This window comes from Pseudoclavibacter sp. RFBB5 (assembly GCF_002931555.1).
Classification (GTDB): domain Bacteria; phylum Actinomycetota; class Actinomycetes; order Actinomycetales; family Microbacteriaceae; genus Pseudoclavibacter.
Genome location: NZ_PSTZ01000006.1, coordinates 1 through 57671, shown reverse-complemented (window position 1 = coordinate 57671; position 57671 = coordinate 1). Strand labels below are relative to the sequence as shown.

53 protein-coding genes (1 of these 53 running past the window's edge) are annotated in these 57671 nt (G+C 68.8%); 16 read left to right on the top strand and 37 right to left on the bottom strand.

Annotated elements, in window-relative coordinates; translation table 11 throughout:
* The 4 genes from C5B97_RS06805 to mnmA form a co-directional block, all read right to left on the bottom strand.
* A protein-coding gene (locus C5B97_RS06805; protein WP_146080750.1) for a DUF6882 domain-containing protein crosses the window boundary here: on the bottom strand, positions 1–483 show its beginning. It extends 1728 nt beyond the left edge of the window; 483 of the gene's 2211 nt are visible here — the first part of the coding sequence; it begins with the start codon at positions 481–483; the stop codon falls past the left edge of the window.
* A gap of 118 nt (positions 484–601) precedes the next feature.
* Positions 602–2980, bottom strand: a complete 2379-nt coding sequence (ligA, locus tag C5B97_RS06800; protein WP_104311365.1) for an NAD-dependent DNA ligase LigA — start codon at positions 2978–2980, stop codon at positions 602–604.
* Positions 2977–3453, bottom strand: a complete 477-nt coding sequence (locus tag C5B97_RS06795) for a hypothetical protein (RefSeq protein WP_104311364.1) — start codon at positions 3451–3453, stop codon at positions 2977–2979. Before C5B97_RS06795 ends, ligA begins: the two co-directional genes overlap by 4 nt.
* Complete coding sequence (gene mnmA / locus C5B97_RS06790; protein ID WP_258068056.1) at positions 3450–4646, bottom strand: tRNA 2-thiouridine(34) synthase MnmA; 1197 nt, start codon at positions 4644–4646, stop codon at positions 3450–3452. The genes C5B97_RS06795 and mnmA overlap by 4 nt, the downstream gene beginning before the upstream one ends.
* A gap of 111 nt (positions 4647–4757) precedes the next feature.
* Here mnmA and C5B97_RS17735 point away from each other — a divergent pair, with 111 nt between their 5' ends.
* The gene (locus tag C5B97_RS17735) at positions 4758–5609 is read left to right on the top strand and encodes a DUF2690 domain-containing protein (RefSeq protein ID WP_181026933.1); all 852 of its coding nucleotides are present in this window, start codon (positions 4758–4760) and stop codon (positions 5607–5609) included.
* 32 nt (positions 5610–5641) lie between these two features.
* Here the strand turns inward: C5B97_RS17735 and C5B97_RS06775 are convergent, their stop codons facing one another.
* Together C5B97_RS06775 and C5B97_RS06770 are read right to left on the bottom strand one after the other, a co-directional pair.
* Entirely contained in the window at positions 5642–7276 is a 1635-nt protein-coding gene (locus C5B97_RS06775) for an MDR family MFS transporter (protein WP_104311361.1), read from the bottom strand.
* The gene (locus tag C5B97_RS06770; RefSeq protein ID WP_104311360.1) at positions 7273–7887 is read right to left on the bottom strand and encodes a TetR family transcriptional regulator; all 615 of its coding nucleotides are present in this window, start codon (positions 7885–7887) and stop codon (positions 7273–7275) included. Before C5B97_RS06770 ends, C5B97_RS06775 begins: the two co-directional genes overlap by 4 nt.
* Positions 7888–7963: 76 nt before the next feature.
* Between C5B97_RS06770 and C5B97_RS06765 the strand changes: the two genes are divergently transcribed.
* Entirely contained in the window at positions 7964–9232 is a 1269-nt protein-coding gene (locus C5B97_RS06765) for a CynX/NimT family MFS transporter (RefSeq protein ID WP_181026932.1), read from the top strand.
* A 25-nt stretch (positions 9233–9257) separates the two neighbouring features.
* Here the strand turns inward: C5B97_RS06765 and C5B97_RS06760 are convergent, their stop codons facing one another.
* On the bottom strand, positions 9258–11129 hold the full coding sequence (locus C5B97_RS06760; protein ID WP_219819779.1) for an ABC transporter ATP-binding protein: 1872 nt from the start codon (positions 11127–11129) through the stop codon (positions 9258–9260).
* 86 nt (positions 11130–11215) lie between these two features.
* A complete protein-coding gene (locus C5B97_RS06755; RefSeq protein WP_104311357.1) occupies positions 11216–12427 on the bottom strand; it encodes a cysteine desulfurase family protein in 1212 nt (403 codons plus the stop codon).
* Positions 12428–12564: 137 nt separating this feature from the next.
* On the opposite strand from C5B97_RS06755, the gene glgX reads away from it, so the two are divergent.
* The 3 genes from glgX (at position 12565) to glgB (ending at position 19320) form a co-directional block, all read left to right on the top strand.
* A complete protein-coding gene (gene glgX / locus C5B97_RS06750) occupies positions 12565–14697 on the top strand; it encodes a glycogen debranching protein GlgX (RefSeq protein ID WP_258068055.1) in 2133 nt (710 codons plus the stop codon).
* 81 nt (positions 14698–14778) lie between these two features.
* Positions 14779–17058: an alpha-1,4-glucan--maltose-1-phosphate maltosyltransferase gene (locus tag C5B97_RS06745; protein ID WP_258068054.1), complete on the top strand. Its 2280-nt coding sequence runs from the start codon at positions 14779–14781 to the stop codon at positions 17056–17058.
* Positions 17059–17115: 57 nt separating this feature from the next.
* Entirely contained in the window at positions 17116–19320 is a 2205-nt protein-coding gene (gene glgB, locus C5B97_RS06740) for a 1,4-alpha-glucan branching protein GlgB (protein WP_104311356.1), read from the top strand.
* Positions 19321–19397: 77 nt separating this feature from the next.
* Here glgB and C5B97_RS06735 read toward each other — a convergent pair whose 3' ends face one another.
* A complete protein-coding gene (locus C5B97_RS06735) occupies positions 19398–20378 on the bottom strand; it encodes a tetratricopeptide repeat protein (RefSeq protein ID WP_104311355.1) in 981 nt (326 codons plus the stop codon).
* Positions 20371–22776, bottom strand: coding sequence for a hypothetical protein (locus tag C5B97_RS06730; RefSeq protein WP_104311354.1), 2406 nt, complete (start codon positions 22774–22776; stop codon positions 20371–20373). The genes C5B97_RS06735 and C5B97_RS06730 overlap by 8 nt, the downstream gene beginning before the upstream one ends.
* A gap of 333 nt (positions 22777–23109) precedes the next feature.
* Here C5B97_RS06730 and C5B97_RS06725 point away from each other — a divergent pair, with 333 nt between their 5' ends.
* The 3 genes from C5B97_RS06725 to C5B97_RS06715 all read left to right on the top strand — a co-directional run bounded on the left by C5B97_RS06725 (position 23110) and on the right by C5B97_RS06715 (position 26809).
* Positions 23110–24585, top strand: a complete 1476-nt coding sequence (locus C5B97_RS06725) for a DivIVA domain-containing protein (protein ID WP_104311353.1) — start codon at positions 23110–23112, stop codon at positions 24583–24585.
* A gap of 85 nt (positions 24586–24670) precedes the next feature.
* Positions 24671–25717, top strand: a complete 1047-nt coding sequence (locus tag C5B97_RS06720) for an AI-2E family transporter (RefSeq protein ID WP_104311352.1) — start codon at positions 24671–24673, stop codon at positions 25715–25717.
* A gap of 63 nt (positions 25718–25780) precedes the next feature.
* Positions 25781–26809, top strand: coding sequence for a putative zinc-binding metallopeptidase (locus C5B97_RS06715; protein ID WP_258068053.1), 1029 nt, complete (start codon positions 25781–25783; stop codon positions 26807–26809).
* On the opposite strand, the gene C5B97_RS06710 is transcribed toward C5B97_RS06715, so the two are convergent.
* The 11 genes from C5B97_RS06710 to rpsB form a co-directional block, all read right to left on the bottom strand.
* Complete coding sequence (locus C5B97_RS06710) at positions 26781–27515, bottom strand: alpha/beta hydrolase (protein ID WP_104311350.1); 735 nt, start codon at positions 27513–27515, stop codon at positions 26781–26783. The genes C5B97_RS06715 and C5B97_RS06710 overlap by 29 nt on opposite strands.
* 20 nt (positions 27516–27535) lie before the next feature.
* On the bottom strand, positions 27536–27892 hold the full coding sequence (locus C5B97_RS18195) for a hypothetical protein (protein ID WP_249312497.1): 357 nt from the start codon (positions 27890–27892) through the stop codon (positions 27536–27538).
* 104 nt (positions 27893–27996) lie between these two features.
* Positions 27997–28755, bottom strand: coding sequence for a lytic transglycosylase domain-containing protein (locus tag C5B97_RS18075; RefSeq protein ID WP_208851884.1), 759 nt, complete (start codon positions 28753–28755; stop codon positions 27997–27999).
* A gap of 139 nt (positions 28756–28894) precedes the next feature.
* Positions 28895–29548 (bottom strand): transglycosylase family protein, encoded by a 654-nt coding sequence (locus C5B97_RS06695; protein ID WP_104311349.1) that lies wholly within the window; start codon positions 29546–29548, stop codon positions 28895–28897.
* Between the two features lie 81 nt (positions 29549–29629).
* Positions 29630–30238, bottom strand: a complete 609-nt coding sequence (locus C5B97_RS06690; RefSeq protein ID WP_104311348.1) for a hypothetical protein — start codon at positions 30236–30238, stop codon at positions 29630–29632.
* Between the two features lie 94 nt (positions 30239–30332).
* Positions 30333–30893 (bottom strand): DivIVA domain-containing protein, encoded by a 561-nt coding sequence (locus C5B97_RS06685; protein WP_244296327.1) that lies wholly within the window; start codon positions 30891–30893, stop codon positions 30333–30335.
* Between the two features lie 55 nt (positions 30894–30948).
* Entirely contained in the window at positions 30949–32109 is a 1161-nt protein-coding gene (locus C5B97_RS06680) for a phosphatidate cytidylyltransferase (RefSeq protein WP_258068052.1), read from the bottom strand.
* 30 nt (positions 32110–32139) lie between these two features.
* Entirely contained in the window at positions 32140–32694 is a 555-nt protein-coding gene (gene frr / locus C5B97_RS06675; protein WP_104253187.1) for a ribosome recycling factor, read from the bottom strand.
* Between the two features lie 122 nt (positions 32695–32816).
* Positions 32817–33542: a UMP kinase gene (gene pyrH / locus C5B97_RS06670; protein ID WP_104253188.1), complete on the bottom strand. Its 726-nt coding sequence runs from the start codon at positions 33540–33542 to the stop codon at positions 32817–32819.
* Positions 33543–33693: 151 nt separating this feature from the next.
* The gene (gene tsf, locus C5B97_RS06665; protein WP_104311347.1) at positions 33694–34524 is read right to left on the bottom strand and encodes a translation elongation factor Ts; all 831 of its coding nucleotides are present in this window, start codon (positions 34522–34524) and stop codon (positions 33694–33696) included.
* Between the two features lie 27 nt (positions 34525–34551).
* On the bottom strand, positions 34552–35442 hold the full coding sequence (gene rpsB, locus C5B97_RS06660) for a 30S ribosomal protein S2 (protein WP_104311346.1): 891 nt from the start codon (positions 35440–35442) through the stop codon (positions 34552–34554).
* Positions 35443–35751: 309 nt separating this feature from the next.
* Between rpsB and C5B97_RS06655 the strand changes: the two genes are divergently transcribed.
* Together C5B97_RS06655 and C5B97_RS06650 are read left to right on the top strand one after the other, a co-directional pair.
* Positions 35752–36294, top strand: a complete 543-nt coding sequence (locus C5B97_RS06655) for a murein hydrolase activator EnvC (RefSeq protein ID WP_104311546.1) — start codon at positions 35752–35754, stop codon at positions 36292–36294.
* A gap of 154 nt (positions 36295–36448) precedes the next feature.
* Positions 36449–37879, top strand: coding sequence for a hypothetical protein (locus tag C5B97_RS06650; protein ID WP_104311345.1), 1431 nt, complete (start codon positions 36449–36451; stop codon positions 37877–37879).
* A 371-nt stretch (positions 37880–38250) separates the two neighbouring features.
* Here the strand turns inward: C5B97_RS06650 and C5B97_RS06645 are convergent, their stop codons facing one another.
* Together C5B97_RS06645 and C5B97_RS06640 are read right to left on the bottom strand one after the other, a co-directional pair.
* On the bottom strand, positions 38251–39156 hold the full coding sequence (locus tag C5B97_RS06645; protein WP_104311344.1) for a tyrosine recombinase XerC: 906 nt from the start codon (positions 39154–39156) through the stop codon (positions 38251–38253).
* A gap of 52 nt (positions 39157–39208) precedes the next feature.
* Positions 39209–41350: an MMPL family transporter gene (locus C5B97_RS06640; RefSeq protein WP_104311343.1), complete on the bottom strand. Its 2142-nt coding sequence runs from the start codon at positions 41348–41350 to the stop codon at positions 39209–39211.
* A gap of 65 nt (positions 41351–41415) precedes the next feature.
* Here C5B97_RS06640 and C5B97_RS06635 point away from each other — a divergent pair, with 65 nt between their 5' ends.
* Positions 41416–41886 carry a MarR family winged helix-turn-helix transcriptional regulator gene (locus C5B97_RS06635; protein WP_104253194.1) on the top strand — a complete coding sequence of 157 codons (471 nt, stop codon included), beginning with the start codon at positions 41416–41418 and terminating at the stop codon, positions 41884–41886.
* A gap of 42 nt (positions 41887–41928) precedes the next feature.
* Here the strand turns inward: C5B97_RS06635 and dprA are convergent, their stop codons facing one another.
* The 9 genes from dprA to C5B97_RS06590 all read right to left on the bottom strand — a co-directional run bounded on the left by dprA (position 41929) and on the right by C5B97_RS06590 (position 50745).
* Positions 41929–43251, bottom strand: coding sequence for a DNA-processing protein DprA (gene dprA / locus C5B97_RS06630; protein WP_258068051.1), 1323 nt, complete (start codon positions 43249–43251; stop codon positions 41929–41931).
* A gap of 6 nt (positions 43252–43257) precedes the next feature.
* Entirely contained in the window at positions 43258–44901 is a 1644-nt protein-coding gene (locus C5B97_RS06625; RefSeq protein WP_104311341.1) for a YifB family Mg chelatase-like AAA ATPase, read from the bottom strand.
* Positions 44898–45257 (bottom strand): YraN family protein, encoded by a 360-nt coding sequence (locus C5B97_RS06620; protein ID WP_104311340.1) that lies wholly within the window; start codon positions 45255–45257, stop codon positions 44898–44900. Before C5B97_RS06620 ends, C5B97_RS06625 begins: the two co-directional genes overlap by 4 nt.
* A gap of 241 nt (positions 45258–45498) precedes the next feature.
* On the bottom strand, positions 45499–47598 hold the full coding sequence (locus tag C5B97_RS06615) for a RecQ family ATP-dependent DNA helicase (protein WP_219819776.1): 2100 nt from the start codon (positions 47596–47598) through the stop codon (positions 45499–45501).
* Positions 47599–47688: 90 nt separating this feature from the next.
* A complete protein-coding gene (locus C5B97_RS06610; RefSeq protein WP_068484088.1) occupies positions 47689–48012 on the bottom strand; it encodes a DUF2469 family protein in 324 nt (107 codons plus the stop codon).
* 12 nt (positions 48013–48024) lie between these two features.
* Entirely contained in the window at positions 48025–48678 is a 654-nt protein-coding gene (locus C5B97_RS06605) for a ribonuclease HII (protein WP_258068050.1), read from the bottom strand.
* Positions 48675–49553, bottom strand: coding sequence for a signal peptidase I (lepB, locus tag C5B97_RS06600; RefSeq protein WP_258068049.1), 879 nt, complete (start codon positions 49551–49553; stop codon positions 48675–48677). The genes C5B97_RS06605 and lepB overlap by 4 nt, the downstream gene beginning before the upstream one ends.
* 104 nt (positions 49554–49657) lie before the next feature.
* Positions 49658–50008 (bottom strand): 50S ribosomal protein L19, encoded by a 351-nt coding sequence (rplS, locus tag C5B97_RS06595; RefSeq protein ID WP_068484112.1) that lies wholly within the window; start codon positions 50006–50008, stop codon positions 49658–49660.
* 161 nt (positions 50009–50169) lie between these two features.
* The gene (locus C5B97_RS06590) at positions 50170–50745 is read right to left on the bottom strand and encodes a hypothetical protein (RefSeq protein WP_104311337.1); all 576 of its coding nucleotides are present in this window, start codon (positions 50743–50745) and stop codon (positions 50170–50172) included.
* 76 nt (positions 50746–50821) lie between these two features.
* On the opposite strand from C5B97_RS06590, the gene map reads away from it, so the two are divergent.
* Complete coding sequence (map, locus tag C5B97_RS06585; RefSeq protein WP_104311336.1) at positions 50822–51589, top strand: type I methionyl aminopeptidase; 768 nt, start codon at positions 50822–50824, stop codon at positions 51587–51589.
* Positions 51590–51599: 10 nt separating this feature from the next.
* Here the strand turns inward: map and trmD are convergent, their stop codons facing one another.
* From trmD to C5B97_RS06560, 5 genes are all read right to left on the bottom strand, one after another.
* Positions 51600–52352, bottom strand: coding sequence for a tRNA (guanosine(37)-N1)-methyltransferase TrmD (gene trmD, locus C5B97_RS06580; protein WP_104311335.1), 753 nt, complete (start codon positions 52350–52352; stop codon positions 51600–51602).
* Between the two features lie 71 nt (positions 52353–52423).
* Positions 52424–53023: a ribosome maturation factor RimM gene (rimM, locus tag C5B97_RS06575; RefSeq protein WP_104311334.1), complete on the bottom strand. Its 600-nt coding sequence runs from the start codon at positions 53021–53023 to the stop codon at positions 52424–52426.
* A gap of 1 nt (position 53024) precedes the next feature.
* Positions 53025–53255: an RNA-binding protein gene (locus C5B97_RS06570; RefSeq protein WP_068484100.1), complete on the bottom strand. Its 231-nt coding sequence runs from the start codon at positions 53253–53255 to the stop codon at positions 53025–53027.
* A 2-nt stretch (positions 53256–53257) separates the two neighbouring features.
* Positions 53258–53674, bottom strand: coding sequence for a 30S ribosomal protein S16 (gene rpsP / locus C5B97_RS06565; RefSeq protein ID WP_104311333.1), 417 nt, complete (start codon positions 53672–53674; stop codon positions 53258–53260).
* A gap of 144 nt (positions 53675–53818) precedes the next feature.
* The gene (locus C5B97_RS06560) at positions 53819–54028 is read right to left on the bottom strand and encodes a hypothetical protein (RefSeq protein WP_104311332.1); all 210 of its coding nucleotides are present in this window, start codon (positions 54026–54028) and stop codon (positions 53819–53821) included.
* Positions 54029–54150: 122 nt separating this feature from the next.
* Here C5B97_RS06560 and C5B97_RS06555 point away from each other — a divergent pair, with 122 nt between their 5' ends.
* The 4 genes from C5B97_RS06555 to C5B97_RS06540 all read left to right on the top strand — a co-directional run.
* Positions 54151–55254: a glutamate--cysteine ligase gene (locus C5B97_RS06555; RefSeq protein WP_104311544.1), complete on the top strand. Its 1104-nt coding sequence runs from the start codon at positions 54151–54153 to the stop codon at positions 55252–55254.
* A 131-nt stretch (positions 55255–55385) separates the two neighbouring features.
* Entirely contained in the window at positions 55386–56354 is a 969-nt protein-coding gene (gene iolC / locus C5B97_RS06550) for a 5-dehydro-2-deoxygluconokinase (RefSeq protein WP_104311331.1), read from the top strand.
* The gene (locus C5B97_RS06545; protein ID WP_258068048.1) at positions 56347–57255 is read left to right on the top strand and encodes a deoxyribose-phosphate aldolase; all 909 of its coding nucleotides are present in this window, start codon (positions 56347–56349) and stop codon (positions 57253–57255) included. Before iolC ends, C5B97_RS06545 begins: the two co-directional genes overlap by 8 nt.
* Before the next feature lie 89 nt (positions 57256–57344).
* Positions 57345–57671: aldehyde dehydrogenase family protein (locus tag C5B97_RS06540; RefSeq protein WP_146080748.1), on the top strand; the 327-nt coding region annotated here is incomplete at its 3' end.

Genomic DNA, 57671 nt, shown 5'->3' with positions numbered 1-57671 from the left:
TGCATCCAGGATGGCGCGCGTCGCTCGCTCGGCGGTCGTCGCCGTGTCTGGCCCCGCTTGCACCATGAGGTGCACCTGCACGCCGGGCGCGGCCTCGAGGACGACGCTGTCGCGCGATCGTGTGAGGGCCTTCGCTGCAAGGACCAGCAGGAGCGGCGCGGCCTCGTCGGTCTTCACCACGGAGGACGACAGCTGCTCCGGCCCGCCATCGAGCACAAACGAACGCACCCGTCCGGCGAGCGCGATGGCCTGTTCCGGGAAGTTGTTGACGTTGTTCCAACCCCACATCCACGTGCCCGCGCTCTGGGCGACGCTGCCGATGAGCTGGACCGGGAGCACCGTCGGGCTCGGCTGGGTCTGGTACGTGATCGACGGAGCAGTCAAATCGACATCCCATCCGGCGTCGCCGAGCCGCTCCGTGAGCTGCGCGTGCGCGTCGAAGTGGAGGATGGCGGCGTCGTCCGCCAGATCTTGCAAGCTCACGCTGAGCATGGTTCCCCGTTCCTCCGCGGCGAGCCGATGCCACGGCCTGCACACTGTAGCCGAGCGACCGGGCCGCAGCCTCGGAGTCCGCTCCTGGTCGTCGGACCCTGCGGGTCCCTCATTCTGCTTCTGCTCGCAGGTGCTCCACTGCGCTCGGCCCGCCCTCGAGCAGCAGGCGGAAGCCGTCGGCATCGAGGATCGGGATGCCGAGCTCCTCCGCCTTCGTCAGCTTCGAGCCGGCACCGGGGCCCGCCGCCACGAAGTCCGTCTTCTTGGAAACGCTCCCCGCGGCCTTCCCGCCCGCCGCGATGATCGCCTCCTTCGCGCCGTCGCGCGTGAACCCCTCGAGGGTTCCGGTCGCGACGACGCTCAGGCCGGAGAGCGGACCATCCGCGCTCGTCATCGCTCCGGGTCCGGGGTGGTTCGGAGTCGCGAAGCGAACGCCCGCCGCCCGCCAGGCGTCGATGATCTCCCGGTGCCAGTCTTCCGCGAGCCACTCGACGATCGCGTCGGCGATCGTCGGCCCCACGCCTTCAACCTGTGCCAGCTCCTCGGCGGGCGCCGCCTCGATGGCGTCGAGCGAACCGAACCAGTCAGCCAGCGCGCGCGCAGCGACAGGACCGACGTGGCGGATGTTCAGCGACACGAGCTGACGCCACAGGTCTTTGGTCTTGGCGACTTCGAGCTGCTCGAGGAGCGTCGTCGCCTGCTTCGACGGCTCGACGAGCCGGAAGTCCTTCTTGATGCCGGCCTTGCGTCGCTCCGCCGGCGTCATGTCCTCAGAGCCTGGCGGGTACACCAGAGAGACCTTCTGGAACGGGGCGCGTCGCACGAGCTCGCCCGTCTCCTCGTCGGTCTTGGGCTCACCGGTCTCGGAGTCGCGGACGACGACCTCGATGGGCACGATCTCCTCGAGCGTGAGCGCGAAGAGCCGCGCCTCGGTCTCGAGTGGTGGCTGCTCTGGCACGGTCGGCTGGGTCAGCGCGGCAGCGGTGACCTCGCCGAGCGCATCCACATCGAGTCCTCCGCGCGAGCCGATGTGCTCGACGCGACCACGAACCTGGGCGGGGCACGACCGGGCGTTCGGGCAGCGCAGATCGACGTCGCCCTCCTTCATGGGCCGAAGCGGCGTGCCGCATTCCGGGCAGTCGGCCGGCATCACGAAGTCGCGCACGTCGTCGCCGCGCAGCTCGAGCACCGGGCCGAGAACCTCGGGGATCACATCTCCCGCCTTGCGCAGCACGACGGTGTCGCCGATCTTCACGCCCTTGACGCGAACCACATCCTGGTTGTGGAGAGTGGCCATGCGCACCACGCTGCCCGCGACCTTGACGGGCGCCATGATCGCGAACGGCGTCACTCGCCCGGTGCGGCCGACGCTGGCCGCGATGTCGAGGAGCTTCGTGTGCACTTCTTCGGGAGGGTACTTGAAGGCGATGGCCCAGCGTGGGGCGCGGCTCGTCATGCCGAGCTCGTCGTGCAGGTCGAGCTCGTCCACCTTCACGACGATGCCGTCGAGCTCGTGCTCGACGGAGTGGCGTTCCGCGCCGTAGTGCTCGACGAACTCCACGACGTCGTCGACGGATGCGGCGACCTTCGCGTACGGGGTGGCGGGCAGGCCCCAGCTCGCCAGCAGCTCGTAGACCTGGCTCTGCGACTCGACGGGCGGCGACGGCCAGGCACCGATGCCGTGCACGTACATCTGCAACGAGTGGAGCCGCAGCTCGCCTGCCTCTCGCTCGAGCCCGCTCTTCTTCTCGAGCTGCTGCCGCAGCCCGCCGCTCGCCGCGTTGCGCGGGTTGGCGAAGTCCGGAAATCGCTTGGTCGCTCGTGCCAGCTCGGCGTCCTCGTCGAACTCGCCTCGCGTCGCCTCCGAGCGTGCTTCCCACCTGGCCCGGTACTCCTCGACGGCGCGGGGCCGCAGTGAGGCCTGGAACTCGTTGAGCTCCCTGAACGCGGCGACGGGGATGAACACCTCGCCTCGCACCTCGACGATCGGCGGATGCCCCTCGCCCGCGAGCGCAGCCGGGATGCCGTCGATCTGCAGTGCGTTCTGGGTCACCTCCTCGCCCGTGCGGCCGTCGCCACGGGTCGCCGCGGTCACGAGCTTGCCGTACTCGTAGCGCAGCGCGATGGCGAGCCCGTCGATCTTCAGCTCGGTGAGCCATTCGATGTGTCGGCCCGCGGACGCCTCCGTCTTGGCGCACCACTCGCGCAGCTCGTCGACCGAGAAGACGTTGTCGAGCGAGAGCATGCGCTCAGCGTGCTCGATGGGCCGCAGGCCGTCCGCGACGCCGCCACCGACGGTCTGCGTCGGCGAGTCCTGCGACTGCAGCTCGGGATGCTCACGCTCGAGCTGGTCCAGCTCACGGACAAGGCCGTCGTACTCGGCGTCGGAGACGAGCTGCGCGTCGCGCTCGTAGTAGGCCGCCTGGTAGCCGGAGACGAGTTCCCGCAACTCCTCGACGCGGACTCGCGCGTCGTCGAACGTCGTCATGCCGACGCCCCGGAACGCGAGCTGAGCGTCGCCATCGCCGCTTTGCGGCTCACATTCAGCAGCCATTCGTTCTTGGCGGCCAGACGTTTCGTCGCGCGCTTCTCGCTCGTCGTCTCGAGGTAGCTCTGCACGATGCCCACTACCGCGATCAGCCCGGCGAACACCGCGAAGACGATCTGCCAGGTCGGCTCGAGCTGCATGAGGAAGTTCGAGGCGAGGAACACGGTGCCGCCGATGAGGAACCAGAGCACCAGGGCGAGGATCCAGTCCTTCGCGCCGAACTTCCGAGCCTCGAGGGTGCAGCGTCTGGCGAGCTGCAGCGCGGGAGCTGCGAAGTGCGCGTCGTAGTCAGCGCGCCACCGATCGGGGTCGGACAGGTTCCTGTACTGCGCCGCCCAGCGCTCGGCGCGGTCGGTGAGCAGATCCATCGCCTCGCCGTCCTTGAGCGGGCCACCCTCGGTCTTCTTGCTCATGCCGCCTCCTGCTCATCTGCGCTGCGTGTCTCGGCAGAACCCGCCGCTGTCTCACCGGTCTGCACGGCGCTCACTGTGCGGTCGATCGTGAACTGGCCGAGCACGCGCGTGCCGACGTAGACGACTGCCGTCTGGCCCGGCGCGACGCCGACGAGGGGCTCATCCACGCTGACACTCCACTCGACGCCAGGGATGGTCGCGTCGTCGCGGGTACTCTCAGCGCTGGCGTGAATCCGCGCGGTTGCGGGCACCGGGTCGGCGTGCGCACGGATCTGCACGTCGCAGCGGAACTCGCCGTCGGTCTCCGACTTCGCGGCCCCCGTCCAGCTCATCCGCTGGCCCGCGATCTCGGCGATCCTCAGCGCTTCCTTCGGCCCGACAACGACCTCGTTGGTCTTCGGACGGATCTCGAGCACGAACCGAGGCTTGCCGTCGGGAGCTGGCACGCCGAGGCGGAGCCCCTTGCGCTGACCGACCGTGTAGGCCGTCGCACCGTCGTGCTCGCCGAGCGTCGTGCCTGCACTGTCGACCACCTGGCCAGTCGCGGTGCCGATGCGATCGCCGAGCCATCCCCTGGTGTCGCCATCCGGGATGAAGCAGATGTCGTGCGAGTCAGGCTTCTGCGCGACGCTGATGCCGCGCTCGGCCGCTTCGGCTCGGATCAGGTCCTTCGACGGGGTGTCTCCGAGCGGGAAGTAGCAGTGCTCCAGCTGCTGCTGCGTGAGCACGCCGAGCACGTACGACTGGTCCTTGGCCCAGGCGCTCGCCCGGTGCAGCTCGACCAGCCCGTCCGGCCCCGTCTCCAGCGTCGCGTAGTGGCCCGTGCAGACGGCGTCGAACCCGAGGTCGATGGCCTTCTCGAGCAGGGCCGCGAACTTGATCTTCTCGTTGCAGCGCATGCAGGGGTTCGGCGTGCGACCAGCGCTGTACTCGGCGATGAAGTCGTCGACCACGTCGAGCTTGAACCGCTCGGAGAAGTCCCAGACGTAGAACGGGATGCCGAGGAGGTCGGCGGCGCGGCGCGCATCCATCGAGTCCTCGATGGTGCAGCACCCGCGCGAACCTGTGCGGAGGGTGCCGGGCATTCGGGAGAGCGCGAGGTGCACGCCGATCACTTCGTGCCCTGCCTCGACGGCTCGGGCTGCTGCGACGGCGGAATCGACCCCGCCGCTCATGGCGGCTAGAACTTTCACCGGATAAGTGTACGTCGGGCCTCCGACAACCCCTCTGGGGAGATGCGTGGCTCTGGTAATTTGACCATGTCCATCGCCGACGAGCGAAGATGCTCACGAGGGAGGCAGCGCGTGAGCGACATCCGAGATTCCCCCGCCCGGTTCGCGTCCGATCTCCAATCGCTTCGCGAAGAGGCCGGCAGGCCCACCATCATGCGGCTCGCGGAGACGGCCGGGATCTCGAAGAGCGTGGTCGGAGACGCCCTTGGCGGTCAGCGACTGCCGACGGCGAAGACCGTGGAGCGTCTGGTCACGGCACTGGGCGCCGATCCGGCCCCCTGGCTCGAGCGTCGCAGCGAGCTCGTCTCCCCGCCGAGCGTCCAGGCCGTGCCCGTGGCCCCCGAGCAGACGGCGGGCGGACCCACGCTCGTGGGGCCAGGCACCGCGGAGGGGAGCGCGGACGCACCGTCGCCTGGTCCTGAGGCGCCGGTGCCCCTGCCGCCTCCCATCACGAAGCGCAGACTGCTGACCACGGCAGCAGCCGCCGCTCTCATGTCCGCAGCCGTGACAAGCGGGATCTGGTTCGGTGTCGGCCAGCTGCAGACTGCGGATGACCCGTACGCGGGGATCTCCGACGGACTGGACCCCATGCAGACGGTCTGCCGTGACGACGCGGTGGTCGCAGCCAGCGAGATGCGGGAGCGCGAGACGCAGGTGCAGCTGATGTACTCGACGAGCTGCAAGGCCGTCTGGGGCCGGGTCACGAGGTACGACGGAGCGGCGGCGGGAAACGAGCTCACGATGTCGGTGTACCCCGCCGTCGACCGCGACTCTGAGCGCGGCCAGTCGGTCTCCGCCTACGACGTGCAGTCCGTGTACACGACGCTCGGCATCAGCCCGCAGACCAGCGAGCGCTGGTGCGGGCTCGCGACGATGACGGCGGACGGGCAGACGATCGACCTCGGGCCGGAGCTCTGCATCTAGCGAGGCACCGAGAGCCCGGGCCCGGAGCCGATTCAGCCGACGTGTGTCGCCGAGGTGGTCGCCGCCGGCTCCTTGCCAGTCGCCAGTGGCTTCTCCTTGAGGAACGACAGGGCGACGATGGAGATGACCGTCAGCGGCACGAGCGCGAGGAAGATCGGGATGAGCGCCTCGTTGTACGAGCCGACGATGATGGCGCGCAGCTGGTCGGGCAGCTGCGCGATCGCAGCGGGCGTGAACGAGCTCGCGCCGTCTTCGGGCGCGGCACCGGCTGGCAGCCGGTCCGCCACCATCTGCGTCAGGCGAGCGGCGAAGACGGAGCCGACGACCGCGGAGCCCAGGGTCGCACCGACCTGCCGGAAGTAGTTGTTGGCGGCGGTCGCTGTTCCCACGATCCTCGCCGGGAACGAGTTCTGCACGATGAGGGTGAGCAGCTGCATGCTGCCGCCCAGACCGACGCCCATGATGCCGAGAGCGACACAGATCATCCACACGGGGCTGTCGACGGTGACGAACGACAGCACGACGAGGCCCACGCCGAGCACGGCGGCGCCCGCGATCGGCACCCACTTGTACCGACCTGTGCGCGACACGTACTGCCCGCTCAGGATGGAGGTGATGAGCAACGCGCCCATCATGGGGGTCATGAGCAGACCGGACACGGTCGGACCGGAACCCGTCACCATCTGCAGGTACGTGGGCATGTAGCCGAGCGTGCCGAACATGATGACGCCGGTTGCGAGGCTGGCGATCGTGGTCAGGATGAAGTTGCGGTCCTTGAACATGCCGAGCGGCATGATCGGGTTCGCGGCGCTGCGCTCGACGAAGACGAAGCCGACAGCGGAGACCACCGCGAGCGCGGCGAGCAGCAGGATCGTCGGCGAGGTCCACTCGTACTGCGACCCGCCCCACGTGCCGACGAGGACAAGCGCGGTCGTCGCGAGTGAGATGAGCGCCATGCCGCCGACGTCGATGCGCGTGCGCTCCTGGGCGGGGCGCTTCGGCAGCCTGAGCAGGAAGATGGTCGCGAGGAGCGCGAGCGCGCCGAGGGGCAGGTTGATCCAGAACACCCAGCGCCATCCAGGGCCCTCGGTGAACCAGCCGCCGAGCAGCGGGCCGGCGACGGACGAGAATGCGAAGACCGCGCCCATGACGCCCATGTACTTGCCGCGTTCACGAGCCGGGACGACGTCCGCGATGGCCGCCTGAGAGAGGATCATGAGGCCGCCGCCACCGAGTCCCTGCACGATGCGCGCGCCGATGAGCAGCTCGATGGAGGGGGCCAGGCCGCCCAGCACGGAACCCGCGATGAAGAGGCCGATCGCGATGAGCAGCAGCGGCTTGCGGCCGAAGAGGTCGGAGAGGTTCCCGTAGACCGGCATCATGACCGTCGAGGCCAGGATGAAGGAGGTCACGACCCAGCTCATGTGCTCGACACCGTGCAGCTCGCCGACGATGGTCGGCATGGCGCTCGAGAGCACCGTGTTGTTGAGCGACGCCATGAGCATCGTGACCATGAGCCCCAGGAAGAGCGGCACGATGCTGCGTCGGTGCGCACCGGCTGCGCCCGCCCCCGTCGTGGCAGGCCGCGCCTCGGCGCTGGTTCGGGCTTCTGCGCCGGGGGCGGCGTCGACGCGAACCTGCGAATCGATGCTGGGGGGAGTCGTCATAGGGCTTCTGAGATCGCTTTCCGGAAGATGTCGATGGAGTGGTTGATGGCGGCTTCCCGGTCGGCCAGGACGCCTTGGGGGTCGTTCCTGCTCGTGAAGCGCAGGATGGTCGCGGCGAGCGAGAGGAGTGCCTTCGCGGACTCGATGCCGTCCGGGAGCGACTCCGTGGAACTGTCGCCGCCCTGCTCGGTCAGGATCGAGAGGACGATGTCCTCTGCCGCGCTGATGTGGCGCCTGAGCCGCTCCTCGAGCACGGGGTGCTGGTCGGCGAGCGTGCGTCGGCGGGGGAAGTCGTCGTGGTCGGGAATCGCGGAGTCGAGGACGGCGAGCATGAGTCGCATGGTGCGGCCGAAGGAATCGCTCTCGCCTTCCCGGAAGTCGTCGAGTGCGCCTTCTGGGAGTGTGGGCGCCTGCATGCCGAGCACCGCGTCCTCTTTGCTCGGGAAGTAGTTGAAGAAGGTCCTGCGCGAGACGCCTGCGCGCTCGCTGATTGCGTCGATCGTCGTCTCGTCGAGGCCGCGCTCGATCGTCAGGTCGGCGGCGGCGTCGTGGATGGCATGCCAGCAGTCGATGCGGTTGCGTTCGCGGAGGGAGAGAGCTGGGTTCGACACCCCTCAACAATATGCATGAGTGCAAACTTTCACAAGTGCAAGATTCCTGGGGGCCTGCTGAGTACAGTTGCACCTCGTGTCGACTCTCCCCTCCCAGACGCCAGCGGGCGCCGCCCGGTCACCATGGTTCTGGACCGCCATCGCCGTCCTCGCACTCGTGCTGCTCGCTCTGAACCTGCGAACCGCCGTCACCAACGCGTCGTCGATCTTCGACCTCATCTCCGTGGACCTCCCACTCGAGGGGGCGACCACCGGCGTGCTGACGATGCTGCCCCCGGTCGCCTTCGCGATCGCGGGCCTCATCACTCCGTGGCTCCTGAGACGGGTCCGCCTCGAGCTGCTCATCGTCATCGCGCTCGCCGCGATCATCGCCGGGCACCTCCTCCGCGGAGCCGCTCCGAACCTGCCGACGCTGCTCGGCGGCAGCGGCATCGCCCTGCTCGGCATGGGGATCGGCAACATCCTCCTGCCACCGGTGGTCGTCACCTACTTCCGGTCCCGCATCCCAGTCATGACCTCGACCTACGCGATCGTCGTGGCGCTCGGCACGATGCTGCCGCCCCTCGTCGCGGCCCCCGTCGCCCTGGCCAGCGGATGGCGGACCTCGCTGTCCATGTGGGCGATCGTCGCGGCTTCCGCCGCCGTGCCGTGGGTCGTGCTCCTCGTGCGCGCACAGGTTCGTGCGGCCCGCGGCCACGTCGCCCCGACGACCGGGGCCGTGACGCTGCCCGACGGCACGCGCGCCAAGCCAGCCAGGTCCATCTGGCGCTCGAAGCGGGCCTGGGCGCTCGCGACGACCTTCGCCATCTCATCGATGAACGCCTACTGCTGCTTCGGGTGGCTGCCCACGATCCTGCAGGAGCGGGCAGGCGCCGACACTGTCGCGGCGGCCGGCTACCTCTCGCTGTTCGCCGCCATGGGCATCCCGCTCTCCCTCGCCACGCCGCTCGTCATCAAGCACCTCGGGACGACGTGGCCGCTCATCACCGCGGCTGCCGGCTTCGCGTTCGGCTACTCCGGCCTCATCTTCGCCCCGACCGCGGCCCCCGTCCTCTGGGTCGTGCTCATCGGGTTCGGGCAGCTCATCTTCCCGATCTGCCTCACGCTCATCGGCCTCCGTGCGGCTGGCCAGCGGGGCTCGGCGATCCTCAGCGGGTTCGTCCAGCTCGTCGGGTACGCCCTCGCGGCGCTCGCCCCGCTCACGGTCGGAGTGCTCGCGACGGCAACCGGCAACTGGTCGATCTCGCTGGGGCTCCTGGCCGTGCTCACGCTCGGCGTCATCCCGCTCGCCCCGGCGCTCGCCGGCACATGGAAGATCGAGGACGAGATCCAGCTGGCTCGCTAGACGAGCGCCTCCGCGTCAGCGCGACTCAGGTCTCGAGCTCAGGCTGGACATCGGTTCGCTGTTCCTCGTGGAGCGCCGCGTAGAGGCCTCCCCTCGCCATGAGCTCGGCGTGGTTCCCGCGCTCGATGATGCGGCCTTCGTCGATGACGCAGATGAGGTCGGCGTCCTTGACCGTCGAGAGGCGGTGCGCGATGGCCAGGACCGTGCGGCCCCGTGAGGCCTCGTCCAGGGCACGCTGCACGAACCGCTCAGACCGTGTGTCGAGCGCGCTCGTCGCCTCGTCGAGGACCAGCACCGCAGGGTCCTTGAGCAGGACCCTGGCGATGGCCACGCGCTGCTTCTCACCACCGGAGAGTCGGTAGCCTCGTTCCCCCACGAGGGTCTCGTAGCCGTCGGGGAACTTTGAGATCGTCTCGTGGATGTTGGCCTGCCTGCAGGCTTCCTCGATCTCGGCCTGGGTGGCGTCCGGCTTCGCGAAGCGCAGGTTCTCGGCGATGGATGCGTGGAACAGGTAGCTCTCCTGGCTCACGATGCCCGTGTTCGCGATGAGCGCGTCGTGGTCGAGGTCGCGCACGTCGGTGCCCGCGAAGCGCACGGCGCCGGACGAGACCTCGTAGAGCCGGGGCACGAGGTAGCCGATGGTCGTCTTCCCTGCGCCGCTCGGCCCGACGAACGCGACGAACTCCCCCTGGCGAACCGTGAAGGACACGTCGTCGAGCGTAGGGGCCGAGTCGACCTCCGCGTCCGGGTACCGGAACGAGACGTGCTCGAACTCGACCTCGCCGAGCTTCGACTCGTCGAGCGCGACGGGCGACGGCGACGGCGTGATGGCAGGCCTCATGTCGAGATACTCGAAGATGCGCGCGAACAGGGCCTTCGACGTCTGCACCTCGAGGCCGATGCGCATGAGCCCGATGAGCGGCATCGTGAGCCTGGTCTGCACCGTCGTGAACGCCACGATCGCGCCCGCCGTGAGATCGACGCCGCCGGTGATGAGATACGCGCCGACGATGTAGACAGCCGCGGGCACGAGGGAGAACACGATGGACACGAAGGCGAAGAACGTCTGCCCGCTCATCGTCTGCTTCACCTGCAGCCCGATCTGCCGGACGTTCTCCGCGCGGTACCGCTGTCCTTCCGCCTCCTCGCGTCCGAACGACTTCGCGAGCAGGATGCCGGAGACGCTCAGCGATTCCTGCGTGATCGCGGTCATCTCGGAGAGGGACTCCTGCGTCTTCGTCGCGATGCGGGCGCGCACCTGGCCGACCCTTCGCTGCGCCCAGACGAGGGCTGGCATGAGGACGAACGCGATGATGGTCAGCTGCCAGGAGAGCAGCGCCATGGCGACGACCGCCGCGAGGACGGTCACGATGTTGCCGACGACACTCGTGATCATCGACTGCAGCGTCGACGCCACTCCGCCGACGTCGTTCTGGAGGCGGGACTGGATGACCCCGGTCTTCGTGCGCGTGAAGAACGCGAGCTCCATGCGCTGCAGGTGATCGAAGAGGCGCACTCGCAGGTCGCCCATGACGGAATTGCCGACACTGGCGGTGAAGTAGGTCTGCACGACCCCGAGCGCGCTCGAGGCGACCCAGAGCACCGCCATGAGACCGACGATCTTCCACAGCTCGCCGATGTTCGGCCCGGTGCCGCCCGGCGGGAAGAGGCCGACGTCGAACGCCTGCTCGGTCAGCAGCGGGGGCAGCACGGAGATGGCCGCGGTGATGAGCACCAGCACGAGCGCGATCGCGATCTTCCCTCGGTAGGGCGCGAACAGGCGAAGCACGCGCTGCCAGAGGTCGTCGATCTGCGGGGCCTGCTCGTTCGCGGCACGGATCACGGACTCGTCCCGAACACGGCCCCCGGCGGGCGGTCCGCCTCCTGCACCTCGCATCGTCATGGCGTCAGCGTAGGCGCATCCGCCGACACTTCGACACGTGTCGGGGCGGATGCGCTGCAGGCGCACGCCGCGCCAGGACGCTACACGGTCCGGTCGGAGAACCCAGCCGTGCGCGCCTGCTCCACGATCCTTGGGAGGACGTCGAGGAGCGAGGCGATGTCATCGTCGCCGGTCGACGCGCCCAGGGTGAAGCGCAGTGCGCTCAGCGCCGTTCGCTCGTCCAGACCCATGCCGAGCAGGACATGGGATGGCTCGGCGATGCCCGCCTGACAGGCAGAGCCGGTGGAGACGGAGAACCCGGCCATGTCGAGGAGGAAGAGGAGGGAGTCACCCTGGCAGCCGTCGAACGTGACGTGCACGTTGCCAGGCACCCGTGCCCGCACCTCGTCGCCCGCATCGTGGAGCACGCCGTCGAGCGGGGCGCCGCGCAGCTCGGCTCCTGGGATCCTCGCGAGGCCGTCCGCCAGTCGGCGCGCGAGGGCGTCCAGGCGGGCGCCCTCCGTGTCCATTCGCGACATCGCCGCATCCGTCGCAGCTGCGAACGCGAGCGCGGCTGGCACGTCCTGGGTGCCAGAGCGCACACCCCGCTGCTGCCCGCCCCCGTGGATGAGCGCCTCGACGGTGTGGGCGCGCGCGAGCGCGAGCGCGCCCATGGCCACCGGCCCGCCGATCTTGTGCGCCGAGACGCTGAGCGCGGCGACGTCGAGATCCCGCAGCGAGACCGGGATGTGCCCGAAGGCGGCGACGGCGTCGACGTGCACTGGGATCCCGTGCTCGGCGGCCAGCGCGGCGAGCGAGCGGACCGGCTGCACGGAGCCGACCTCGTTGTTGGCGAGGATGACCGTGATGAGCGCCACTTCGTTCGCGTGCTCCCGCATCCGCTGCTCGGCGACCTCGAGGTCGACGACGCCGGCCTCGTCGACCGGCAGCCAGTCGACGACGGCCCCCTCATGGGCGGCGAGCCATTCGACGGCGTCGACGGTCGCGTGGTGCTCGCCTCGAGGTGCCAGGACTCGGACACGAGCCGCGTCCTGCTGCCGCCTCGCCCAGTACAGGCCCTTGACGCCGAGGTTGATGGCCTCGGTGCCACCAGACGTCAGGACCACCTCGATCGGGTCAGCGCCGAGCGCCGCGGCAACGCGCTCCCGCGCCCCTTCGAGCAGCCGCTTCGCGGCCTGCCCGTGGCCATGAATCGACGACGGATTCCCCGTCAGGTCCAAGCCGGCAAGGAGCGCTTCCCGCGCCTCGCGGACCATCGGGGTCGTCGCGGCGTGGTCGAGGTAAACGGCCATTACACTCCCCGCCCTGCCCTGGATACGGGCACTCTCGACATAGACTTGCGCGATCCGTGCGCATCAGAGCGCGCACGCACACGGTCCGTGCAGCCGCCATGCGGCGCCGACCATTCAATTCGAACAGTTTAGGCCTCATGCTCGACTCACAGACCCGCTCCGACCTCGGCGTCACCCACCATCAGGGGATCGCGCGCCTCCGCGTGTTCTCGGCGCACGCATCCGCGATGACCCTCTGCCTCATCGATGCCGACGGCACCGTCACACGAACTGTCGACATGGCCAGCATGCCGGGCGGCATCTGGCAGGCCGAATGCGCCGAGCTCGTGAACGGCCAGCGCTACGCGGTGCGCGCAGACGGGCCGACGACCGGCACCAGCGCCTTCGACAAGCACCGGCTGCTCGTCGAGCCGTACGCCAGGCAGGTCTCGAATGTCGGCACCGTGGCCGTGCCCATCTGGACGGCGCAGGTCGTCGAGTCGGAGCCGTTCGACTGGGGAACCGTGCGCGCGCCCCTGCTGCCGCTGCGCGACGTCGTCGTCTACGAGGCGCACGTCAAGGGGTTCACGCAGCTCGCCCCGCACATGCCTGAGCACCTCCGCGGCAGCTACGCGGGCCTCGCGCACGAGGACACGATCGCCTACCTGCAGTCCGTCGGCATCACGGCCGTCGAGCTGCTGCCCGTCCACGCGTTCGCCTCCGAGTCGTTCCTGCGACGCCAGGGGATGGCGAACTACTGGGGCTACAACACGCTCGGCTTCTTCGCCCCGCACGCCGACTACGCCTCACCAGGCGCCCGCGCCGCCGGCCCGCACGCCATCGCCCGCGAGTTCAAGGGCATGGTCAAGCACTTGCACGCCGCCGGCATCGAGGTCTACCTCGACGTCGTCTACAACCACACGTCCGAAGGCGGCCGCGGCGACGAGACGTCCATGTTCCGGGGCCTCGACAACGCCACCTACTACCGCCACGACATGCACGGCAACCCCGTCGACCAGACCGGATGCGGCAACTCCCTAGACACGTCCGAGGCCATCGTGCGCGAGCTCATCATCGACTCGCTCCGCTACTGGGTCGAGGAGTTCCGCATCGACGGCTTCCGCTTCGACCTCGCGGCGACGCTCGGACGCAACGCGCACCACGCCTTCGAACGCCACCACCCGCTGCTCGAAGCCATCGTCAGCGACGAGCGCCTCTCGGACACCAAGCTCATCGCCGAGCCGTGGGACGTCGGCATGGGCGGCTGGCAGACGGGCAACTTCCCGGAGGACTGGTCGGAGTGGAACGACAGCTTCCGCGACCACGCCCGCTCATTCTGGGTGCGCGACATCGCCGAGGCGCGCAGCTCCGGCGTCCATCCCGAGGGTGCGGGCGCCTTCAGCACGTCGCTCGCCGGCTCGTCCAACATGTTCAGCGACGAGCGGGGGCCGCTGGCCTCGGTGAACTTCGTCACCGCGCACGACGGCTTCACCCTGCGTGATCTCGTCTCCTACAACGTCAAGCACAACCTGCAGAACGCGGAACTCGGTCGCGACGGCACCGGCGACAACCGCTCGTGGAACTTCGGAGTGGAGGGGCCGAGCGACAGCAGCAGCATCGAGACGCTGCGCCGCCGCTCGATGCGCAACCTCCTGAGCACGGTCCTCTTGAGCGCGGGTGTCCCCATGCTCACGGCCGGCGACGAGGTCGCGAGGTCGCAGAAGGGGAACAACAATCCCTACAACCAGGACTCGCCGCTCACCTGGTTCTCCTGGGACCTCAGCGAGATCCAGCTCGCTCAGCTCGCGCACACGAGACGACTCATCGAGCTGCGGGGGAAGCACCAGGTGCTGCGCCCGAGCAGCTTCAACCACGGGCACGCGCTGAGCGAGCACGGGACGAGGCGACGGTGGTTCGACGCGCTCGGCAACCCCATGGGCGACGGCTCCTGGCAGGGGCCCGGCGGCCGCACCCTGCAGGTGCTGCTCGACGCCTACATCCCCGAGGCAGACGCCGACTTCACGGGTGACGCGGTGCTCGTCGACGGCGAGCGGATGCTCGTCGACCGGCTTCTCCTCGTCATCCACGGCAGCGAGGACGACGCGGCGCTGCGGGCACCCGCCGTCGACCAGGTCACGGGCTACCGTCTGCTCTGGGATTCGACGCACGAGCACCCAGATGAGGCGCTCAGCTCGAGCCGCGTGCTCGTACCAGGACAGCTCACCGGCCTCGCGGGGCCCTCGGTGCAGGTGTACGCGGTGGATGTGGAGCACGCGCACCACCACATCTGATCGGACACCGTGCGGGACGTCGTTCACATTCCGTGACACGCGGACAGCCCCGTTGAGGGTGGGTGTTGGTAGCGTTCGGTTGTGGCAACGACACCAGCGTCAGAAGACCAGATTCCACCGAGCCGCCCGCGTCGGGCGACCGCCAAGCGAGTGAGCGCCTCGCCGAAGGCAGCTCCGGCTCCAGAGGCGACACCGGCGACGAGCGAGTCAGCCCCGGCGACCAGCCAGCCAGCGCCGGTCGTGCAGGCTCCAGCCAAGGTGACGCGCGCGCGCAAGCCGAAGGCGTCGGCGGCGAAGCCCGCGGCCGCAGCCGCCGTCGCGACGGCGCTCCCGTCGACGGGCGACCAGTTCCCCGGCTCCGGGTACGTGCCAGCGATCGGGCGCATCCCGATCCTCGACCTGCAGCCGCAGCTCGTCGACAACCTCTTCCCCACGAAGGGATACGTCGGGGACGTCGTCCCGTTCTCCTGCGTCTCCTTCCGCGAGGGGCACGACATCATCGGCGTCGAGCTCGTGCTGACCGCACCTGGCGCACAGCCGGAGCGCATCCGCATGCAGCCTGGCCCGAAGGGCACCGACTCCTGGCTTGCCGAGGCCCAGGTCACGGTGGCGGGCACCCACGAGTGGTGGATAGAGGCCTGGAACGACGACTTCGCGACCTGGCAGCACAACGCGGAGATCAAGATCCCAGCCGGCATCGACGTCGATGTGATGCTCGAGCTCGGTGCGCAGGTCATCGACCGCGCTGCCACCAACCCCGAGCTCACCAGCCATCAGAGCGCCGTGCTGCGGGATGCGGCGACCGCGTCGCGCTTCACGTCGCGTTCCGCGTCCTTCCGTCTCGCGTCCCTCCTCGCCGACGACGTGCTCGAGGTCATCGAGGCGCACCCCGTGCGCTCCCTCGTGACGAGCTCCGCCAAGCGCAGCATCCAGGTCGACCGCGCCCTCGCCGGGAACGCGGCCTGGTACGAGTTCTTCCCGCGCTCGGAAGGGGCGACGCAGGCGGCGGACGGCAGCTGGACCTCCGGCACCTTCCGAACCGCAGCCGAGCGGGTCCCCGCAGTCGCGGCCATGAACTTCGATGTGGTCTACGTGCCCCCGATCCACCCGATCGGCCGCACCAATCGCAAGGGCCCCAACAACTCGCTCACGACAGAACCCGGCGACCCCGGCTCGCCGTGGGCCATCGGTGCCGCAGAGGGCGGGCACCGCGACATCCACCCCGACCTCGGCACGGTCGAGGACTTCCGCTACTTCGTCAGCGAGATCGAGAAGAACGGCATGGAGCTCGCCCTCGACCTCGCGCTGCAGGCCACGCCTGACCACCCCTGGGTCGCCGAGCACCCGGACTGGTTCACGCAGCTGCCGGACGGCAGCATCGCCTACGCAGAGAACCCGCCCAAGAAGTACCAGGACATCTACCCGATCAACTTCGACGGAGACCGCAACGGCCTCTACGCCGAGGTCCTCGAGACGGTCGAGTACTGGATCGAGCTCGGGGTCAAGATCTTCCGCGTCGACAACCCGCACACGAAGCCGCTGCAGTTCTGGGAGTGGCTCATCCACGAGGTGAACGCCAAGCACCCGGAGGTCATCTTCCTGGCCGAGGCATTCACCCGCCCCGCCATCATGCACGCGCTCGCGAAGGCCGGATTCCAGCAGTCGTACACCTACTTCACCTGGCGCAACACGAAGCAGGAGCTCGAGGAGTACCTCACCGAGGTCTCGAAGGAGTCGAGCGACTTCCTTCGCCCGAACTTCTTCGTCAACACTCCGGACATCCTCACCGAGTACCTGCAGCAGGGCGGGCGGAACGCAGCCAAGATCCGCGCCATCGTCGCCGCCACCTCCTCGCCGCTGTGGGGCGTCTACGCCGGGTTCGAGCTCGCCGAGAACGTGGCGCGTCCGGGCTCGGAAGAGAACATCGACAACGAGAAGTACGAGTACAAGCAGCGCGACTGGGCCGCCCAGGAGGCGAGCGGCTACTCGATCGCCCCGCTCCTGACGAAGCTCAACGAGCTGCGGCGCGCCAACCCGGCACTGCAGCAGCTGCGGAACTTCGAAGTGCAGTTCAGCGACAACGAGAACGTGCTCGTCTTCTCCAAGCACCTGCCGGCCGAGTACTCCCCAGACGGCGTCTCCAACACGGTCATCGTCGCGGTGAACCTCAACCACTCCGGCATCGAGGAGGCGACGGTCTACATCGACCAGACCAAGTTCGGCTTCGCCGCCGACACGCAATTCGGCGTGGAAGACCTCCTCAGCGGGCACGAGTGGATCTGGGGCGGCGCGAACTACGTGCGCCTCGACCCCTCCACCCTCCCCGCGCACATCCTGCGCGTCAGGCACTCGGCACTCTGACCCGTCGTTCGGCCGCGCCGCGAGGCGCGGCCGAACGATCTCGAGAACGGAAACACCATGACCGACGAACTCCAGCCAGCGGCCCCAGTGACGACCAGCATTCCCGACGGTGAGCTGCGCGCAGTCGCCGACGGCACGCACTCGGGACCACACGCGATCCTCGGGCAGCACCTGCAGGGAGACGGGCGCACGGTCATCCGTGCGCGACGCCCCCTCGCCGAGCGTGTGACAGCGATCCTCACCTCGAGCGGCGAACGGGTCGAGCTGCGCCACCTCGCCCACGGCATCTGGCAGGGCGCACACGAGCACGGCCTCGACGACTATCAGCTCGAGACGGTCTACACGGACGGCGTCCCACACACGGTCGACGACCCGTACCGGTTCCTCCCCGTCGTCGGTGAGGTCGACCAGTTCCTCTTCGGCGAGGGCCGCCACGAGCGGCTCTGGCACGTGTTCGGTGCCCACCACCGCGAGCACTGGGGCACCCACGCACCGGTGTCTGGCACCTCGTTCGTCGTGTGGGCACCGCACGCCCAGGCAGTCCGGGTCATCGGCTCCTTCAACGGCTGGGACGGCCGAGCGCACGCGATGCGACGCCTCGATGCCCTCGGCATCTGGGAGCTCTTCGTGCCGGGCGTCTCGCCGCACGAGACCTACAAGTTCCAGATCCGCACCGCGTCGGGCGAATGGGTGGAGAAAGCAGACCCGCTCGCGCTGCACGCCGAGCAGCCACCGCAGACCGCATCCGTCATCGCGACCCCCAGCACGTACGAGTGGGGCGACGACGACTGGATGAGCGCGCGGGCGCAGAAGGACCCGCACACGGGCCCCATGACCACGTATGAGCTCCACGCGATGTCCTGGCGGCCGGGCCTCGGGTACCGGGAGCTCGCCGACCAGCTCGTCGAGTACCTCGATGGCCTCGAGTTCACGCACGTCGAGTTCATGCCGCTCGCCGAGCACCCCTTCGGCGGCTCGTGGGGCTACCAGGTCACCGGCTACTACGCGCCCACGTCGCGCCTCGGCTCGCCAGACGACCTGCGGTACCTCATCGACCGGCTGCACCAGGCCGGCTACGGCGTCATCATGGACTGGGTGCCCGGGCACTTCCCCAAGGACAGCTTCGGCCTCGCGGAGTTCGACGGGCAGGCGCTCTACGAGCACGCCGACCCGCGCCTGGGCGAGCAGCTGGACTGGGGCACCAAGGTGTTCAACTTCGGCGACTCCCAGGTGCGCAACTTCCTCGTCGCCAACGCGCTCTACTGGCTCGAGGAGTTCCACATCGACGGTCTCCGGGTCGACGCCGTGGCCTCGATCCTGTACCTCGACTACTCGCGCGAGGAGTGGGTGCCGAACATCCACGGCGGACGCGAGAACCTCGAGGCCATCGCCTTCCTCCAGGAGGTCAACGCCACCGCCTACAAGCTGTACCCGGGCATCGCGATGATCGCGGAGGAGTCGACGAGCTGGGCCGGGGTGACCAAGCCGACCGAGTGGGGCGGCCTGGGCTTCGGGCTCAAGTGGAACATGGGCTGGATGAACGACAGCCTCCGCTACGTGGAGCGCGACCCGATCTACCGCTCGCACCATCAGGGCGACCTGACCTTCTCGTTCGTGTACGCCTGGAGCGAGCGGTTCCTGCTCCCCATCAGCCACGACGAGGTCGTCCACGGCAAGGGCTCCCTGTACTCCAAGATGCCGGGTGACGAATGGCAGAAGCTCGCGGGCACGCGGCTCTTCCTCGCCTACCAGTGGGGACATCCGGGCAAGCAGCTCCTCTTCATGGGCCAGGAGTTCGCGCAGCAGACGGAGTGGAGCGAGTCCCGCGGCCTCGACTGGTGGCAGCTCGACAACCCGGGCCACGCAGGCGTGCAGCGGCTCGTGGGCGACCTCAACCGGCTCGCGAAGAACGAAGGCGCGCTGTGGCAGCGCGACGACGACCCTTCCGGGATGGTGTGGTTGAGCGGTGACGACGCGGCCAACAGCGTGCTCGCATTCGCTCGCCGTGGCCACGATGGCACCCCCGACGTCGCGATGGTCTTCAACTTCTCCAACCAGGTCATCAGCGGCTACCGTCTCGGCCTGCCGCACGCCGGCCGCTGGTCCGAGGTGCTCAACACCGACGCCGAGACCTACGCGGGATCGGGTGCAGGCAACTACGGCTCCGTCACGACCGAGGAGACCCCGTCGCACGGGTTCGCGCAGTCGGCGGCCGTCACCGTGCCGCCGCTCGCCGCGGTCTGGTTCAAGTACGAGGGCTGATCGGCCCGCACGCAGCAACGACGAGGCCCGGATGCGATCTGATCGCATCCGGGCCTCGTCGTCGTCGCACCGCGACGTCAGAACAGCAGGTTCGTGAGCCTTGCACGTGCCGCGCCGACGCGCGGGTCGGCGACACCGACGACCAGGAACAGGTCGAGGAGGCGCTCGCGAACGGCCGTCTTGCCCTCGGCGTCGAGCTTCGGGAACAGCGTGAGGAGGCGATCGAACGCGTCGTCGATGTGGCCACCGGACAGGTCGAGGTCGGCGACGTCCAGCTGCGCGTCGAGGTCGTAGGGCGCGGCTGCCGCGCGCTGCCGGATCTCCTCGAGGGTCTTGCCCTGGAGGCGCACGAGGAGCTGAACCTGCGCGAGACCAGCTCGAGCCTCGTCGTCGGCGGGGCGCTCAGCGAGAGCGCGCTCGTAGGCGTCCACGGCGGCCGCGTAGTCTCCGCGCTCGAGCGCCTCGAAGGCCTCCGCGTGCAGCGGCGGCAGCGGCGGGGCGGCAGGCTCCTGCGCCTCCGCCTCGTCCTGGGGCGTCCCATCCACGGCGACATGGCCGGTCAGGCCCTGCTGGGCTGCGACCTGCAGGATCTCGCCGACGATCTGGGTGATCTGCTCCTCAGGCGGGTTGCCGGAGAACAGCTGCAGCGGGCGACCGCCGATGATGGCGATGACCTGCGGCTGCTGACCGAGCTGCGGGTGAGCATCCAGGTCGACGCGCACGAGCACGACCCGACCTTCTGCCCCGCGGACGATGTTGGCGAGCACCGGCGAGAGCGCCTGCGCATCGCTGGACCAGGCCGCGTGCATCTCGACGATGACGGGCAGGAACTGCGAGAGCTGCATGAACTGCTCGAGCGTCTGCTCGTCGGCGTCGACCACGACGTCCGGCAGGGTCGCAACGGGCTCTCCGGCGGCGGGTGCGGCGGCCTGGCCTGGTGCCCCGCCTGCCGGGGTTTGCGGGGTCTGGCCGGCCGGGGTGCTCGCGCGCTGCACGAGCGAGGAGAGATCAACTGCTCCGTAGAGACTTGCTGGGTTGAGCGGTGGGGTTTCAGCCATAGGTAACCTCGTTCGCGTTGAGCTGGCGTGCGCCGGTCATGGTGTTGGCGAAGCCGAGCAATTGGATTGCGCCGCCTGTCGCTTCAGACGGCACGTAGAACATGAGCTGGTTCGTGTAGAGGGTCTCGAATCCCAGCGATGACGAGCTGGCGCCTGCGAGGGCCGCGGTGCGCCCCTGCACGCTGAGGGTCGCGAGCTGGGTACGCGCGCTCAGCTTCTCGACCTCCTCGATCGAGACGGCGACGATCGCTCCGCCGTCGAGCGTCTGCACGCCGAAGGGCGGGTCGTCGGTCTGCCGCGTCTGGAACTCGATGCGTGCGGCGTTCGCGTCGATCTCGCCGGAGACCGCCGCCCGAGCCTCGGAGATCTGCGTGCGCAGCGAGTCGCCGTCGGGAGAGAACAACGCGGCGAACTGCGAGCCGTCACCGTTGCTGATGACGTCCGCGTAGGCCCCGGCGAGCTCTTCCGGTGCGATGACGAGCGGCTGCTCGAGTCCGTCGATGCCTGGGGCGCCGATCTCGGCCGGAGCGGCTTCCGGGAGCGTGACATCGGGGGTGAGCTGCACGATGGAGGCGACCTTGTAGGTGTCGCGGGCGCTCGACTGCGTCAGCATGATCCCGAACGGTGCCGTCGGGGTCTCTCCCCCGGCTTCGCGAACCACGAAGATCGACTTCGGCCACGAGTCTGACGCCTGCGGGACGGCGTAGACGACCTCGCCCGTGGGGAACGCGACGGGCCCCGGGAGGGCGTTGTCGGCCGCCTTCGCCTGGTACTCGGCTGCTCGCTCCTGGTAGGCGGCCTGCGTGAAGCGCGGCTTCAGCCCGTCCGGGTTGTTCGCAGCGTCGCCCTCCTGGGCGAGGCGCGCAGCATCGTCGAGAATCTCGGCGAGCTGCTGCGAGTTGACGGCCGGGAGGGCTTCGCCCTCGGTGAGCAGCGCCTGGTCGATGGATGAGGTCGGGGTCGGAGTCGTCGGTGCGCTCGTGGATCCGCCGAACTGCTCCGGCCAGAAGTCGGCCGAGCATCCGGTGAGTGCGATCGACCCGACGAGCAGCACCGGGATGAGCCTGAAGAGGCGCTTCGGGGCCTGGCTGCGGTCCCGCCCGCGGGGCCGGCGCCACTGCTGGGGCTCTGCGGCCGGCGTGCCAGCTGCAGGGGCCTCAGGGCTCGGCCCGGACGCGTCACCCGATGGCGGCTCTCCGGCATCCGAGGAGTCGTCGTCGCGCTTGTCCCCGTCATCCTTCGTGGAGGGATCAGGTCGGTCCTCGTCCGTCGGCGCAGCCGCGGGTGCCGGTTCGGCGTGGGCGTCGGCCTGGGCGAGCGGAGCTGCGTCGACAGTTTCAGCTTCAGGTTCGGAGGACGTGGATGGGGCGCTCCAGCTGAACGGGTCGTCGACGGCCGCTGGCGTTCCCTCGGCCGCAGGTGCGGAGGCAGGAACGGGCGCTTCTGCGCTCGGAGCCCGGAACGAGGGGAAGGCCGGTGCGTCTGTCTGCCGCGAGTGCTCATCCGCAGCCGCGGGAGGGGCCCATGCATGGACAGGCTGCTCGTCTGGTGCGCCTGCGCGGGAGTTCATGTCCGCGGGCTCCGGCTGGGTGCCCTCGGAGAGCCTGACCGAGGCCGCGACCACGCCCTGCGATTGCTCGACCGGGTCCACATCCACGGCATCGAGTCCGTCGTCGGCGCTGGGAGCCGAACGCCCGAACGCGAACGCCGGTGTCGTGGCGGCCTCCCCAACCGCGGGAGCATCCGTCGAGGCCTCCGGTTCGAGCACGTCGTGAGTCTGGCGCTGGGGCTTGGAGCGGCGGCGCATGCTCAACAACGCCCAGAGCAGGAGACCGAGGGAGATCAGCAGGAGCACCCCACCGCCGAGCAGGAGCGGACCGGCCATGGGCGCGCGGCCGTCGAGCGGCCAGGAGATGGACACCTGGCTCGGCGCGGGCGACTCGCCGTCGGACTGGACGAGGAGCGCGAAGCCGACCGGCAGGGTCTGCTCCAGCTTGAGTTCACCATCACCCTCGTACTCCTGGAACCACAGGTCATTGCCGAGGATGTTCGGTGCCGTCGTCTCGTCAGCCGATGCCTCGCCCGGGGTGAAGACCAGCGCGCCGCTCGTGTCGTCGAGCGTGACGATCTCGTGCTGGGTCGTGCCGACCCAGCCAGCGATGTCAGCCTGGCGACCGATCGCGACGCGGATGGGTCCGTCTCCGCTGATCGTGATGGACTGCGTCCCGGCGTGCTCGATGAGCGTGTCGCTCGGGATGACGAGCAACGGCGACTCCTGGGACACCGTTCCGGTCGCCACGACCGAGTCGGCAGCCCTCGCTTCCGTGACCTGCAGCCAGCCGACGACGAGCAGCGCCGCACTTCCGAGGAATGCGATCGCGGCTAGGATGAATCTCACTGAGTGACTCCTTCTCGAGTGATTGCGCCGTGCATCGTTTGTGCGCTCGACGTGCTCCTCTCGCGAGGGTGCCGTCGTCGTCCATGAGGTTCATGGCGACTCTCGACCCCTCAATCTAACGCACCATGCCCGCGCTTCCCCTGGAATACGCCGGTGTCGGCCGGGAAAAGGGCCAAAGTCGGGTCTCGCGGAGAGCGAACCCCGAACTTTTCACGCGGGTTCCCACCGCCATTCTGTGCCTCATCAAGCTGCGTCTCCCACCCGCCGTCTAGACTTCACGATGTGCGCACGCGGTGGTCGCGCACTCGCAACCTGACTCACGCGGAGGCGTTCTTGGCATTCGACGACATCAACTTCAATACAGCGATGCGCGGTTACAACCGCGAAGAGGTCGACGAGGTCATCAGGTCGCTGCGCACCCAGCTCGCCCAGGCCGGGAACCAGGATTCCGGCGCGAGTCGCGAGATCGCGGCCATGCGCACCCGGATCAAGCAGCTCGAGACGGAGCTCAACGAGGTCGGCAACCCCACCTACTCCGGGCTCGGCACGAAGCTCGCCGGCACGCTCGCGACGGCCGAGCAGCAGGCCCAGAAGCTCACCGCCGAAGCCCAGCGCGAAGCGGACAAGATCCTGAGCGAGGCCCACCGAAACGCTGCGCGCATCCACCAGGAGGCGAACGACTACGCAGAGCGCGTCACGCGGGAGGCCGATGTGCGGGCGTCTCGCGTCTTGAGCGACTCTCGCTCGGAAGCCGACAGCCTTCTCGAGAACGCCAAGCAGGAGGCCGACCTCACCCGCACCAACCAGGAGCGTGAGATCGAGACCGTCAAGGACCAGGTCACGACCGAGCTCCGTGAGCTGCGGCACTCCACCGACCTCGAGATCAGCGCGCTGCGCGCGTCCGTCGAGGAGGAGCTCGCGACCAAGCGCCAGGCTGTCGAGAACGAGATCGCCGAGTCCGCGGCTCGACTCTCCGAGCGCCAGCGCGAGATGGACAAGGTGCGAGCCGACTTCGAGCGCGAGGCCGCCGCTCGGCGCACCCAGATGGAGCACGAGCAGGAAGCCGCGCGGCAGCTCGCGAAGGGTGAGATCGATGCACTCCGCGAGGGCTCTGTGCGGGAGCTCAACGCGAAGCGCACGGAGCTCGATGTCGAGCTCTCCAAGCGCCGCAACGCGTTCGAGCAGCAGCTCGTCGCAGCTGGCCGGAAGGCGGAGGCGGCCGCGAAGAAGCTCATCGACGATGCCACCGAGCAGCTGGCCGATCTGAACCAGCGCAGCGAGCAGGTCCGACGCGAGGCGGGCAAGATCATGGCCGATGCACGCCGCCGAGCGCAGGAGACGCAGGACCAGGCGGAACGCAAGGCAGCCGATCTCCTCGAGACCAGCAACAAGCAGGCTCGCGAGCGCAACACCGAGGTGGAGCAGCACACGAAGAGCCTGCTCGACAATGCCGAGCAGCGCCTCTCCGAGCTCCGCGAGGAGCGCGACCAGGTGCAGAGCTACCTGGATCAGCTCAAGCGGGCGTTCTCTCGCACCGATTTCAGCCTGCCGGAGGCGGACGAGCAGATCACGAAGCGCCCGTCAGAGTCGGCGGATGAAGCCCCGGCCTCGAGTGAAGACGCAGCCGGTGCGGAGGCTCACGCGTTCGCCCTGTCCAGCGGCGGAGCGCAGTCGGAGTCGGAGCCGAACGAAGCCGATGCGTCGACGGACGAGCCCACCAAGCAAGAGGCCCCGGTTGCCACCCAGTCCGGCGGCCAGAACCGTGGACAGAACGCCGGCCAGAAGCGTGGCGCACCCCGCCAGCGCTGACCCGCGCGGCGCGAACTGAGGCGGCACCGCGCGTCTAGAATCGGATCCCGGTCTCCGGCCGGGATCCGATCAGGGGGAACACCGCATGCGCATCGAGAATCCGTTCAGGCTCGGCTTCATCGCCACGATCGGCGTCCTCGTAGCGCTGGTACTCGGCGGGATGATCGCCTCACTGAGCACGATCCTCACGTACATCGGTGCCGCGCTGTTCCTCGCGCTCGGCTTCGAGCCGATCATCGCCTTCCTCGAGCGCCACCGGTGGCCGAGATGGGCCGCGATCATCTCATCCCTCGGCGGCGCCGCGATCGCACTGGGGCTGGTCGTCTGGGCACTCATACCGAGCATCTCGACGCAGGTCGAGCAGCTCTCGGTCCGCTACTCGTCCATCGTGAACGACCTCGCCGGCTCCAACGTCATCGAGTGGGTCGACGAGCGCTTCCCTGACCTGCAGGCGCAGGAGTTCGTCACCGACGCGCTCGAATGGCTGCGCAACAACCTCGCCACCATCGGCGGCGGCGTGCTCGAGGTCGGCTTCGGGATCGTGAACGCCTTCTTCGGCGTGCTCATCGTCTTCATCCTCATGCTCTACTTCGTCTCGAGCATGAACAGCATCAAGCGTGGCTTCTACCAGCTGCTTCCCGCCTCCCGCCGAGCACGCACGGCCGAGCTGACCGAGCAGATCACCGCGTCCGTCGGAAAGTTCGTGCTCGGTCAGCTGGCGCTGGGCCTCGCGAACGGCATCCTCTCCTTCACGTTCCTGTCGATCATCGGCGCTTCGATGCCCGCCGTGTTCGCGGTCATCGCGTTCCTCGGCTCCCTCATCCCGCTCGTCGGCACGCTCTCGGCGTCGATCATCATCGTGCTGCTCCAGTTGGCGCTCCTGCCGGTCGACAGCAGCGTCTGGTGGATGGCGGCCATCTACTACGTCGTCTACATGCAGGTCGAGGCCTACCTCATCAGCCCGCGCATCATGAGCTCAGCCGTGCAGGTCCCCGGCGCGATCGTGGTCATCGCCGCGCTCACGGGCGGCACACTCCTCGGCCTCCTCGGCGCCCTCGTGGCCATCCCCATCGCCGCCGCGATCCTCCTCATCGTCAAACAGGTCTGGATCCCCGCGCAGAACGAGCGATAGCTCCGTCGGCGAGTTCGAGAGCTCGTCGCGGCAACGGCTCCTCGTGGCCCTATGATTCGAGGCGTGCTGAGCATCAAGTGCCCCCGTTGCGCGTCGCTCGTGATGCTCGAGTCGCTCGCGTGCGCCGCCTGCGCGACGCCGCTCGCGTTCCACGACGAGACCCAGGCCTTCGTCGACGTGAGTGGCGGTGCCGTGCTCGTCGACGGCAGGCTCTGGCGGTCCTGCGGCAACCGGGACTGGAAGTGCAACTGGCTCGTGGAAGACGGCATCGCCACGTCGTCGTGCCTGTCGTGCCGCCTCGTGCGCAAGCGCCCCGCATTCGACGACACGCTTGCGCTCGAGAAGCTTGCCGAAGCGGATGCGGACCGGCGGCGACTGCTCGCGCAGTGCCTGCACCTCCGGCTGCCCATCGAGAGCTACGCGGACCACGACGGCGGCCTCGGCTTCGACCTGCTCTCGAGCCGAAGCTCAGGTCAGCGCGTCACGATCGGGCACGCGAACGGCATCATCACGATCGACCTGGCCGAGACGCTGGATGCGCACCGTGAGGCACTCCGCGTGCGTCTCGGTGAGCCGTACCGGACGCTGCTGGGCCACTTCCGGCATGAGATCGGGCACTACTACCAGTCGATCCTGCTCGACGACGACGAGGTGCTGCTGTCCGAGTGCCGCGAGCTGTTCGGCGACGAGCGAGCGAGCTACCGTGAGGCGCTCGACCGCCACTACCGGTTGGGAGCCCCAGAGGGCTGGTCGGCCTCGTACATCTCGGAGTACGCGACGATGCACCCCTGGGAGGACTTCGCGGAGACCTTCGCGCACTACCTGCACATCCTCGGCTCGCTGTGGACGGCGGCCGCGTCGAACGTGCACCTGCAGCCGTCGACGACGCCCCTCATCGACTACACGGAGGAGCCCATCGAGCGGGTGCTCGCCGACTGGCACGAGGTGTCGCTCCTGCTCAACCGCTCCAGCCGGGCGATGGGTCAGAACGACCTGTACCCGTTTGTGCTGAACGCTCCAACCGAGGTCAAGCTCGGCTTCATGCACCGCATCGTGACGCGCATCACTCGCCGGGCGTCCACGACGAGGTGAGCGGAAGGGCAGCAGGGTTCGTGCGCCGCACGATCTCCGTCAGCACGCGCTTCGTCTGCTTCTCCCCCACCCAGAGGTGCCGACCCTCGTCGACGGGCACCAGCTCCAGGTTGGGAAGGTGCGCAATGCGCTCCGCCGCCTCATCTGGTTTGAGGAAGTCGTCATGTTCTGGGACGACGAGCACGACTGGAATGGTCGCATCCGCCCAGCGGTCCAGCTCGTCCTGGCTCGTGCGGCGCAGGGGCGGGGAGAGCAGGATGAGCCCTTGGACATCGGGGTGCTCGTGCCCGTGCTTGAGCGCCAGCTCAGTGCCGAAGGACCAGCCGACGAGCCACGGGTTCGGCAGCCCACGCTCGCGGACGAACGCCATCGCCGCCTCCACGTCAGCACGCTCCGTCTCGCCATCGCCGAACTCCCCGTCGCTCGTGCCGCGAGGCGACGTGGTGCCGCGCGTGTTGAAGCGGAGCACGGCGAGGTCGGCCTGGGCGGGGAGTCGAAGGGACGCCTTGCGGAGCACGTGCGAGTCCATGAACCCGCCGGCGGTGGGCAGCGGATGCAGGGTGACCAGCGTGGCGACGGGCTCCCGCTCGAGTGGCAGTGCCAGCTCGCCGACCAGCGTGAGGCCGTCGCTCGTGCGCAGCTCGATCTCCTCGCGGCGTGCGGGAAGCTCCGTGCCGCTCTTGATCTCGACCGTCGTGGCTTCCATAGGGGTCTTCGGTGCTTCAGTCACGCCATCCTCCAACAGTGGTTGTGCCAGTGACGCCGGGCCGCCAGCGCATGCTCGTCGCCCAGGATGCCCTCGGCGCGCCAGACGACGACGTGCGCGACGCCGGCCTCGACAGGATTCGGGCATCCGGGGCAGACGTAGTCCTTGACGGCTCGCACCGCGGAGATCGGCTGCACGGTGTACGGGACACCCCGACGCACCTCGGTTCGCCGCCACCCGTCGCGCAGGTGCTCGAGCTCGTCGGCTGCTCCTGTGGCGCGATCCGCGGCAGCCTGCTGGCGCTTCGCCGCCCGGCCGCCCCTCGCTCGAGACGAGGATTCCCCGCCTTGGCGGCGGGAGCGGTTCGAGCGGGGCATGCCGACCATTCTAGGAAGTCCGCCCGCACTGGACCGACAGACAACGCCGCGTGACCCGGAGGTCACGCGGCGTCGTCTGCTGTGCGCGCGGAGCGCCAGGCGTCTCAGTACCAGTTGTTGGCTTCCGAATGCGCCCAGGCGCCGCACGGGGTGCCGTAGCGGCCCTTGATGTAGTCGATGCCCCAGCGGATCTGCGTCGCGGGGTTGGTGCGCCAGTCGGATCCGTGGGTGGCCATCTTGCTGCCAGGCAGTGACTGCGGGATGCCGTAGGCGCCGGATGACGGGTTCTCGGCGGCGGCGTTCCAGCCGGACTCGCGCTGCCACAGCTTCTCGAGGCACGCGAACTCGCCGGTGCCCCAGCCCATCGACGCGACGATGTCGGCGGCGACGGCCTTCGAAGTGCCGGGATCCGGTGCCACGTAGTCGGGGCTGCTGTACGAAGACGAGGAGGAGGAGGAGGACGACGACGAGGAGCTGGACTCCTCTTCCGTTGGCGTCGGGGTGGGAGTCGGTGTCGGCGTCGGCGTGGTCACGACGATGCCGGCCAGGTCGTTGCTGCGCGGTTCAGCGCTCGGGGCTGCGGCGCCCTCGTCAGCAACTGCTTCTTCGTCCTGAGCCTCGACTGCGGAGACGAGGCTGACCTGATACCCCTGGGCACCCGCCGCGGTGAGATCCGCGACGCTCGGCGCGATCGCCAGCGCCGGTGACGCGCCTCCGGCGACGCCAGCCTGCAGGACGGCGGTGAGCGCCAGCGCGCCAACTGCGGTGCTGGCTGCGATGGGGACGATGATCTTCGCCCGTGAGCGTCGTGCGGCTGTCGGACGCGCTGCTCGCGTCGAGCCGGTTCGCTGCAACGTGGTCATTGATCTCCCGGGGTTGGAACTAGGGACTCACCGAGGATAACGGAATGGTTACGGAATGGCAACGAAAGCGACGGCAGCCGCCCGGTCGCTCTCGCCCGAGATGCACCAAGGCAGCAGCCTTGGGATGCCTGAGAACGGCCTAGTAGCAGCTCCACTGACCCCAGCCGGCCTTGGCCTGCAGCATCTTCGCGCGCATCGTCTGCTCTTCGACGGAGGCCTCAGATGGGAGGCCTGTCCCGCCAACGGACTGCCAGGTCGGGATCGAGAACTGGTAGAGACCGTAGTAGCCGGCTGGGTTCACCGCGGCCGGGTTGCCGCCGGACTCGCACTGGGCGATGCGGGCAAGCGTCGCATCCACGCTCGGGTCGGAAGAGACGTTCGCCTCTTCGTACGAGCTGCCGCCGGACGAGCTGGTGTTCGGCGACGGCGCCTTGGGTGCAGGAGCTGGCTCCGGCTCTGGCTCCGGCGTGGGGGTCGGTGTCGGCGTGGTCACGACGATGCTCGCGATGTCGCTTGTGCGGGCCTCGGAGGCCTTCGCCTCATCGACTGCGGAGACAAGACTCACGGCGTACCCCTGTGCGCCCGCCACGGTGAGCTCGTCGACGGATGCAACGGAGAGCACCCCGCTCTCGCCATCGTTCTGAGCGCCAAGCTGCACCGTCGCGGTCACGGCGAGGGCCGCGATCGCGAGCCCAGCCAGGGTCGGCACGACAACACGAGCGCCGATGCGAGGGCGGAGACCGGCGGGTCGAGAGGCCCGGGTTGAGCCGGTGCGGATATCTGTCGTGGTCATGCGGGTACTCCCAGGTGGTTCGCGTGTGCGCGGTCTTCAACTGCGGCGGTGCTCCGGCCAAGCCGAGCGGCACCCCAGGACTCAGTAGGAGCCGTTGTGCTGGTTCCAGGCTGCGCAGGGGGTGCCCCACGCTCGGTCGATGTAGTCGATCCCCCACTTGATCTGCGTGATCGGGTTCGTCTTCCAGTCGGCACCCATGGTGGCGAGCTTCTCAGCGGGCCAGGACTGGGGGATGCCGTAGGCACCGGATTCGGTGTTCTCGGCCAGGTAGTTCCAGCCGGATTCCTTCATCCAGAGCTTGTCGAGGCAGGACATCTGGTCGGGGCCCCAGCCGTACTGGGACTTGACCATCTCCTCGGTGATCTTCTTGAGCGACGCGGGATCCGTCGGCACGACGTCGATGCTGACTCCCGAGCCCCGGTCGTCGATGGTGGCCCCCTGGGACGCCTCGCCTGAGACGGCCAGGACCGCGTACGCCTGGGCCTGCTCCTGCGAGAGCTCCTGCAGGTTCGGACCGATGGAGGCATCCGCCGAGGCGGTGGCACCGGCGCCCGTGAGCGTCGTCACCGCGATGGCCCCTACTGCGACGACGCCGAGGGCCGCGGACCCGAAGATCGCGGCGCGGCGCTTCGCGCGTTGCTGACGGCGCTGGCGCGCCCGCTCTCCGCGCGTTGCAGTGGCTTCCGGCATGGAGCTCCATCCGACGGGTCAAGGGGACCCGGCAATCGTAACGGGAAGGTCACGATTTGACAACGCTCAGGCCAACTGGAGGTGCGAGGGGGTCCTAACGAATCGCCAGCATGACGTCGATGACGGCGTCGATGAGGAGGTCGACCTGCGTCTCCTTGTAGCCGTGGCGCTTCGGAGTGAACGCCACTCCCCTGACCTCGCGCAGCGACATCGCCGTGCCGCCACGCAGGAAGTCGGCGAGCCGACCAGAGAACTCGTCGACCTCCTTGACATCGTACCCACGCTGCAGAACGGAGACGCGATCGAAGCGCTCACCATCCTCACGGCGGAGTCGCGCCAGCACCGCGCGGGCCGTCGTCTTGGTCTCGCGGAGGAAGACCTCGCGGCCGACACGCTCTATGTGCTCATCACGCTCGCGAATGGCGACCGCGTCTTCGAGGCGCTCGAGCGCCGCATCCACGTGCGGAGCGGAATACCCGCCCTTGCGCATCGTGAACGCCGTGTGGCGGATGCTGCTCGTGGACAGGCGTTTGCCCTGCGTGCCGTTGTCGAAGTTGTCGTAGCGCTGCCGAGCGACGCGGAATGCACGGTCGACCTCTTCGGCGTCGTAGCCGAGGGTGCCACGAGGTGCCAGAGGGAATGAAGTGCTGCTCACGCCGACCATTCTGCCGCATCGTGAGCGAACATGGCGCAGGCTCCCCGGCGGGGCACTACCAGAGCGTCGAGTCGGCGCTCCAGAAATAGAGGGCGAACGCCATGGCACCCGATGGCAGGATCGAGTCGATGCGGTCGAAGAACCCACCGTGACCCGGCAGCCAGGAGCTCATGTCCTTGATCTTCAGGTCGCGCTTGATCATCGACTCCGTGAGATCTCCGGCGGTCGCGGTGATCAGCAGCAGCGGGCCCATGATGAGGCCGAACCACCATTGCTGGTCGAGGAGGAACAGGCTCACGAGGATGCCGACGACCACGGACGTCAGCGCCGCACCCGCGAAGCCCTCCCAGGTCTTCCCGGGGCTGATCTTCGGCGCGAGCTTGTGCTTGCCGAAGTTGAGCCCGAAGACGTACGCGCCGACGTCGACCGCCACGACGATGATGAGGAAGCCGAGCACCCACCATTGGCCGTCTTCCTGAGCTGTCAGGAGCACCGTGAACGAGCCCAGGTACGAGACGTAGATGAGGATCAGCGCCGCGGCGAGGAAATCAGCCCAGACCGCTTTCCGGGGCGGGCGGTCCTTGGAGACGGAGGCTTCGACGAGCCGCCACACGGTGACGACGAACACGCCGACCAGCAGCGCGATCCATTGCCCGACGACCTCGAGGAAGTAGGCGGCGGGGATGATGGCGACCGCCGCGGCCACGAGCGGGATGCGCGGCACGTCACGTCCTGCTCCGCGCATCGCGCTCGCCAGCTCGATCGTCGCGAAGACGACCATGGCGATCGCGAACGGGATGAAGAGCTCTTTGATGAAGATCAGGCTCGACAGCAGCAGCGCGCCGAGCACCACCCCGAACAGCACGGCGAAGGCCAGGTTGCGCCCGCTGCGGGCGTTGATCGCGTCATTGCGCGCGCGCAGCTTGTCGCGTTGCTCTCGCACCTGCGTGCGCGCGTTCTGGGCCCTCGACTCCAGGTCGTGGAGGATGTTCGCGCCGGTGTCACCGAGCCGAGACTGGGAGCGGAGCGGCGCCAGCGGCGGGGCCAGCTCGCCGTCAGAGAGGGTGGGGAGCTCACGAGATGCCATCGGGTCCCCGACGACGGGCTCCGCGTTGCCCTCACCGGCCGCCGGACCGAAGGCGCTTGACGTGTCATGCGCTTCGGGCTCCGTCGCCGAGTCCCGGACCTCCGGGTCCGGACGTTCGCCGGGGTCCACCCCGTCACTCCCAGTCGTCGACACGAGTGATTAGACCTCGAGGAGCTCGGCTTCCTTGTGCTTGGAAGCCTCGTCGATGCGGTCGATGTGCGCCTTCGTGAACGTCTCGAGTTCCTTCTCGCCGCGAGTGATGTCGTCTTCGCCGACCTCATCCTTGAGAGCTTCGAGGTCGGTCTTCGCCTTGCGACGGATGTTGCGGACAGCGACGCGAGCTTCCTCCGCCTTCGTCTGCACCAGCTTCACGTACTCCTTGCGACGGTCCGCCGTGAGCTCCGGCATGACGACGCGGATGAGGTTGCCGTCGTTGCTCGGCGTCACGCCGAGGTTCGGGCGGGAGACGATCGCCTTCTCGATCTCCTTCAGCGCCGACTTGTCGTAGGGCGTGATGACCAGCACACGGGCCTCGGGCACCGCGATGGACGCGAGCTGCTCGAGCGGCGTGGCCGTTCCGTAGTAGTCGACGGGGATCTTCGTGAAGAGCTGCGGGTTCGCACGCCCCGTCCGCACCGTGGAGAAGTCTTCCTTCGCGTGGTCGACAGCCTTCGCCATCTTGTCTTTGGTCTCGGTGAGCACGTCGTTGATCACGGGGTGTCCTTTCCAGGGCGTTCTGCATCATTCTACCGAGGTGGCGGGATGCGCACGCTACGCGCGAGGGCGCGGCGCGCTGACGAAATTGTCGCGGGGTGACGGTGTCTGGCGGGCGGCGGCTAGTCGAGGCTCGACGTGACGAGCGTTCCGATGTCCTCGCCCAGGATCGCGCGGGCGATGTTGCCCTCGGGGCTCATGCCGAACACTCGCATGTCCATGCCGTTGTCCATGCAGAGGCTGAAGGCCGTGGAGTCGACGACCTTGAGGCCGCGCTGGAGCGCATCCTGGTAGGTGACCGAGTGGAGGAGCTCCGCGGTCTCGTCGCGTCGCGGGTCGGCGGTGTAGACGCCGTCGACGCCGTTCTTCGCAACCAGCACCACGTCTGCGCCGACCTCCAGGGCGCGCTGAGCGGCAACCGTGTCGGTGGAGAAGTACGGGAGGCCCGCACCCGCACCGAAGATGACGACGCGACCCTTCTCCATGTGGCGCTTCGAGCGCAGCGGGATGTACGGTTCTGCGACCTGGCGCATCTCGATCGCCGACTGGACGCGGGCCGGGGTTCCTGCCTGCTCGATGAAGTCCTGCAGCGCGAGGGCGTTCATGACGGTGCCGAGCATGCCCATGTAGTCGGCTCGTGCGCGGTCCATGCCGGCGTTGGCGAGCTGAGCTCCGCGGAAGAAGTTCCCGCCGCCGACGACGATGGCGACTTCCACGTCGCGTGCGGCAGCGGCGATCTCCTTGGAGATGCTCGTGAGCACCTCGGGATCAACACCCATCTTGCCTGCACCGAACGCTTCGCCAGAGAGCTTGAGGAGAACGCGTCTGCGCGGGGCCTGTGGTGACATGTGTGCTCCTTGTGGGGGTCGCTGATCGTCCACGAGCCTACCTTGTGCCGAGCGGGCGCACGTCTCAGGCGGGCGCCTCCGCCGGTGGTCGGAGACGCGAAACGGGGCCGGATGCTGCTGCATCCGGCCCCGAATTCGTGAACGTCTGGCGTTACGCGCCGACGCGAATGCGACCGAAGTCGACGACGTTGACGTTTGCGGCGTCAGCGATCTTCTTCACGGTCTGCTTGTTGTCGCGAGCGTAGTCCTGCTCGAGGAGCACGATCTGCTTGAAGAAGCCGGTCAGGCGACCTTCGATGATCTTCGGAAGAGCGGCCTCAGGCTTGCCCTCGCTCCGCGAGATCTCCTCGACGATGACCCGCTCCTTGTCGATTGCCTCGGCAGGAACGTCCTCACGAGTGAGGTACTGCGGGTCGAACATCGCGATGTGCTGAGCGATGCCGCGAGCCGTAGCCGCGTCGTCGCCCTCGTACGCCACGACGACGCCGACCTGCGGTGGCAGGTCCTGCGAGGTGCGGTGCAGGTAGATCTCGAAGTTGGCTCCCTTGAGGAGGGCCACCTTGCGGAGCTCCATCTTCTCGCCGAGGATCGCAGCGACGCCGTCGATGGTCTCCTTGACGGTCGTCCCGTCGACGGGGGCGGCGAGCGCCTCCTCGAGGGTCGACGCGCCAGCGGCGGCCACAGCATCGAGCACCTTCTCGGAGAGGGCGATGAACTTGTCGCCCTTCGCCACGAAGTCGGTCTCGGTTGCGAGCTCGATGAGCGTCGCGGTGCCGTTTCCGTTGTCCTTCGCGGCGACGAGGCCTTCACTGGTGGAGCGGTCAGCGCGCTTCGCGTTGCCCTTCGCACCCTTGAGGCGGAGGATCTCGACGGCCTTTTCCTTGTCGCCGTCGGCCTCTTCGAGCGCCTTCTTCGTGTCGACCATGCCAGTACCGAGCTGCTCGCGCAGCTCCTTGACATCAGCGAGGGTGAAGTTAGCCATGTGTGGGGTTCTCCCTAGTGCTTGAAGTTACTTGGACTCTTCGACGGCTTCGACAGCCTCGACCGCTTCAGCGGCCTCGGTTGCCTCTGCGGGCTCAGCTGCTGCCTCGGCCTCAGCGGCTTCGGCAGGTGCCTCGACGACGGCCTCAGCGGCAGGAGCGTCGCCCTGCAGCAGGTCGCTCTCCCACTCTGCGAGCGGCTCGACCTCGGTCTGGCCCTCGGTCGGCTTCTGGTGGCGCTGGATCAGGCCCTCAGCTGCGGCGTCAGCGATGATTCGCGTGAGCAGTGCAACGGAGCGGATGGCGTCGTCGTTGCCCGGGATCGGGTAGTTGACGTCGTCCGGGTCGCAGTTCGTGTCGAGGATCGCGATGACGGGGATGCCGAGCTTCTTGGCCTCGTCGATCGCGAGGTGCTCCTTCTTGGTGTCGACAACCCAGAGCGCCGAAGGCGTCTTCGAGAGGTTGCGGATACCACCGAGCGACTTCTCGAGCTTGTCACGCTCGCGACGCTGGATGAGGAGTTCCTTCTTGGTGAAGCCGCGGGTCGTGTCGTCGAAGTCGACGAGGTCGAGCTCCTTGAGACGGTTGAGGCGCTTCTGGACGGTGCCGAAGTTGGTGAGGAGGCCACCGAGCCAGCGCTGGTTCACGTAGGGCTGGCCCACGCGCGTCGCCTGCTCGGAGATCGACTCCTGTGCCTGCTTCTTCGTGCCGACGAAGAGGATGGTGCCGCCGTGGGCGACCGTCTCCTTGACGAAGTCGAATGCAGCATCGATGTAACCCAGCGACTGCTGGAGGTCGATGATGTAGATGCCGCTGCGCTCGGTGAAGATGAAGCGCTTCATCTTCGGGTTCCAGCGACGGGTCTGGTGCCCGAAGTGGACGCCGCTGTCGAGCAGCTGGCGAATGGTGACGACTGCCATGGTCGTTCTCCCTTGTGGAATGCGCATTGCTGCGCGCGGTTGTTCTCTGCGACCGGCGGCCGCACAGCCTGGTACCCAACGCGCATCCGCTCTCACACCGCAATGCGAGAGACCGATGGATGCACGCCTCGATGGGCACGCGAAGTCAGCCCGCTGGGCGGGCTGCTGGGCACAGTCTACACACGCGGAGTGTCGCGCGGAACAGCGGGGCACGCTCGACTCCGTTGTTCCCGCGCCTGGGGACAGGTGTCGTCCACAGGCAGCTGACCTCACCCGTCGAGCTGCTTCGTGGGCAAGCACCATGACTGCATGCACCGCCCATCGCCGCTCCGACAGATCACCACCCGCAGGGCCCGGATCCTCCGAGTGCTGTTCATCACGGTTCTCATCGGCAGCACGAACCTGATGACGGCACCGCACGTCTCGGGCGAGCCGGGCGGGTGGCGGTGGCCCGTCGAGGCCTCACCCCAGGTCACGCGCCCGTTTGCACTCGACACCCCGTATGGCCCCGGTCACCGCGGCATCGACATCGCCGCCGAACCCGGGAGCGAGGTCGTCGCCCCGGCGGCAGGGGTCGTCAGGTTCAGCGGCTTCGTCGTCGACCGCCCGGTGCTCTCGATCCAGCATGCCGATGGAGCGCTGACGAGCTACGAGCCGGTCGTCTCCGACCTCCACCCGGGGGCTCCGGTCCTGGCCGGGCAGCGCATCGGCACGCTCAGTCCCGATCACCGACATACGCCGGAGGGCGCACTGCACGTGGGGCTGCGCCAGGAGGGCGCCTACCTCGACCCCGCGCCGTACTTCGACGCCCTCCGCCCGAGGGCCGCAGTCCTGCTCCCCCTCTACCGGTGAACAGCCGGTGACCACACCATCTCCACCAGAAAGGCACCACATGTCTCTCCTTCCTCGACGCCGCTCACGAACAGCGGACGGCACTTCCCCAGGCCGACATCGAACTGCGCGCGGCCTCCTGGCCCGCCTGTCGCGAGCCGGAGCGGGAATCGCCATGCTCGCGATGGCCGCGACCTTCCTCCTCTTCTCCGGGGCGCAGTCCGCAAGCGCGGCGGGCTACGGCCCGGGCTTCGACGACGTTCAGAACGGCGGGCAGGGCCGGATCGGCGCCTACAGCTTCGAGGGACGCAACGTGTACTGCCTGCAGCCGTGGCTCCCACGCCCGCTTGACGAGACCACGAAAGGCGATGTGGTGGACGGCCAGCAATTCCAGATGAGCGATGACAGCACCGCGCGGGTGAACTGGGCGATCTCCACGCACGGGCAATCCGCTGACCCCGTCGTGACGAGCGCCGTCGCGATGTTCGTCTGGTCGCTCGCCGCCCCGGACAGCTACGCCAGCCACGGGACGAGCGGAGACGAGCACTACCTCGGACGAGTACCCGCGGACCGGAGGGGCGAGGTCAGCAGCACGCTCGCGACCATCCGCGAGGGGGCGACGAAGGTCGGAGCGCGAGTCCTCGCGAACCACTCGGGGAGCCTGCAGTTCACCACCGACGCCGCCGATGCCAAGAAGGGCACCGTCACGCTGTCATCAGACCTCTCGGGCGCCACCGGCACGGTGGTGCTCTCAGGCGCGACCTTCGCGTCCACGGCAACCGACACCGCGACGCTCACCGTCGGGGAAGCATCACCGATCATGGTCGTGCCCGCCGGCTTCGAGCGGGGCCCTGTCACGGTCAGCGCGACGGCGAAGGTCACCGCGCCGTCGGAACCATGGGCCGCGAAGATCCTGCTGCTGCACACCCCGGGCGCGCAACTGCTCGGGAGCAGCGGAGGCACGGTCCCCGGCGAGTTCACCGTAGTGGGCCAGGACCGCGTGCCCCGAGTGCCGACGCCAGCCCTGACACCGACACCGACACCGACAGCGACAGCGACAGCGACAGCGACAGCGACGCCGACCCCGACCCCGACCCCGACGCGCACGGCCGCTCCCCCGCGCATCCCGAGCCCAACGCCGTCTGTGACGGCACCACCCACGCAGGCTCCGACGCCGACGCCGACGGCGACGGCGAAGCCGCCAGCACCCGACACGCAGACCCCAGCACCCAGCACGACGCCCGCACCTCAGACCACCACAGACGCGCGCACACCGCCGAGCACACCCATCGCGGCGACCGTTGGCCCAAGCACTTCGCAGATCCCGACAGCGAGTGCAACATCGACATCGACATCGACATCGACATCGACATCGACGGCAGTACCGCCGAACACCCCTTCCACGTCCACGCCCACGCCCACGCCGGCGGGCACAGCGGGCACGGCGGTTGCAGGACCGACAACGCCGACGAGCCCCCAGCCGGAGGCACTCGCCCAGACCGGGGCAACGGCCGTGAGCTGGCCGCTCCTCCTCGGCGGTGGTGCACTTGTCATCGGCACGCTCGCCCTGGCCTGGGGATTCCTGAGCCGACGACGCCAGGCCTGACACCCCTCACGAGCACTGCCGAACGGACGCGCTCGAAGGCCCCAGCCCACGCCAGCCAAGCGAGCAGACCGCGGGCCCAGCCCGGGAAGGGAGGCGCCACACCCAGAATGAGAGACACACCCGCGCATGCGCGCCGCGACGGACGACCCCAGCCGTCGCGGCTCCGCGCATGCCCCCCTCGCCCTCTCGAACACCAGAACCTGCGGACGCGAACGTCAGCCGCAGATGCAGACGCAGACGCGGACACGGACACGGACACGGATGCGAACGCAGACGAAGGCGCCAGACGACTGCCCCAGACTCGGACGCGGACGCGAACGCGAACGCGAACGACATCATCATCTGAGCACGCGCAGCACCGGTCCGGCCGTTCAGGCTCGTGGATGCGCCTGCACGTACGACGCCCTCAGCCGATCGGCCGAGACGTGCGTGTAGATCTGCGTCGTCCCGAGATCAGAGTGACCGAGGATCTCCTGCACGGCCCGCAGGTCGGCTCCCCCGTCAAGCAGATGTGTCGCCGCCGTGTGTCGGAACGTGTGCGGGCCAGACGGCCCCCCGCCGGGCGCGGCCCCGAGCACCTCCCGGGAGAGGGCGTACACCGTGCGAGCATCCATTCGCCCACCGCGCACACCCAAGAACAGGGCCCCGCCAGACTGAGGCTGCTCCAGCAACGGTCGACCAGACGAGAGCCACCCATCGATCGCCTTCGCGGCGTGAGCACCGAAGGGGACAACACGCTCCTTGTCCCCCTTCCCGACGACCCTGACGACCCGCCGACCGAGATCGACGGCGCCGACGTCCAGCGAACAGCACTCCGAGACGCGGATGCCGGACGCGTAGAGCAGCTCGATGATCGCGAGGTCACGCACCTCAACAGGGTCACCGCTCGACGCGCGATCCGCGAGCGCATCGAGGATGCCCCGCATCCCCTCTGCCGACACCACCCGAGGCAGAGTCGAGCCAGCCTTCGGGCTCTTCAGGCGACGAGCAGAGTCCGCACCGCGGCCCGTCTCCTCGAGCCATGACGTGAACCCCCGGAACGAGGCCGCCATCCGAGCAAGGCTCGACGCAGCCTTGCCCGCCTGCGTCTGCTGCCACAACACGTCGCGGAAGACCTCCAACGTGAGCCCGTCCAAGGCATCCACACCCTGGTGCTCGCACGAGTCGAGCAGCAGACTCAGATCGCTGGCATACGCCTGGACCGTCCGAGGGGACAACCCGCGCTCGGCGCGCAGCGAACGCAGGTACGTGTCGACCGCATGCGAGAGCTCCTGCATGGCGACCATCGTAGGTCGCCACCCGGAGAGCTGGCGGCGACCCGGACAACTCCTACGGCTTGGCGTGCGCCGGTTCGGACGGGCTGGATCCCTCATGCACCGATGCATCCCGCGCCGAAGCGGCGTGCGCCGGTTTCGCGTGAGCCGGGTGCCTGCCGCCGAGGGGCCCCTTGCTCGGCCACCAGAAGCGGTCCCCAGTCAGGAACGCAAGCGCGGGCACGATCACCGTGCGCACCAGCAGGGTGTCGAGCAGGACACCGACGCAGACGATGATGCCGATCTGGGTGAGCGTGATGAGCGGCAGCACACCGAGCGCGGCGAAGACCGCGGCCAGCAGGATCCCGGCGCTCGTGATAACCCCGCCCGTCGCCGACAGGGAGCGGATCATGCCATCCCTCGTGCCGTGCTTCGCGGCCTCCTCGCGTGCCCTCGTCACGAGGAAGATGTTGTAGTCGACACCGAGGGCGACGAGGAACAGGAAGCTGAACAGCAGCACGGACGTGTCGAGGGCCGGGAAGCCGAAGACGTTGGTGAACAGGAGCCAGCTCGCCCCAACTGAGGCGAAGAATGAGCCGACGACGGTCAGCAGGAGCAGAATCGGCGCCACCAGAGAGCGCAGCAGCAGCAGGAGCACGACGAAGACGACGGCGAGGATCAACGGGAACAGCAGGAGCTGGTCGCGGTCCTGGGCGGCCTGCTCGTCAAGCGCCTGCGCGTCGAGCCCTCCCACGATGGCCTTCGCCCCGTCGACCTGTGACAGCTCGGCGCGCAACCGTTCAACCGTGGCGAGCGCTTCCTCGGTCTCCGCAGGAGACGAGAGGGCGACGTCGATGCGCGTCAGAGTTCCATTGGTATCGCCCACCGCCGCCGACGCGACGCCGTCGATCTCAGCAGCTCGCTGCGCCACCGCCTCCGCCTGGTCAGCCTTCGAGACGACGATCGCGGGGGCTCCAGCCAGGTCGGGGAAGTGGTCGTTGAGCAGCTCCTGACCGACGACCGCCTCCGGTGTCGACGTGAAGCGCTCCGTCTGCGCGAGGCCGACCTTGATGCTCGGCGCGATGGCCGCGAGCGCGATGAGCACGACGATTCCTGCTCCAGCCACGACGGCCGGACGCTTCGAGACGCCCGTGCCGAGCTTGAACCAGAACCCCTTGCCGTGCTGGTCGTCGCCGACTCGAGGCACCACCGGCCAGAAGATCCCTCGGGGGAACAGCACGAGCGTCGCTGGCAGGAGCGCGAGCGCGAAGGCCATCGCCACGACCACTCCGATGGCGCAGGCCAGGCCGAGCACGACGTTGCCGCCGAGCGAGGCGAAGAGCAGCGTCGCCAGGCTCAGCGCGACAGTGCCACCGCTGGCGATGATGGCGGGACCGGCTCCGCGAAGCGCCGTTGCCATGGCCTCGCGCCGGTCTTCCGAGACGCGGAGCTCGTCGCGGTACCTGGCGATGAGAAGGAGGGCGTAGTTCGTGCCAGCGCCGAAGACGAGCACTGACAGGATGCCCTTGATCGATGCATCCATCGTCAGATCGAAGGCGCCAACGATGCGGGTCGAGACGATCCCCGCGACGCCGTCGGCGAGACCGACGACGGAGAGCGGGATGAGCCAGAGCACCGGGCTGCGGTAGGTGACGATGAGGAGGAAGGCCACGACGAGCACGGTGACGGTGAGCAGCGTGAAGTTGGCGCCCTCGAAGACGGCTGCGATGTCGACGGCGAAGCCCTCGGGCCCGGTCATGACCGGGACCAGACCATCTGGGAGTCCGTCTGCCGCTGCGGCGCGGAGCGCTTCGGCCCGCGCGGACTGCGCTTCCACGTCGCTCGTGGCGTCCAGGGGCACCGTGAGGATCATGGCCTCGCCGTCTTCGGCCGGGAAGGCGGGCGGCAGGGCCTCGACTCCGGCCGCTTCGGCGATGCCGGGGCTGGCCGCGGCGACGGCGGCGAGGTCGTCGGGCGTGAGCGCCTCACCCTCACGATGGAACACGAACAGCGCGGCCGAGCTGTCCTCGGTCTCGAAGGATGCGAGCGCCTCCTCCACCTTCGCCGACTCGGCAGATGCGGGCAGGTCGCCCGCCGGTGCCACGTCTCCGCTCTCGCCCGAGCCCCAGAAGAACGCGAGGCCGCTGAGGGCGACGAAGACGGCGATGACGATCGCACCACTCGCCTTGCCGGTGATGAATCGGATGATCCCGCCCATGGTCGAACCGCCTAAATCCACTAGTAATCAATTTGCTTAGCTAACTTAGCGTTAGGATGGATGTCATGCAATCCGGGGATGAGCGGGGTCGCGCGTTTCCGCGCGTCCATGAGTCGACGGCGCTGCTGCGCGAGATCCTCACGATCTCGGACGAGTACGAGGTGGTCGTCGCGAAGGAACTCGACGTGAATCACACCGATCTGGTCGCCATGCAGCACCTCATCTCGTCGGGTCATCTCACGCCGTCCGACATAGCTCGGAGGCTGGGCATCACGACTGCCGCGGTGACCGTCGTGGTCGATCGGCTCGTGAAGGCGGGGCATGTGCGCCGGGAGCCGAACCCCAGCGACCGTCGCGGTGTGCTCGTCGTGCCCGACGAGGGGTCGACGGCGAAGGCTCGCGGCCTGCTCGCGCCGATGATCATGGACATCGACTCGGTTGCCCAGGAGTTCGATGAAGGCGAGCGCGAGGTCATCGTCCGCTACCTGCAGGGCGTCGTGTCGAGCTACCGCGAGCACCTGCAGCCGCCGCGCTGACCACGACTGCCCAGGGGGCCGGGGGCATCCGACGCCCCGTCATCACCTCGTGTTCGGCGCTTTCACCCATCCGGCGGGCGTCTCGCGAGCGAGCTGATGAATCTCGAGCTCGGCGAGCCCCGCGGCGGTCTCGGCTGTGGTGAGCCCGGCCGAAGAGCCGACGGCGTCGATGCGCTGCGGTCTTGCGACTCGCAGTGCGTCTTTCGCGCGAACGGCGTTGGAGGAGAGTCGCTCGCTGACGTCCGCGACTGAGCCGCGCTCCCCTGGCCACGAAGCGCCGTCCGGCAGCGCCAGCTCAGCAGTCTGGCTCTGTCCGAGCATCTCGACGATGTCGTCGACGGAGGTGATGAGCGTCGCGTCCGTTTCTCGGAGCAGACGATGGCAGCCCACGGATGCCGCGCTCGTGACGGGGCCGGGCACCGCACCGAGTGGTCGTCCGAGTGTGAGCGTGTGGGCGGCCGTGTTGGCGGCACCAGAGCGACGGCCCGCCTCGACCACGACCGTGGCGGAGGCGAGGGCGCTGATGATCCGGTTGCGCTGGAGGAACCTCCACCGGGTGGGCGCCTGGCCGACCGGCAGCTCCGAGACCAGCGCACCCTGCGCGATGATGCGCTCGAGCAGCGCACGGTTGCCCTGCGGGTAGAGCCGATCCGGGCCGCCCGCCAGCACCGCGACCGTCGTGGCGTCTTCCGCGAGCGCGACGCGGTGAGCGACTGCGTCGATGCCGTACGCCCCGCCGGAGACGAGCGCGTAGCCGCGGTTCGCGAGCCCGCTCGCGAGCCGCACGGTGACTTCTTCGCCGTACGTGGTCGAGGCTCGGGCTCCGACGAGGGCCACTGAGGGGGCGAGCTGGCGAAGGGTGTCGACGGAGCCGCGCACCCAGAGCGCGCACGGGGCATGCGGTCCGAGGTCATCGAGCTGCGTCGGCCACTCCGGGTCGCCCGGAAGCACGGCCAGCACCCCGAGTTTCGCGGAGTTCCGCAAGATGGCCAAGGTCCGGTCGATATCGAGGCGATCTCGCCATCGCTCGAGGGCGGAGGCGAGGTCGGCGAGTGGGATCCCCGCCCCGGATCCGCGCTCCCTGGCACGCTGCAGCAGCGCACCCGAGGTGACGGCGTCGAGAGCCGCGACTGGCCCGAGCGCTCCGAGGAGGAGCCCCGCAGTGGCATCGCCTGGTTCGACGGTGCACGACCAGGCGAGCTGCGCGATGCGGGCTCGCACCTCGTCGTCCCTCGTCGCGTCGGTGCCAGGCCTGCTCACCCCCGAGAGCGCCGCGCGCATCTGGTCGACGTCAGGCCGACCGTGACGGGGCCCTTCCGCGGCTGCGGAGGACTGGTGGGTGCCTGGTTCGAACGGTGTGTGCACGGCGAGCTACCCCAGTCTGATTCGGTAGGAGAGTGCCTCCTGGACGTGTTGGAGTTCGGGGCGAGGAACCCCGGCGAGGTCCGCGATCGTCCAGGCGACCCGGAGCACACGGTCGTGCCCGCGCATGGTGACCTGCCCGCGCTCGAGCGCAACCGCGAGCGGCGCGTACGCCTCTCGCGCCGGGCGGTTGGCCGGAGTTCGGAGCCATCGTGAGATGACTCGGGCGTTGATGCTCCAGGGCGTGGCGGCCAGGCGCTGGCGTGCGCGCTCCCTGGCGAGGCGGACCATTTCCCGCGCATCGGCGGTGCTGGTGGTCGATCGTGCTGTGGAGCTGCCGGGTTCTTCGAGCTGCGCCTCATGGTCGACGAGCCGGGCGCGGGCCGCGGAGACCCGCTCGACGCGCAGCTGCAGGTCGATGCGGTCGAGCAGCGGACCGGAGAGGCGAGCGAGGTAGCGTCGAGGTGCGGATGCGTCGCAGCGGCAATCGGCGTCTGGGTCGCCGTGGTTGCCGCAGGGGCAGGGGTTCGCGGCCAGCACGAGCTGCATCTCGGCCGGGTAGGCGGCCCTCCCCTGCGCACGATGGATCTCGATGACGCCGTTCTCGAGTGGCTGCCGCATCGAATCGAGCGTGTGGCGCGAGAACTCCGGCGCCTCGTCGAGGAAGAGCACTCCGCCCGTCGCGAGGGAGATGGCGCCTGGGCGGATCATGCCGCTGCCGCCTCCGAGCAGCGCGACCGTCGAAGCCGTGTGGTGCGGCGCTTCGAACGGCGGCCGGCGGTCGAGGCGCGCTGAGAGCGGAATGCCGCGGAGCGAGCGAACCGCGGCAAGCGTGACGGCCGCCTCAGGTTCGAGATCGGGCAGGATGCCCGGCAGTCGCTCCGCCAGCATGGTCTTGCCTGCGCCTGGTGGCCCGAGCATCAGCAGGTGGTGGCCGCCGGCTGCGGCGATGACGAGGGTGCGCACGGCCGCTTCGTTGCCGACGACGTCGGAGAGGTCGAGCGCCGTGTCCTGCTCGTGCTGCTGCAGGTGCTGGTGCGGGCGGGTGCTGTCGCCTGGCTGCTCTTCCCGTGCGGTGGACCTGGCTGCGGGGCTGGAGGGATACGCCAGCTCCTCCGTGAGGTCGTCGGCGTCCGCGCCGTAGTGCAGCGCGACGGCCCGGAGCGAGGCGACGGCGACCACGCGGATGTCCTCGACGAGCTCCGCCTCGGCTTTCGAGTCTGCCGGCACGACCACGGTGTCGAACCCCGCGGCCCTGGCGGCGGCGACGGCCGGCAGGACGCCGACGACCGCCCTGACCTGCCCCGTCAACGAGAGCTCCCCGATGTGCACGGCCCTGGTCGGCGATTCTGCTGAGATGATGCCCGCCGCGGCCAGGAACGAGACGGCGATCGCGAGGTCGAACCCGGCGCCGTGCTTGCGCAGCGATGCCGGGTACATGTTCGTGATGACTCGGCTGGCCGGCAGCGGGCATCCGGAGCTCTGCAGCGCGGCTCGGACTCGCTCGCGCGCTTCCCCGAGCGAGGTGTCGGGCAGCCCGACGAGCTTGAAGAACGGCAGGCCGGGGCTGATCTGCGTCTCGACCTCGACGAGCTCGCCTCCGAGCCCCTCGAGCGCGATCGCCACCGAGTGGCCGACCGTGCCCTGCGTCACGCGCCGACCCCAGCAACGTGCTCCACATTGGGCGCTCGGTCGTGCGGTGCGACCACCGCGACCACGTCGAGGCGCATCGCGCCGCGCTCATCGGGATGCGCGAGCATCCAGAGCCCCGCGAGTCTCCGCATGCGCGCGAGCTTCACGGGCGTGATCGCCTCGAGCGGATGCCCCGCCGCGGTCGAACGCCTCGCCTTCACCTCCGTGAAGACGATGTACCCGCCCTGCCGCGAGACGATGTCGATCTCGCCCTCCCGACAGCGCCAGTTCCGCTCCACCACGTCGTGGCCGTGCTCCTCCAGGTACGCGGTCGCGAGATTCTCTCCGAGCCGCCCCAGCTGATCCTTGGCACGCATCCGCACCACCTCCCTTGCCGGGAGTCTGACCCGCCACGAGCGTCCGACCAGCGACGAGGAGGGACGGTGTGGACAACCTCTTGCCCACAGTCACGACGTCAGCAGAGTGCGGCACGGCAACGGGGCAGTGGCTTCGGCAGCGTCCCGACGTCCGGGAGACGTCGGCGTCAGAGGGACGCGGTCGCCCCCAGCCCTGCTCGGGGGCACCCGAGAACAAGCCCGGCTGCAGTCGGGCCCCGGCTCAGCCCTTCTGCGCGAGGGCCAGCGGCAGCACGGCGCTCGCCCCGGCGAGACGAAGCTCGCGCGCGCACACCGTCATCGTCCAGCCGCTGTCGACGAAGTCATCGATGAGGAGCACGGGCCCCGCCGGGACCTCAAGCGAGCCTGCCGAGAACCGGCCCTCGACGTTCGAGAGCCGGAACGCGCTGTTCCCTCCAGGCTGACCGGCCGGCCCGCCGCGGACCAGGTCCAGGGAGCCGAGAAGGGGCAGGCGGCCCGCCTCCGCGATGCCTTCGGCAAGCGACGCGCTCAACCTGGGCCTCGAGCGCGATGGGACGAAAGCAACGGCCTGCGGGCGCGCGTCCCACTTCCACTCCGAGAGGATGCGGATGCAGGCCTGCAGGAGCGGCCCCGTCACGGTCGTCTCCGGGCCGGCAGCAGCGAACAGCTCGCGCAGCGGCCCACCCCAGCCGAGGTCGCTGAGCCGCGCGAGCACGCGCCCCTCGGCCGCCTGCTGCTCTTTCGGGATGCGCCCCTTGAGGTCGACGCCGAGGCTAGCCATGCCGCTCGGCCACTGCCGTCGCGGCGCGATGTCCGCGCCGACACGGTCGAGCGCGGCACCGGCCCTCGCCTGCACCGCGGCGTCCGTCGTCGCGTCGAACCAGATGCCCGCGCAGTTGTCGCAGCGCCCGCACGGGGCGGCAGTCGAGTCGTCGAGCTGTCGCTGCAGGAACTCCATGCGGCAGCCCTCGGTGCGCTCGTAGTCGATCATGGCCTGTGCCTCCGCGGACCGAGCCGCGGCGATGCGCGAGTAGCGGTCGCCGTCGTAGTTCCACGCCTGCCCGGTGGAGACCCAGCCGCCCTGCTCGCGCCGCACGGCGCCGTCGACATCGAGCACCTTCAGCAGCAGCTCGAGGCGCGACCGGCGGAGGTCGACCGCAGACTCGAGCGCGACCGTCGACCTGGGCGAACCTCCGAGCGCGCCGAGTACCGCCTGGGCGCGCTCCTCGTCTGGCATGGAGACCGTCGCGAAGTACTCCCAGATGGCACGGTCCTCCTCACCTGGCAGGAGCAGCACGTCGGCGGAGGCGCTTGATCGCCCGGCACGGCCCACCTGCTGGTAGTAGGCCACAGGTGACGACGGTGCGCCGAGGTGCACCACGAAACCCAGGTCGGGTTTGTCGAAGCCCATGCCGAGCGCACTCGTCGCGACGAGCGCCTTGACCTCGTTGCGCTTGAGCGCGCCCTCGAGGCGCTCGCGCTCGTCTGGGTCGGTCTTGCCCGTGTACGCGGGCGCGTGGATGCCCGCCTCGCGGAGCGCCGCTGATGTGTCTTCGGCGCCAGCCACGGTGAGGGTGTAGATGATGCCGGACCCCGGGAGCTCGTCGAGGTGCTGCAGCAGCCAGGCGAGTCGCTCACGGGCGTTGCCGAGCCGCAGCACGCCGAGGCGCAGGCTCGCACGGGCGAGCGGGCCGCGGATGGTCAGGATGCCGCTGCGGCCGAGCTGCTCCTCGATGTCGTGCACCACGCGCTCGTTCGCGGTCGCGGTCGTCGCGAGCACGGGGATGTCGGCGCCCAGACCGGAGATCAGCGACGCGATGCGTCGGTAGTCGGGGCGGAAGTCATGGCCCCAGTCGGAGATGCAGTGCGCCTCGTCGACCACCACGAGGCCTGTGCGTGCCAAGAGCTCGGGCAGTTGCGTGTCTCTGAACTCGGGGTTGTTGAGCCGCTCGGGCGAGACGAGCAGCACGTCGATCTCGTCGGCCGCCAGCTGCTCGCGGATGCTCGCCCACTCGTGCGCGTTCGCCGACGACATCGACACAGCGCGGACCCCCGCCCGGCTCGCGGCCTCCACCTGGTCGCGCATGAGCGCGAGCAGCGGCGAGATGAGGATGGTCGGGCCCGCTCCCCTGGCGCGCAGCATGAGGCTCGCGATGAAGTAGACGGCCGATTTGCCCCAGCCCGTGCGCTGCACGACGAGGACTCGCCTCCGCTCATCGACGATCGCCGAGATCGCCTCGAGCTGCCCGTCGTGGAAGACTGCGTCGTCTCGGCCGACCAGGGCCCGGAGGATCTGGGTTGCGGCGGCCGCGGTGGCCTCGGGAATCGTCGTGTCTGTCACCCCATGAGGCTCCCACGAACCACCGACATCGGCGTTCAGGCGGCGCGTCGCGTCCGCTCGAGCGCGAGTGCCCTCCGGAGCCCGTCCGCGCTACTCGTCGAGTGCGAGCTCCTTGGGGAGCTCGAACTCCTTCGAACCGGTCTCCTCGACGTTGACGTCCTTGAACGTCAGCACTCGAACCTGCTTCACGAAGCGGTCGGAGCGGTAGATGTCCCAGACCCAGACGTCCTTCATCGTGAGCTCGAAGTAGAAGTCGTGCTCGGTGTCGCGCCTGACCAGGTCCACGCTGTTCGCGAGGTAGAAGCGGCGTTCGGTCTCGATCACGTACTTGAACTGCCCCGCGACGTCGCGGTACTCGCGAAACAGGGAGAGCTCCTGCTCGCGCTCGTAATCGTCGAAATTCTCGTCGTCCATGATCCGCCCAGTCTAGGGGGTCGCGGCCCGAAGCCACGTGTGCCGGTGGAGCTCGCTCGGACCCGTCGCCGCGATCGCCGCGAGGTGGGCCGCGCTGCCGTATCCCTTGTTCGACTCCCACAGGTACTCGGGATGCGCTTCCGCAGCCGAGACCATGAGGGCGTCGCGCTCGAGCTTCGCGATCACAGAGGCCGCGGCCACTGAGGTGCAGTCGCGGTCGGCTTTCGGTCGCACCACGACGCGCAGCGGCGTCGAGAGGCACGGAGAGAGCCAGTCGTGCGAGCCGTCCAGCAGCACCACCGCATCCGCGACCGGCACCCCGATCGCGTGCAGCTCGGCGAGGGCCCTCTTGGCGGCCGCCCCGAGGCAGGCCGTGATGCCGCGTTCGTCGATCTCGATGGCGCTCGCGTAGCCGACGCCGACGCCCATCGCCCACGCCTCGATGCCAGCGCGCGCCTCGAGTCGGCGCTTCGCGCTCAGCAGCTTCGAGTCGCGCACGCCAGCGGGCGCCGTGAGCTCGATCCGTCTGACGTCGATGGCACACGCGCCCACCGCGACCGGGCCGGCGATCGCGCCGCGCCCGACCTCGTCGACGCCGATGACGACCGGGGCGGTGAGCAGCAGCTCGCGTTCGAGCTCGAGCGTCGGGTCGACCGGTGGGGTCACTCCTGGTCCGTCCGCTCGGGCACGCGATCGAAGACCTCTGGGTAGTTCCCGAGGAACGTGAATCTGTCGAGCGGCCAGTTGAGCAGGAACGCCTTGCCGACGACGTCGTCGACGGGCACGAAGCCGCCCCCTGGCTCGTCCTGGTGGTAGCGGGAGTCCTCGGAGTTGTAGCGGTTGTCACCCATGACCCACAGGTGGCCTTCCGGCACGGTCACCTCGAACGTCATTCCGGATGCGGCCTGACCGTCCTGGAGCAGCAGGTACGGCTCGCCGATCGGCAGCCCGTTGATGAGCACCTGCCCGTACTCGTTGCAGCAGGAGACGACGTCGCCAGGCAAGCCGATGACACGCTTGATGAGGTGGTTGCTCGTCTCCTCGGGCTTCAACCCGACGAACTCGAGCGCGCCATCGACGGCCGCCTGCGAGCCCGACTTGGCGGGTGGCGTGACCACGGGCAGCCATCCGCCCGGGTCCTCGAACACGACGATGTCGCCGCGCTCGATGCCGACCAGATCTGGGACCAGCAGGTTCACGAGCACTCGGTCCTCGACGACGAGGGTGTCGTTCATCGATGCCGAGGGGATGTAGAAGGGTCGGAGCAGGAACGTCTTGATGAGCATCGACATGACGATCGCGAGGACGGCGACGATGACCAGGTCGCGCGCGAACGAGAGCATGGCCTTGCCGAGACCACGACTGGGCGCCGGAACCGGCTCGTCGTCGGCGATGAGCCCGGTGGCGTGGATGGGCGCGTCTGCGATCGCGGAGGAGCCGAGCCCAGCGGGCCGTGCGGCTCGCCCGAGGCGGTGCCGCCCCTCATGGGGCGGTCTGCCGTGGGATGGGGCGCGGAGGTCGCGCGCACTCGCGTCGCCCATGGCTCCCCCTCGCGGTCGGTCCGCGGTGGCGGAACCCTCAGTCAGTGTGTGGAACGACACGAATGGCTCCCGCGTTGGGGAGCCATTCGCCTACTGCTTGAAGCTTAGTTGTCGCGCTTCTCACGGATCTTCGCAGCCTTGCCACGACGTCCACGCAGGTAGTAGAGCTTCGCGCGACGCACGGCGCCGCGGGAGACGATCTCGATCTTCTCGATGACCGGGGTGTGCACGGGGAACGTGCGCTCGACGCCCACCTGGAAGCTGACCTTGCGGACCGTGAAGGTCTCGCGGACGCCGGCGCCCTGACGTGCGATGACAACACCCTGGAAGACCTGGACGCGCGAGCGCGTGCCTTCGACGATGTTCACGTGCACCTTGACGGTGTCGCCGGGGCGGAAGTCTGGGACATCGCTGCGCAGCGATGCTGCGTCGATGACATCGATAACGTTGGTCATGATTTCGCTCTCTGCAGTCGCCACAGGTCGGCTGCGAAGGTCAGTGAAGAGGTTGGCGTGCATCGCGAAGTGCTCTCGTCCCCTGTGGCAGAGTCGAGCCGCGGCACAAGGATCCAGTAAACCATGCCGACGTTGCCCCCGCAATGCGAGAGCGGGCCAGCTCAGCGGCGTTCGTCGTCCGGTTCGGCGTCGAGCGTGATGATCTTGCCGGCATCCGGCCCGGAGGCGCCCCCGGGCCCCGACGTCGGCGTCCTGTTTCCCGGCGTCCCAGGCGTCCCGGGCATTCCGGGCCCCGCCATCCCCGGCATCGTGCCGAAGAGGCCGAACGGGTTCGCCTGCGGGCCGGCCGCCTGCGCAGCGGCGAGGCGCTCCTGGACCACGGCGGTGAGCCGGCGACGCGCGATGGAGCCTGCGACCACCATCGACAGGAACGCGGCGGCGAGCACCCAGAGGCCCGGCGCATCCGGAACCACGGCGCCGGCCGCCCAGAGCAGCCACGGCACGATGATGAGCGGCAGGTCGCGCGCTGGCAGGGCCCTGCTCTCCCGGATGTCCGGCCGGAGCCAGAAGTTCGCGGAGAGGATGAGCAGCCCCGCGACGGCCGCGAGACCCGCGAAGCCGAAGACGAAGAGGCGCCCAACCGGCGCACCCAGGATGAGCCAGCCCACGAACTGCCAGGCTGCGAGGAAGAGCGCAGCGGGGAGGAGTGCGCGGTAGACGAGACGGCCGATGCCCATGATGCAACGCTACGGGAGGATCCCGAGCGGAGGCAGAGACGTTCGCTCATGGCACGAGCGCCGGTACGATTGGCGGATGATCGAGCTGCGCACCCAGAACGAAATCGAAGAGATGCGACCCGCGGGGCGCTTCGTCGCCGAGGTCCTCAGCGAGCTCTCGCAGAGCGCCGCGGTCGGCACGAACCTCCTCGAGCTCGATGCCAGAGCCCACGAGCTCATCACGAAGCGCGGCGCGAAGAGCTGCTACATCGACTACCACCCCTCCTTCGGCGCCTCGCCGTTCGGCAAGGTCATCTGCACGTCGGTCAACGACGCCGTCCTCCACGGACTCCCGCACGACTACTCGCTCAAGGACGGCGACGTCCTCACGCTCGACTTCGCCGTCGCCGTCGACGGCTGGGTCAGCGACTCGGCGATCACGGTGGTCGTGGGCACGCCCCGCGAGGCCGACCTGCGCCTCATCGACACCACCGAGGTGGCACTCGAGGCGGCCATCGAGGCCGCTCGCCCCGGCAACAAGCTCGGGGACATCTCACACGCCATCGGCCAGGTCGCGAAGAATGCCGGCTACCCGGTCAACGTCGAGTTCGGTGGCCACGGGGTCGGCCGAACCATGCACCAGGAGCCGAGCGTCCCCAACCGCGGACGCGCGAACCGCGGCATGCCGCTCAAGCCGGGCCTCGTGCTGGCACTCGAGCCCTGGCTGCTCGAGACGACGGACAAGCTCGTCCAGGATGCCGACGGCTGGACCCTCCGAAGCGCGGACGGCTCGCGGGGCGCGCACAGCGAGCACACGGTCGTCATCACGGACGGCGACCCGATCATCCTCACCGCGCGCAGCTAGCTGGCGGCGGCTAGCGGAGTTCGGGCGGGAGCAGCTCGGGGCGGACGCGGCGCGTGCGCTCGAGCTGCTGCTCGCGGCGCCACGCGGCGATCTTCGCGTGGTGGCCGCTCAGCAGCACGTCGGGGACCTCGCGGCCTCGCCACAGCGCTGGCTTCGTGTAGCTCGGGTATTCGAGCAGGCCGTCCTCGTGCGACTCCTCGACGAGCGACTCCGGGTTGCCGACGACGCCTGGCACGAGCCGACCGAACGCCTCGATCATGGCGGTCACGGCGACCTCTCCCCCGTTGAGCACGTAGTCGCCGAGGCTGACGAGCTCGACCCTGGCACGCTCGGCGGTGTCGTCGAAGACGCGCTGGTCGATGCCCTCGTAGCGACCGCAGCCGAAGACGATGTGCGGCTCGAGCGCGTAGCGCCTCGCGGTCGCCTGCGTGAAGACCGTCCCGGCTGGCGACGGGAAGACGACAAGCGGTCGAGCATCCGCATCCTCGGCGACGTCGGCGACGGCGAGCTCCGAGGCACCCCGATCGCGCGCAGCATCGTCCAGGATGGCGTCGATCGTCTGCCCCCACGGCTCCGGCTTCATGACCATGCCGGCGCCCCCGCCGTACGGGGTGTCGTCGACCGTGCGGTGCCGGTCGGTCGTCGCATCGCGCAGGTCGTGCACACGAACATCGATGATGCCGTCCTGCCGTGCCTTGCCGAGCAGAGAGACGTCGAGCACCTGGAAGAACTCGGGGAAGATCGTGACGATGTCGACGCGCATGGGCTCCAGCTTAAGCGGATGCGCGCCCGCAGCTGAGTGCGGGCGCGCAGAACGCAGATGAGGGGACGAGGCTATTCGGCGTCAGCCTTGGGCTCGGCGGCGGGCGCCTCTGCTTCGACCTGCGCCTCATCGACCTCTTCGAAGAGGCCGTTGGGCGGGGTGATGCTGACGGTGCCGGCCTCGAGGTCGACCTCGGCGACGATGGCCTTCACGAGTGGGACGAGCACCTCCGCGTCCTCGGTCTTGACGACGAGGAGGTCCTGGGCTGGGAAGTGCTCGACGCGGATGACCTGGCCGACGGACGTGCCGTCGCGCCGCACGTCGAGACCGACGAGCTGGTGGTCGTACCAGGCGTCGTCCTCGAGCTCTTCGGCGTCGTTGGAGTCGACCCAGAGGATGGCCTTCGCGAGGCTCTCCGCGGCCGTTCGGTCGGCGATGCCGACGAAGAAGCCGACGGGGTGCCCGTTGTACCAGCGGAGTTCGTGCAGCTCCAGGCTCTTGCCGTGCCACTCGCTGTCGGTCGGCACCTGGAGGCTGAAGCTCGCGCCCGGCACGAAGCGCCGGTCGGGCTCATCGGTGAAGAGCTCGAGCTTGATGGCACCCTTCAGTCCGTGGGCCTTGGTGAGGCGACCGACACGGAGCTGGGTGATGCCCTTCTTCTTGCCTGCCACCTCAGTCGTCAACTACGTCGACGCGAACTCGGCGGCCGTCGGCAAGCGCGGTCACGACGGTGCGCAGCGCCTTGGCGGTGCGGCCGGAGCGACCGATGACGCGGCCGAGGTCCTCGGAGTGCACGCGCACTTCGAGGACCTCGCCGCGCGCAGCCGTGCTGCGGTCCACGCGGACATCGTCGGGGTGATCGACGATTCCCTTGACGAGATGTTCCAGCGCGGAAGCGAGCATGACTAGGCCTCGACCTCTTCGGTCGCTGCTTCTTCGGTGACCTCTTCGGCGGCCGGAACTGCCTTGGGCTCAGCCTTGGGGCGCAGGACAGGCTTCTTGCCGGCCTCTGCAACGAAGGGGACCTTGCCCTCAGGCGCCTTGACCTGGTTCTCGGTCGAGCCTTCGCCCGTGAACTTGCCCCAGTCGCCCGTGAGCTTGAGGAGCACGACGACGGCCTCGGAGGCCTGTGCGCCGACGCTCAGCCAGTACTGTGCACGCTCCGAGTTGACCTCGATGAACGAGGGGCTCTCGGTGGGGTGGTACTTGCCGATCTCCTCGATGACGCGACCGTCGCGCTTGGTGCGCGAGTCGGCGACGACGATGCGGTAGTAGGGTGCCCGGATCTTGCCCAGGCGCTTCAGACGAATTTTGACAGCCACGTGTCTCCTGATGGTGTGTGTATCGGCGAACGACAGCCGGAGGGCGTGGGGCACACTCGGCAGAGCTCAATGGTGAACCGCGGGCCGGATTAGAGGGTCGAGCCCGCGAGGCTCAACTGCCTAGTTTGGCAGATTCTCGGCCAGTTAGCCAACCGCAGAATCATCGCTCGATGTCCCGCGGCCATCGCGGTCATCGGCCCAGTCGTTCGAGCGTTCCGCTGCGCGCTGTCGGCGCTGGACGAAGAAGAGCACGATGCCGCCGAGGAGCACGAGCAGAACGGCCCCGATGACGTACGGAACGAAGTCCTGCGCACCCGCGGTCGCGAGCTCCGAGAGTGCATCCGAGTAGCGCATGAGGGCCTCCGCTTCGCGGGCGGCGCCTGCCGTCGCCCGACTCCTCCTCCTATCTTGCGGCGGATTCGGAATACCCCGCAATGCAGACACGCCGCGACCACTGGTGCGTCTACGCTTCAACCATGCGTTTCGCCTCATCAGAGCGTTCGACACTCGGCGTCGAATGGGAGCTCGGTATCGTCGACGCTGCGTCGCGCGAGCTGACCGGCATCGCTCCAGAGCTCATCGACCGCCTCGGCGACGAGCGGTTCACGAAGGAGTTCCTGACGAACACCGTCGAGCTCGTGTCGGGGGTGCACCGTTCTGCGGGAGCGGCCGTCGACGAGCTGCGCGACTTGAGGGACTCCCTGCTGACTGCCGCGGACGAGGCTGGTGCGGCGGTCATCGGCTCCGGCACGCATCCGTTCTCGAAGTGGCGCGAGCAGCAGCGCTCCCCCGGTGAGCGCTACCGCATGGTCGCCGAGCGATCCGGGCGCTGGGGCGGGCAGCTCGCGATCTGGGGCGTGCACACCCACATCGGGATCGAGGACTGCCGGAAGGTGCCCGCGGTCATGCGGGCCGCGCTCGCCAACTACCCCCTCATGCTCGCGCTCTCCGCATCGAGCCCGTACTGGCAGGGCGAGGACACGACCTTCAGCTCCCACCGCACGATGATCTTCCAGCAGCTCCCGACGGGTGGCCTCCCGCCGGAGATGGAGACGTGGGAGGACTACGAGCGAGTCGCCCACGACGTGCTCCACACGGGCATCGTCGACGAGGTGCAGGAGCTGCGCTGGGACGTGCGCCCCTCGGCGCAGTGGGGCACGGTGGAGATCCGCATCTCGGACGGGGCGACGAACCTCCGCGAGCTCGGAGCCATGGTCGCGCTCAACCACGTCATCGTCGAGCACGCGTCTCGGGAGCTCGACGCCGGCAGGGACACGGATCGCCTCCCGTCGTGGTTCGTGCGCGAGAACAAATGGCGTGCGGCCCGCTACGGACTCGACGCCATCATCATCGAGGACGCGGACGGCAACGAGCGCCCCGTCACGGAGGTGCTCACCGAGCGCATCGAGGGCGACTACCTGCAGGTCGCGGAGGACCTCGGATGCACGCGGGAGCTCGCCGTGATCGCGGAGATCGTCGAGGGTGGCTCGTCGAGCGACCGGCAGCGTCGCGTGGCGGAGCGGCACGACGGCGCGCTTGTCCCCGTCGTCGACTCGCTCATCGAGGAGCTCAAGGCCTGACGCACGCCGAACGGCGGCCGGAGATCGGGCCGATGAGGGTGGCCGTTCGACTTTGTTACTTTGTCAGGACAATAGGTGTATGCTGACTCTCGTCCTCGTTCACCATCGGACCGAAAGTTGTACAGAGCCGTATGACCACTACAACAGCAACGTCAGCGTTCGACCTCATCACGCTCGGCCGTGTTGGCGTCGACATCTACCCTCTCCAGACCGGTGTCGGGCTCGAGGATGTCTCCACATTCGGGAAGTTCCTCGGCGGCAGTGCGACGAACGTCGCGGTCGCGGGCGCCAAGCACGGCCTGAACTCCGCGGTCATCACCCGCACGGGTGACGACCCCTTCGGCCGCTACATCGTGCGGGAGCTCGAGCGCCTCGGCGTCAGGAGCGACTTCGTGACGAGTGACGACTCGCTCGCCACGCCGGTCACGTTCTGCGAGATCTTCCCGCCTGACGACTTCCCCCTCTACTTCTACCGGCAGCCCAAGGCACCGGATCTCAACATCGAGGCCGAGACGCTCGACCTCGACGCGATCCGCGACGCCAAGATCTTCTGGGCGACCGTCACCGGCCTCTCCGAGGAGCCGAGCCGGGCCGCGCACCACGCCGCATTCGCCGCTCGTGCCCGCCGCGACCACACCATCCTCGACCTCGACTACCGCGCCATGTTCTGGCCGGATGCCGCAACTGCGACGGCCGCGATCGAGCCGATCCTCGCGCAGTCGACGATCGCCATCGGCAACAAGGAGGAGTGCGAGGTCGCCGTCGGTGAGACCGAGCCCCAGCGGGCAGCGGATGCGCTCCTCGAGCGAGGAGTCGACATCGCGGTCGTCAAGCAGGGCCCGCGCGGCGTGCTCGCCAAGACCCGAGAGGGATCCATCGAGGTGCCGACGCACTTCGTCGACGTCATCAACGGCCTCGGAGCCGGCGACAGCTTCGGCGGCGCGTTCTGCAAGGGCCTCATCGCCGGCTGGGACCTCGAGCACATCCTGCGCTTCGCGAACGTCGCCGGGGCCATCGTGGCCTCGCGACTCGAGTGCTCGACCGCCATGCCATCGACGGCGGAGGTCGACGAGATCCTGAAGGAGAACTCCCTTGCCTGAGCAGTACCGGATCCTCGACGAGGCCGCCTTCGAGAAGCTCCGCGACGCACGAGCTGACGGCCCTTCGGCCCTGCGCGAGGCGCTCGCCGGCCGGAAGCGCCGGGCTTCGCTGCTTCCAGAAGACCGCAGGCTCTTCTTCGTGGCGGCCGACCACCCGGCGCGCGGCGCGCTCGGCGTCCGCGACGACGCCATGGCCATGGCCGATCGCTACGACCTGCTCGACCGCCTCGCGCTCGCCCTCTCCCGCCCTGGTGTCGATGGCGTGCTCGGCACGCCCGACATCATCGACGATCTCGCCCTGCTCGGTGCCCTCGACGACAGGCTCATCGTCGGCTCCATGAACCGCGGCGGACTCCGGGGGGCGAGCTTCGAGATGGACGACCGCTTCACCGGGTACGACGTCGACTCGATGGTGCGCGACGGCATCGACTTCGCGAAGACGCTCCTGCGGGTGAACCTCTCCGACGCGGGCACGGTCTCGACGCTCGAGGCCAACGCACGCGCCGTCGACGACGCGGCGGCGGCCTCCCTGCCGATCATGCTCGAGCCGTTCATGAGCGAGTGGAAGGACGGGCGGATCGTCAACGACCTCTCGGCGGACGCCGTCATCACCTCGATCGCCATCGCCTCGGGTCTCGGCAACAGCTCCGGGTCGACCTGGATGAAGCTGCCCGTCGTCCCCGAGATGGAGCGCGTGATGGCGGCGACGACCATGCCGACGCTGCTGCTCGGCGGAGAGCCGAACGGCGACCAGGAAGCGGTCTACGCGAAGTGGGCCGAGGCCCTCGCGCTTCCCGGAGTTCGCGGCCTCGTCGTCGGCCGCACCCTCCTCTATCCCGCAGACGGCGACGTCGCGGCGGCCGTCGACACGGCCGCGCGACTCGTGCATAGCCCGAGCTGAGCTCGGACCGCCGACACCCTCACGTCGCGGCAGCTGCCGCATCCACTCGCGCCGCTCCCAACCCGGTGCATCACAGCGAAGGAAGATCAATGACTGACACTGCTCTGCCCACGATCCAGCACTGGATCGACGGCGCTTACTCGACCACCGCGCCGGCGCGCACCTCGCCGGTCTTCAACCCGGCCCTCGGCACCGCGACGGGCAACGTCGCTCTCGCCGACGACGCCGAGATCAACGCAGCGATCGCCGCGGCGAAGGCCGCGTTCCCCGGCTGGTCCAACACCTCGATCGCGAAGCGCCAGAACATCATCTTCAAGTTCCGTGAGCTGCTGAACGAGCGGAAGCTCGAGCTCGCGAAGATCATCACGTCCGAGCACGGCAAGGTCGTGTCCGACGCGGCCGGTGAGATCCAGCGC

What these genes read in the sequence shown, in the direction of transcription:
- C5B97_RS06720 (WP_104311352.1), top strand. Translation starts at nt 24,671, where the DNA reads ATGCGCATCGAGAATCCGTTCAGGCTCGGCTTCATCGCCACGATCGGC.
- C5B97_RS06655 (WP_104311546.1), top strand. Translation starts at nt 35,752, where the DNA reads ATGCACCGCCCATCGCCGCTCCGACAGATCACCACCCGCAGGGCCCGG.
- trmD (WP_104311335.1), bottom strand. Translation starts at nt 52,352, where the DNA reads ATGCGCGTCGACATCGTCACGATCTTCCCCGAGTTCTTCCAGGTGCTC.
- tsf (WP_104311347.1), bottom strand. Translation starts at nt 34,524, where the DNA reads ATGGCTAACTTCACCCTCGCTGATGTCAAGGAGCTGCGCGAGCAGCTC.
- C5B97_RS06755 (WP_104311357.1), bottom strand. Translation starts at nt 12,427, where the DNA reads ATGGCCGTTTACCTCGACCACGCCGCGACGACCCCGATGGTCCGCGAG.
- C5B97_RS06795 (WP_104311364.1), bottom strand. Translation starts at nt 3,453, where the DNA reads ATGAGCAAGAAGACCGAGGGTGGCCCGCTCAAGGACGGCGAGGCGATG.
- C5B97_RS06710 (WP_104311350.1), bottom strand. Translation starts at nt 27,515, where the DNA reads ATGGAAGCCACGACGGTCGAGATCAAGAGCGGCACGGAGCTTCCCGCA.
- C5B97_RS06560 (WP_104311332.1), bottom strand. Translation starts at nt 54,028, where the DNA reads ATGCGCTACTCGGATGCACTCTCGGAGCTCGCGACCGCGGGTGCGCAG.
- C5B97_RS06620 (WP_104311340.1), bottom strand. Translation starts at nt 45,257, where the DNA reads ATGCGTGCCAAGGATCAGCTGGGGCGGCTCGGAGAGAATCTCGCGACC.
- lepB (WP_258068049.1), bottom strand. Translation starts at nt 49,553, where the DNA reads ATGGGCGACGCGAGTGCGCGCGACCTCCGCGCCCCATCCCACGGCAGA.
- C5B97_RS06640 (WP_104311343.1), bottom strand. Translation starts at nt 41,350, where the DNA reads ATGGGCGGGATCATCCGATTCATCACCGGCAAGGCGAGTGGTGCGATC.
- C5B97_RS06645 (WP_104311344.1), bottom strand. Translation starts at nt 39,156, where the DNA reads ATGCAGGAGCTCTCGCATGCGGTCGACACGTACCTGCGTTCGCTGCGC.
- C5B97_RS18195 (WP_249312497.1), bottom strand. Translation starts at nt 27,892, where the DNA reads ATGCCCCGCTCGAACCGCTCCCGCCGCCAAGGCGGGGAATCCTCGTCT.
- C5B97_RS06695 (WP_104311349.1), bottom strand. Translation starts at nt 29,548, where the DNA reads ATGACCACGACAGATATCCGCACCGGCTCAACCCGGGCCTCTCGACCC.
- glgX (WP_258068055.1), top strand. Translation starts at nt 12,565, where the DNA reads ATGCTCGACTCACAGACCCGCTCCGACCTCGGCGTCACCCACCATCAG.
- C5B97_RS06610 (WP_068484088.1), bottom strand. Translation starts at nt 48,012, where the DNA reads ATGGACGACGAGAATTTCGACGATTACGAGCGCGAGCAGGAGCTCTCC.
- C5B97_RS06555 (WP_104311544.1), top strand. Translation starts at nt 54,151, where the DNA reads ATGCGTTTCGCCTCATCAGAGCGTTCGACACTCGGCGTCGAATGGGAG.
- rplS (WP_068484112.1), bottom strand. Translation starts at nt 50,008, where the DNA reads ATGACCAACGTTATCGATGTCATCGACGCAGCATCGCTGCGCAGCGAT.
- C5B97_RS06760 (WP_219819779.1), bottom strand. Translation starts at nt 11,129, where the DNA reads ATGCGAGGTGCAGGAGGCGGACCGCCCGCCGGGGGCCGTGTTCGGGAC.
- C5B97_RS06650 (WP_104311345.1), top strand. Translation starts at nt 36,449, where the DNA reads ATGCTCGCGATGGCCGCGACCTTCCTCCTCTTCTCCGGGGCGCAGTCC.
- iolC (WP_104311331.1), top strand. Translation starts at nt 55,386, where the DNA reads ATGACCACTACAACAGCAACGTCAGCGTTCGACCTCATCACGCTCGGC.
- ligA (WP_104311365.1), bottom strand. Translation starts at nt 2,980, where the DNA reads ATGACGACGTTCGACGACGCGCGAGTCCGCGTCGAGGAGTTGCGGGAA.
- rpsB (WP_104311346.1), bottom strand. Translation starts at nt 35,442, where the DNA reads ATGGCAGTCGTCACCATTCGCCAGCTGCTCGACAGCGGCGTCCACTTC.
- map (WP_104311336.1), top strand. Translation starts at nt 50,822, where the DNA reads ATGATCGAGCTGCGCACCCAGAACGAAATCGAAGAGATGCGACCCGCG.
- C5B97_RS06735 (WP_104311355.1), bottom strand. Translation starts at nt 20,378, where the DNA reads ATGGCTGAAACCCCACCGCTCAACCCAGCAAGTCTCTACGGAGCAGTT.
- C5B97_RS06590 (WP_104311337.1), bottom strand. Translation starts at nt 50,745, where the DNA reads ATGGGCATCGGCCGTCTCGTCTACCGCGCACTCCTCCCCGCTGCGCTC.
- C5B97_RS18075 (WP_208851884.1), bottom strand. Translation starts at nt 28,755, where the DNA reads ATGACCACGTTGCAGCGAACCGGCTCGACGCGAGCAGCGCGTCCGACA.
- C5B97_RS06775 (WP_104311361.1), bottom strand. Translation starts at nt 7,276, where the DNA reads ATGACGACTCCCCCCAGCATCGATTCGCAGGTTCGCGTCGACGCCGCC.
- glgB (WP_104311356.1), top strand. Translation starts at nt 17,116, where the DNA reads ATGACCGACGAACTCCAGCCAGCGGCCCCAGTGACGACCAGCATTCCC.
- C5B97_RS06570 (WP_068484100.1), bottom strand. Translation starts at nt 53,255, where the DNA reads ATGCTCGCTTCCGCGCTGGAACATCTCGTCAAGGGAATCGTCGATCAC.
- C5B97_RS06690 (WP_104311348.1), bottom strand. Translation starts at nt 30,238, where the DNA reads ATGCCGGAAGCCACTGCAACGCGCGGAGAGCGGGCGCGCCAGCGCCGT.
- pyrH (WP_104253188.1), bottom strand. Translation starts at nt 33,542, where the DNA reads ATGTCACCACAGGCCCCGCGCAGACGCGTTCTCCTCAAGCTCTCTGGC.
- C5B97_RS06635 (WP_104253194.1), top strand. Translation starts at nt 41,416, where the DNA reads ATGCAATCCGGGGATGAGCGGGGTCGCGCGTTTCCGCGCGTCCATGAG.